Here is a 57,671-nt window from a genome sequence, read left to right on the forward strand (position 1 = left end):
TTCCCAGAGGGTCACCCACATAGCGCATCCGGTCTTTAGGATGACGGCGCAAGGGAATATCAATCGTCCCCTGCTTATCCGGTAAATGACCATAAATCAGGGCAAGGTATTTTCTATCCAATTGATGATTAGCCAAGTCTTCCAGCAAAGCTTGATAAGCTGGGTCTGATTTAGCGACTACCATTAGACCACTGGTATCTTTATCTAGACGATGAACAATTCCTGGTCGATAATAATCGCCCAAGTCGCTCAATGTAAAATGATTTTTTTGGGCATAGGCTAATAAGGCATTAACCAAGGTCCCGCTTAAATGGCCCTTGGAGGGATGAACGACCATCCCTTTGGCTTTATTAATCACTAGCAGGTCTTTATCTTCATAAACGATGTCAAGATCCAGCGACTCTCCCTCTATCGGAAGCTTCTGCTCTTCCTCAATCGCTAAGGAGATCTTATCCATAGGGTTTAAACGGTAACTGGGCTTAACTACTTGCTTATTCACTTTCACTTGACCCGTTTTAATCCATTGGGCTATCTCACTACGGCTATAACTATCTAAACGCTGACTCAAATAACGATCCAAACGCAGACTCTGATCACCATGATATTCATAGCTTTTCTTAAGCATGAAATCACTCCTCTTTTGATTCAAAGAATAATAAGTAAATGATAAAGAAAATTACTCCCAAACTTAAACAAGTATCCGCAAAATTAAAAACGGGAAAATCCATAAACTCTAGTTTAAACATATCCACGACATAGCCCAAGCGAACACGGTCAATAAAATTTCCTACAGCCCCTGCAAGCAATAAGGATAAGCTAGTCACATATAAGGGATGGCGGACATTGTCATAATGGTAATAATAAATGATTAGGCCACTAACGAGTAAAGTAATGGGAATAAATAGCCACATATGACCAGCAAGCATTCCCCAGGCTGCTCCACGGTTTTGTAAATAATGTAAGGATAAAAGATTAGGAATAAAAGGGATCGTTTCATTTAAGGCGATATGGTTCACCGTCCACGCTTTTATCATTTGATCAATAATCACTAAGATAACGCTTAAGAGATAAAAAAACATGATAGAACTCCTTTAACTTATTTTAGTTAAGTGCACCCTTCTTAGCAAGCTGGTCTGCAATATCGTTATAATGATCGTTTGAGTGGGCCTTGACCTTAACAAAATGAATCCTAATTTCTTTTTCTTTATCTAACATGAATTGACGGTAAGACTGAGTAAATTCATTCTTAGCTTGCCAATCGCCATTGACCCATTTTTCAATTCCTTGATAATCAAAATGAATAAGGACTTCTTTAGCTTCTAATTTAATTGCCGCCTTTACAGCCCGCATACTGGCCATCATTTCCCCAGCAACATTGCGCATTTTAACTAATTCTGGATCATCGCCGCCACCATAGAAGGTATATTCTTTCCCTCGATAAATGAGAATTCCACCAAATCCATAACGATTATTGGCAGTCATGAAGCTGCCATCAACATAAGCTAGAACTTGGTCATTGAAATCGACCTTGACAGATTGACTACCTTGATCACTTAAAAAGTTTTCCGCCTCTGCTTGACTGCTAAAGGATTTATAGACGGCACTGGGGTACTTATCGATGGCTTTTTTACAAGTTGGCCAATCAGTGAAAATTCCAGTTTTCCGCCCTTTTTTTACCGCATAGTATTTCACATTAACTCTCCTTTTATCCTTTTAAATACAAATAAAAAGTGAGACAAGCCTGTCTCACTTTAATAGTCAATATAAAGCGGGTGACGAGAATCGAACTCGCGACGACAGCTTGGGAAGCTGCAGTTTTACCACTAAACTACACCCGCAGAACAAACATGCTCTTTTCAACAAAAGTTATTATAGCATGTTTATCCCCTTTAAAGCAAGATTTATTTAATTTTTATTCCACCAGGAAAGTCTCTAAAGAATCCAGGGCTATCAAGACCGCATAATCCACCGGTCGTTCTAAAATTGAAGTTAAAGCTTTTTTATAAAGTGACATTTGGACACGGTAGCGTTTCAACAGGGTTTGCCTTTGCTCTTTAGCGGGTAAATAGCCAATATGGTCGGTTTTATAGTCAAACAGCCATACCTGGTCATTTTCATCAATGAGAAATCCATCAATGATTCCGTGAATGAGGACCTTATCATTGGGGGTTAGACCAGTAGAGGACTTTAGTTGGCGATAAGGCAGTAGATAGGAAAAAGGCTGTTCCCGGTAAACTTGGCTCTTAGGATGAATGATTCTTTTACCCATAGGTGTTTCAAAGAAAGCCAATAGCTGCTGTAAATCAGCCTCACTTAAACTACTTTCTTCGAGCAGGCCCTTAGCAACTAAGTCCTTATAGCTTTCGGATAGTGAGTCGAAACTAGGCATAGCCTTTAAGTCCATGGCTTGGAGAAGTAAATGAACGGCTGAGCCATGCTCACTAGGACTATGCACCGCTTGACTCTGAATAAATTCTGGAGCGGGATAGTGACTCGGAGTAAACCGCAGACCTTGCACTGCTTCACTCTGACTATTTGAATAGCGCCACTGCATTTGACGGCCATCTTCTGGTTCCTCAAATAGCCGCTTTAATTCCGACACTGACTGATAACTACTCGTCTGACTAGCTTCCTGATAAAGATAATCATAATCCAAGGGCGATGAAATAATCTCTGTTTGAGCATTCTCTCCCTCAACACTTGCCTTTTCGGGCGCAAGCTGAATATTTTGAAAGGCTGTGTGGGTTAAGAGTTCTTCCTCATTGACCACCTGGATATGAAAATCCGTAGTCACGCTTTGATAGCTAGATTGGGGTGCCTGGTCATAATGACTTTTATTTCTAAAATCAGGATGACGAGCAATTGCAGTTCCGATCCATTTTTGGATATTATCGCTTTGATTAGAAATAGCGCGTAAACTCTCATCGATGACCTGATTTTTTTGACTCAAGTTGGCCCATTTAATCCATTGATCAAAAGATTTATCTCGGGCTTCTGTCGCGCCTACTAGATAAAGTTTTTGCTCAGCCCGGGTTAAGGCCACATATAACTTACGTTGTTCCTCTGCACTAAGTTCAAGACGTTCATAGTGTTCAGCCAGCAAACGAATCGGATTGCTATAGCTAATGCCATTGAAACGGTCTCTGACTTTAACCCCAATACCTATTTGGTCATTAATCAACAGTTCATTCTTCAGATCGTCGACATTGAATCCCTTAGCCATATTGAAGTAAAAAACCACAGGGAATTCTAGTCCCTTACTGGCATGGACGGTCATTAATTGAACTGTATTTTGATTGAGATCGATGGTCTGTGGGCTTTCTAAGTCCTTCTCGCGTTCCTGCATTTTTTCAATGAAACGGATAAATTGAAAAAGACCCCTGAATTGATTTTCCTCAAAATCATAAGCTCTCTTATATAAGCCATGTAAATTACTTTCGCGCTGTAAACCATTGGTCATCCCACTCACATAGTCTAAATAGCCTGTATCTTGGTAGATTTGCCAAATTAATTGAGCTATCGAATGCTCTTTAGTGAAACTACGCCAGAACTGGAGCCAATCGAGCAATTGTTGGAGTTTATTGAGTAGGTCATTATCCTTTTCATTTTGATGAGATTCAACATAAGATTGGACCGCTTCAAAATAAGTCCCCTCGCGCTCAGCAATGCGTATCTTGGCCATTTCTGGTTCAGTCAAGCCGATAATTGGTGACCGTAATACTGCGGCCAAAGGAATATCTTGGTAAGGATTATCAATTAATTTCAACAGCCCTACCATGGTCATAATTTCAGTCCGTTGGAAATAATTTTGCTTTTTATCTTGCATAATCGGAATATCGTATTGAGTGAAAATGTTTTCTAAATCCTGATAAAAAGTACGATTGCTTCCTAAAATCACAATATCACTATAGCATAGCGGGCGCATCTTATCTTCACTAGTTGCATCCTTATCATAAATCTTAAAGCCCTTTTGCATGAGCGAAGTTATTTTTTGGGCAATCACTTCTGCTTGGAGTTCAGTTCGAGACAGTTCTTGATTGCTATCCAAGCTTTGACGGTAATCCTCATTTTCTTCAACTAATAAGACTTCCGTTTCATAGCCTTCTAGGTCTGGGTACCAAGTGGCTCCTACACTTAACTGTCCTTCAGAAAGATAATCGACTCCACCGATTTTTTCGTCCATTAATTGAGAAAACACAAAGTTGACAAAGCTTAAAATCTCAGGGCGACTACGGAAATTTTCCGCTAGATTGATTCGATAAGAAGGCTCCTCAAAAGGCGGCGTTTGCTCGTCAAAGTTAGCATAGCGCTGGTACTTGTCCATAAATAATTTAGGGTCGGCGTAGCGGAAGCGATAGATACTTTGCTTCACATCCCCTACCATGAAGCGATTATAGGAGCGATCTTCTTGACTAACCGCTTGAATGATCGCCTCTTGCAGGCCATTGACGTCTTGATACTCATCGACCATGACTTCTTTAAAGCGGGACTGATAATAAAGCAGAGCTTCATTTTTATCGGGATCAGTCGGAGATAAAATTTGATAAGTATATAATTCAATGGCTTGAAAGTCCAGCTGCTTTTCTTCAAACATTTCTGCTTGCATGCGGTCAATGAATAATTGACAAAGATAAACAATGGCTGCAGCTAAGCGGTAGCTCTCTTTTAGCATTTTATTTGTGGTCTCTTCATCAAAGGCTAAAAATTTATAGAGATCAGTCTGGTTGATTTTAGCATTTAATTGTAAATCTTTTAGCAGTTGGCTATAAGCAGATCTTAGGGCCTTTTTTGATCCATAGCTGGAGACTTGGCTTTAACCTTGTAGTTAATAAAAGCAAATTTGGGCCGGTTGTTAAAATACTCATAGGTTGCTTGATAGTCCTTATTTTCTAGCAGGTCTTTTAAATGGATAAAAAACTGCTTCTGTTCTTGGATACCGGCAATTAATTTCTGAATGCCTTCGCCGCTTTCATCTCCTGCTAGACCTTGACTGGGAATACTTTCTTCATAGGCAGTAAAGGCTTTGATATAGCGATTTTCCAGTAGCTGAGATAAATAAGGGACCAACTCCTGACGGTAAAAATTGCTTTTTGAATAAGTCTCATCAGTCTGATAATACCTTAAGGTTTCTTGGAGCCAGCCTTTGGGATTGGCGTGAGACCGTGCCTTATTATACAAATCAAAAATTAACTGGCTAAGCTTTTCATCACTGGCTTGCCGGCCATCTGAATAATTATTGCTGAGGATCACAAATTCATCATGATAATCGCCATAAATATCACTTTCACTATCTAAAAGGTCTTCTTTTAACTTTTTCCAAACTTTCTCATAAAAAAGTAACCATTCCGTCTCATCGGTCACTAGGCGAAATTTGGGGTCTAGATCAATTAGATAATAGTAGCGATTGATCACTTGCCGACAAAAGGCATCAATGGTCGAGATATTCGCTTGGGGTAGAGCTTGAACTTCCTTTTGGAGATGAAATCTTTTTTGACTATCTAGCTCACGGTTAATTTCATCTTTTAGGCTTTTCTCAATACGTTCTTTCATTTCCTTAGCAGCTAATTCTGTAAAGGTAACCACTAAGAGTTCGGATAACTTCCGACCACTTTTCACTTGATTAATAATTCTCTCAACCAATACCCGGGTTTTCCCTGAGCCAGCTGAGGCCGAAAGTAATAAATTATGCTGGTTTAAATGAATGGCAGACCATTGTTGGTCCGTATAAGTTGCATTTTGCGGTTTAATTGGTATTTCCACCCTTATTCTTCCTCCTCACTTGTCTCATTTAATTCATTGGCGATCATTTGGAAAAAGGTATCCTTAGAGAGCTTTAATCGGTCACGATAGTGTTTGCCTGGCTCGGTTAAATCAAACTGAGCAATACTTTTATAGGCTGTCGTCGAGGGAAGATATTTTTCATCTTCCAGGGGACGTAATTGAATATCACCACTCATGATATTTTCAGAACTAATATAAATAATTTCTTTTATGTAGTCTAATAAGGCTTGGAATTCTTTTAAGGTCAGTATTTTTCGCGACCTATTCTTATCAAAATCACCGTCTTTTTTCAGTCCATAAGCATACAAGTCTTCCCCATCGTAGCCCTCTTTCATAATGTCCTCGAGTAGTTGCTGGCTAGCTAGGAAATATTCATTGCTTTTTAATTCCTGACTTAAATCGACAGTACCCCTAGCATTTTTTTCCATCATCTCAGCATATTCGCTTTGATTTTCAATCTTTTTCAAAGGAGCACTCACCTTTTGGTAAAAGGCTCCAAATGGAATAATCTTTTTATCGGGATTTTGGTCTTGAAATTTTTCCAAACAGACTAATAAATACGTATATAACTGGATATTAGTCCCTTGGAAAATATCTCCAAGACTGATAGCCCTTGCCCCTGATTTATAATCAGTGACTTGACTAACTATGTAATCTTGCCCCTTAAACTGCCAATTAAAAGTATCAATGCGGTCAATAATCCCCCGCAGGTGAACCCTAGTCTGATTAGAAAGATTAAAGGAATAGGGTTGATCCACCTTCATCCCAAAACTTGCTTCATTAGCATAGTTATGCCACTTGGTCTTATTCATTTTTATATCAAATTGTTTGATAAAACGATTAAGGTTAAAGTTTAATTGTTTTAATTGGTAATTATAGAACTGGTTGGCCGAAAAAATATCATAGGTTGGATCCTTTAACGTGGTGTTGAGCGCATGAGAAAATAGTTCATCAAAGGAGTAATCCGACTGTTTCTTTAGATCATAATATTCTTGCAGTACCCGGTGGAAATAACTTCCTGTCAGGCGCTCATCAATTTTAAAGATGGGCCGCTCTCTTAACTTTAAGCCATACTGTAAAAAGTAGGAAAAAGGATCCTTATTATACAATTCTAAGCTTGAGACGGATACCGCTAGTTGTGATCCGTATAGGGCCTTTGCTTCCTCTGAACTTAAATTGACCACTTTATTTTGGTGGCTTAGTCCCTGGAGTACTCTGAGGGTATAGTCCCGACTCTTAGTCTCTTGGCTCAGAGCTTCTTTAAGTGCTTCCCATCGATCTGAAACCGTCAATTGTTGACTTTTATTGCCTTGATAAACTTGGATCAAGTAATGTAATTGACTACGCCAATTTCCAAAGACTAGAGAGTCTTTCTCAGACACTGGCAAGGCTAGTGATTTTTTATCCCAAACTTCGAGGTCAAAGCGGTCAATTAAGTAAGCTAAATAGGGAGAAATATCTGTCGTTTTATCCCCTAGTTGATTATAGGAAAAAGATAAATATAAGCGCTCGCTAGCAGATAAAAAGAGTTTATAGGCAATAAATTTTTCGTTATTTGTCTTGACTTGGCTACTTAGATTCAAGCCTTCATTGACGTTAAAATAGTGATTTAAAACCTCACGATCTTCATCCGTCAGTAGGCTATAATTTTGATAAGCCTTAGGTAAATTAGACTTAGTCAAGGCCATAACAAAAGTTACCTTTTTATGTTCTGAACGTTGACTGTCAATTCCCCGAATCGTTACCGAATCCAAAGTTGGGGGAACCATATTATATTTTGTCTGGTTAAAGGCACTGGCTAAAACTTCTTGAAAATCTTGAATTTTAAAGCTTTGCTCCTTAAATAAACGGTCATACTGGTCAAGCACTTTGATAAAGGCTTGCCAAGCTTGTTCGTGGTGTCGTCCCTCATCCAAGCGGTTATTTAGGGCATTATTTTGAGCCCAAAGCATTAATTGTTCAGGAATCTGATAGTGGACTAAAAATTGATAGAGTGCGACCAAGGCTTCATGGTTATTACTTATCTGGTCAAAAGCTGTAAAAAGGCCATCCAAGGCTTCAGCAAGAAAGGCTTTGACTTGATTAGCAATTTCCTGAGTTTTTTGATCTGATTCACTGGCAACCACTTGCCCGTAATCATCCACCCTTAAATATGACCAAGTGACCCCTTTTTGCCACCATTGTTTACCCTCATAGCCATTTTGTAGCACAACGTTTTCTGTGAGATCGACCTCGTGACGAAAGCTTTCAACTTCAGACCAGGGATCTTCAGAATCATGCAAGGGCAATAACAGTTCAGTTCGTAACAGATTAAAGATATCCTCATAGCGCCAATCATAACGGTAAATGCGAATAAGCGCATCAATGAACAAGAACAAGGGATGGTCTGCCATGGATTCACTATCGTCAAGGAAAAAGGGAATATTATTCATCTTTAAATAAGGCAAAAGCTGTTCTCTTACCTGGTCAAAGTCCCTAGTCAAAATTTGGATATCCTGATAACGATAGGCTTGACAACTGACTAAATGATAAATTTGGTTAGCCACTTGTTCTGCTTCAATATAGGGGGTTTGACAGGACCACACTTGGATCAGATTTTTTACTTGGTCTTGCTCTTCTTTGGAAATAGTAGCGTAAGCCGCCTTTTCATTTGACCAGTCCTTGACTAGGGTCTGGTCAAGTAAGTAAAAGCCTGGATCAAACTTTTCATTAATCTTACCCACACGGTCAAACATTAGGGAACAATCGATAGATTTTGCTAATTGGACTAGCTTATTATAGCTTTGACGGCTCAAACTAAATAAATCTTGTCCTTGAAATTCACTCTTCAGCATCTTCTGACTATCCAGAGTTAATATCACTTCTACCTGATCACAAGCTGCCAATAAGTCGCCAAGAATATCAAACTCATTAGCAGTAAAACGATAAAAACCATCAACGACTATTCTAACCTGAGATAAATCGGTCGTCGTCAGATAATGCTTTAATTGTTTGTAAAGAGCCTGTTCAGTAAGAATTTGATCCGATAACTTGCTTTCAAAGCTTTGGTAGATAAGAATAAGTTCTCTTAATTTGTCTAATTGGTTGTCTAATAGGGGATCTTGGCCATCCGCCTCTGCCTCTACTGTATGGTAGATTTCAATTAAACGACGACTACTGATATTCCCCTGGTCAAATTCCTTAAACAATTGGGTTAATTGTTCTTGAAACCCAATATAGCTACTTTCGCGACGAAAGATAAGTAAATCTTCCTGCAAGTCATTTAAGATTTGCTTGATCAGCATCATTAGGCCAATATCATCTAGTCCTGATTGGATGGGCTCTTGGTTTTGTTCTAAAAAATACCAGGCCAGTCGTTTAAAAGAAAAGACCTGTAAACGCATCATAGCAACCCCATCATCACTAGCAGGCTTACTTTTATAAGTTTGGATATTATCAAGAATAATTTTCTCCATATCAAACTTCATATGTTCGGGAACTAAATAAAAGACCCGGTGACTTGAATCAGCCGCTAAAAAGCTTGCCATATCTCTCAATGTGTCCTCACGATTATCCTTAGTTTCTAAAATACGTGTGATTTGTAAACGCATGCTAACCTTCCTTTAATAGACTTCTACAAGAAATGAAAAGGATCAGTGTTGACCACTGAAGGGAAGACAGCCAGCCCCAAATGATTGGTTTGGCTCCACTGGGTCAACTCGTCTAGGACATAGGGAATACAAATAGCTTCCATATGGTGACCGGGGTCAATTAGACTCAGGCCACTTTCATAGATATCATGGGCAGTATGGTAATCCGCATCAGCCGTAATAAAAACATCCGCCCCGGCTGCCTTGGCTGCTTGATAATAGGATGAACCTGCCCCACCTAATACGGCTACCCGACGAACGAGAGCCTTGTCATCCCTAGTCACAAAGCGAATGCCTTCTAAGTGAGAAACTGCCTTAATTTTCTCCACATAATCTTTAAATGGAATTTTCTCTTTTAATTCCCCTATTCTTCCCATTCCGATACTATGATAATCATTATTCTTCTCATAGATTTCAACGACTGGTTCTTCATAGGGATGGTATTTTTTACCAGGTCACAAACTTTCTCTTTTTCCCTTTCCTTGACAGTTAAGGACAGGGCGATTTCCTCAAGCTCAGTTTTTTGATCCACTTCACCGATTCTTGGTTGCGCTCCATCTACAGGAATAAAACTCCCTTGACCAGTCCATTGAAAAAAACAATCCTGGTAATTTCCAATAACAGAAAGAGGATAGGCACTAAGCGCCTCTTTGAAGGCAGGCAAGCTCTCCTTAGGTAAAAAAGTAACCAGGCGGTAATTTTTTTCCTGGTAATGAGCGGCGAAAACCTCAGCATTGTCTATCCCATAACGTTCAGCTAACCAATCATTCATTCCTGGTTGACTACTATCAAGATTAGTATGAGCACTGTAGACGGCGATTTGGTGCCTAATCAATTTGGCATACATGGCTTGTTGGGGGTCATCCTCGCTGAGGCGCTTTGCTGGCCTAAATATTACCGGATGGTGGGAAAATATAAAGTCAACTTGTTTCGCTATGGCCTCCTCAACCACTTCCGGACGGACATCTAGAGTCACTAAAACCCGCTTAACCTCTTGATCTAAAGACCCAAAATGTAAGCCAATCGGGTCGCCTTCAAGCGCATAGGCAGTGGGAAAACGATTTTCAAAATACTGGACAAGGTCACTAACGGTTACTTTATTGGTCATCACTTTCACCCTCCAAAGCTTGTTTGATCATTGCTAACTGTTGACTAAATTGCTGACGCCTTTCACTAAGTGCTTCCCCTTTCATTTGTTGGAGAATACTTTCTATCTTATGCTGACGTCGGGTCCATTTTTTTCTAAAAATAGCTGGATTGCTAGCCTGGGTATAAAGTCCTAGGTAAATTTGGCTGTCACTGAGACCAGGAGCCTTTCCGACATATTCGGCTGCTATAATTTCATAAATTTTTCCTGCGTCTTCTAAAATATCTTCTCCTATAATTTTATAGCCCTGTTCCAATAACCATTGGCGCAAAAGGTATTCATCGATATTTGCCTGTAAAATTAGCTTGGGATAGTCTAATTGCGTCAAAATTTCCTCGCCAGCAAGTAAAATTTCATGAATGAGCTTGCCCCCCATACCTGCGATTATAACCGTATCGACTGGGTCTTCTTTTTTAAGGTAGCTAAACCATTGCCCAAGCGGCATGATACTAAATCGCCATAGTGCTTATCAAGCACGGCTTGACACATCCGCTCATAAGGCCCTTGAGCGACTTCACTACAAATAGCACCAATAATCAGGCCTTGGTCTAGTAAATAAATCGGAATATGGGCGTGGTCTGAACCAATATCTGCTACAAAACTTCCCTTTTCAACGTAATTTGCGATTCCTTTCAGTCGTTTGGAGAGTGTTTTGGTCATTACTTAGCTCCTCTTCTTATGGTTTTCTCTATGCCTTCTGCCAACAGCTGGTAGCCAGCTTGAGTCAGGTGGACCCCCTCGATAGTTAGCTCAGGTCGGCAATAATTATTTACGTCGTAAAATCCTTGCCAATCCCAATAAGTTAATGAATATTTATTATCAAATTGTCTTAACTCATCATTTAAACGATCAATGAGCACATTGGAGACTGAAGGATCTTCCCTAAGATTTCGCATCACTAGGGATAAGATCAGTTGAGACTCAGGATAATGCTTGTTAAAATATTCGATATTCTTTTCGATCCAGTAGGTCGGATTCTCGATACCTAAGCCCTGCCATAATTCATTAATCCCGTACATTAATAAAATGGTATCATAATCTTCACTTAAATCATTATTTTTGATTAGCATATCGTAACCTTCTTCGGCAATGCTGCCGCTCACGGCCCGGTTATCAATTTTTACATTTCCAATCTGAGCGAAGGGAAATTTCGCTAAAACTGAGTGTCCATAAAATAATAGTCCAGCCATTTGCTTTATCAACCTTTCATCATAATTTCTCTATTTATCTTAGCAAACTTTGCGTATAATGATAATGATCTAAAAATTACTTTATTCTTAAGGAGGTAAGGAATGCAATGGGATTTCGCTTTAAAAAAGAGGAAATGGAAAGTATCGACGACTTATTTGACCGTTTAATCCAACCGGCTAACCCGCGTCAGGAAGATCAAACCGAAGACCAAGCTGAGGAGAAAGCAAGTATTTATTTAAGCCAAGATTTTATTAGAAAGTATACCTCTTTTGATAGCTTTGAAGAGTTTTCATTACAGGCGCCACTTCCTCTACAAGCCGCTGATCAATTAAACGAGGGAGATTCCTATTTGATGAACCAATTCGTCCGTCAACATAGTGATTTCGAGAGCTGGCAAGAACTCCTTAATCATAGATAAGAAAAAGGCCAATTCGAGTGAACAGCTTGAATTTGGCCTTTTTGTTTTGTATTGCTTTTCTCGCTACTCATTAAGGAGTTGCTGGTAAATCGTTAAATAGTCCTTAGCTGGTTTTTCCCAGCGGAAATCGCGAGTCATCGCATGTTGAATCAGATAATGCCAGGCTTCTTTTTGGTTGTAGTAAACGCCGAGTGCATAGTGGACCATGTTGGAAAAATCCCCCGCATCAAAACGTTTAAAACTAAAGCCATTGCCTTCTCCGGTAAACTGATTATAAGGAATAACCGTATCCTTTAAGCCTCCTGTTTCATGAACCAGGGGCAAAGTGCCATAACGCATTGAAATCATTTGCGAAAGCCCACAAGGTTCAAAGGCACTCGGCATCAGGAAGAGGTCACTTCCGGCATAAATTTGTTGAGCTAATTGGGTATCAAAGTCAATATAGGCACAAAATCGTCCCTTATATTGGTCTTCAAAGTAACGGAAGGAGTGCTCGAAACGCTGATCACCTGTCCCTAAAATGAGGAATTGGGCAGAAGTGGTGTGCAATAATTCTTCAGCCTTAGCTTCTAATAATTGCATGCCCTTTTGGTCGGTTAAGCGGCTCACCACGGCAAGAAGCGGCCGGTCAGGATCAACTGCTAAGCCCACCCGTTCCTGTAAGAAGGCCTTATTGGCTGCCTTCCCATCACGCACTGTATCCATGCTATAGTTTTTGGCTAAGGCAGGGTCTGTTTCCGGATTATTCAAATCATAATCAATGCCATTGATTATCCCGCGAATTTTAAAAGCATTAGCTCGAAGCGTTCCGTCTAAAGCTTCCCCAAATTCAGGGGTTTGGATCTCCCGAGCATAGCTAGGGCTAACAGTAGTGACAATATCACTAAAATTGATTCCTCCCTTTAAATAATTGACCCGGTTATTTTGTCTCACACCCTTATCATGAAAGAGGCTATCAGTGGTATTGAAATAATTTTTTAAATTTTCTCGGTCCGTCCAGCCTTGAAAGCGCAAGTTATGAATGGTTAATACCTTGCGAATATTCTTATAGGCTTCTACCCAATGATAGCGATCAACTAAGAGTGCTGGAATCATGGCGCTTTGCCAGTCATTGACATGAATGACGTTAGGAATAAAATCAATTTTCTCCATCATTTCAATAACTGCTAGGGAGAAAAAGGCAAAACGTTCTTCATCATCACCATAACCATAGAGAGAATCACGATCAAAATAATCTAAATTATCGACAAAATAATAGCTTAGCCCTTCTAATTGTAAATATTTAATACCAACATAGGCTGTCTTCTTACCCATGTCGACAGTAAAGTGCATTAAATCGGTGACATCTTCTTTATATTTTTCTGGCATGAGCGTGTAATAAGGGAGGACGACACGAATATCTACCCCCTGGCGCTGTAATTCCTTAGGTAGGGCATAGGAAACATCCCCCAGCCCCCCTGATTTAAAAAAAGGAGCTGCTTCTGCAGAAACAAATAAAACCTTCATCATGTCCTCTTTTCTAACTCTTCCAATCACCTGACAAAAAAGTTTAGAAGTCAGATCTCTTGATAACTTCATGCTTACCAATAACAATTAAATCGTCAGGTTTTCCTTCAATAACTGCTCCTGGTTCAACGGTCACATTCTTATCCAAAATAGCGTAGGAAACCTTAGCCCCTTTACCAATTTTACAGCCTTGCAGGATAATAGAGTGACTAACTTCAGCTTCAGCCTCCACCACCACCTTACGAAATAGTTGGGAATGGAATACCTTTCCAAAAATTTCACAGCCCGTGGCTAATTGGGAATGCTTAACGTCAGCTCCTTTAGCGTAAAATGTTGGAACCCCATTGTGTCCCTTGGTATAGATACTCTGTTTGTTTTGAAAGAGCTCGGTATAAGCTTCTGCCTCTAACATATCCATACTTGCTTGGTAGTAAGCATTGATCGAATCGATATTAGCAATATAGCCATGATGTTCAACCCCAACCGTCTTATAATCTGGAAGGAATTGGATCAAAATGTCATCAAGGTTTTGATTGATGTCTTGGCTTTCTGCCTTTTCGATAATTTCTAACATGATTTTAGTTGGTACGATGGACATGTTCATATCATATAGGACGGTATCACTTTCAATTGGGGTAACCCCCTCAACTTGTAAATCATTAATATAGCCTGCTTCATCCAGGCTAACCAACCGCTCATTGGGATGATATTCTATCATTTCACGAGGAACACGGGCATATAGGCGGGCAATATCAGCGTCAGAATCTTCTAGGGCTTCAATTAAATTACTAATAACCACATTGGCTAAGACACGCGATCCGGCAACATAAACATAATCCGCATGCGAACGATTAATAAATGTCTCATGGTCATCATAAAAATCGCCACGGCGACTAGCTGCTTCATAAAGCGCTTGTTTATGCTCCATTTGTGAGAAAGTAAATATGCCACCCCGATAAGTGTCCAAGTCCCAAGGTTTCCCGCTACGGATATGATCATAGACAGAACGACCTGATCGGCCGATAAAGAGGGCTGCCGAACGCATATTAGCGTAAGTGATACTAGATAGAGCAAAGTCTAATAAGCGGTAACGGCAAGCAAAAGGTAACATGGCAATAGGACGTTGCTTAGTCAATGGGTAAAGATCGTTATCATTTTCAGTTAAGTTTAATATTGCGCAAACTTTATTTTGAACCATGCTCACTACCCCCTATTATTTCTTCATATCCAGCCACCTGAATATCATGTACTTCACCAACAAAGCGTGTATTATCCATCACTTCAGCATTTTCACCCAGAATCGCATACTTAATTTCTACATTCTGGCCAATTTTTGCTCCTGACATAATCACACTATTTTCAATCAGACTTCCCTTGCCAATTGTGACATTTTGAGAAATGACAGAATTTTTAATGCTTCCACGATTAATTGTTCCATCACAAATCATTGAATCTTCGACATGACTTTCTCCTGACATGAATTGTGGAGGGGCAAACGCAACTTTCGAAAAGATGGGCCAGGTATCTTCTCGAATATTCAGCGGATGGTTAGGCTCTAAGAATTCCATATTAGCTTCCCAAAGACTGTCGATGGTCCCAACATCCTTCCAGTAACCATGGAAGGAATAGGCGTAAAGTCTTTCTTGGTTTTCAAGATAAGTAGGAATAACATCATGGCCAAAGTCTTCCATTTCCTCAGGGTCATTTACCAAATATTGGCGTAATAATTCCCAATTAAAAATATAAATCCCCATGGAAGCTAAATTACTTTTAGGCTCAGCCGGTTTCTCTTCAAATTCAACAATGCGGCCGGCCTCATCCGTATTCATAATGCCAAAACGGGAAGCTTCTTCCATTGGAACGGGGATGACTCCTACTGTACAATCAGCTTCGTTCTTTATATGCTCTTGAAGCATGGCTTCATAATTCATTTTATAAATATGGTCACCAGACAGGATGAGGACATATTTAGGTTGATGTGAATCGACGAAGGCTACATTTTGATAAATCGCATTGGCTGTTCCCTTAAACCATTTTTCTCCTTCACTACTTGAGTAAGGCTGTAAAACAGCTGCCCCGCCATCACTAACATCCAGCCCCCAAGGTGCTCCATTACCAATATGGTCATTTAAAACGAGTGGTTCATACTGAGTCATCACTCCTACTGTCGTAATACCTGAATTCGCACAATTACTTAAGGGAAAATCAATGATACGGTATTTCCCCCCAAAAGGGACAGCAGGTTTAGCGATATCTTGAGTGAGTTTCCCTAAACGAGTCCCTTTACCACCAGCTAAAATCATAGCTAACATTTCACTTTTCATAGATTACGAGATTACTCTCGTCCCTCCTCTCTGAAATAAAAATTATTTCCCAGCCTTCTACAGCATTGTACGGCCTAGGCATTGAATTTACTTAATGATTACTTGTTTGCTGACTATTGCCTTTGGCTGCTTTTGCTTGCGATTTGACCAAGGCTTCTTCATCAATGGTGTCTGGTACTAGTAGTAAAAGCGATAGACTCGGCAGAACAAGTTCAATTGAATAGTTTTGTTTTTGATGTGCTTTGTCTTCGGTCTGGAAGACCTCTTTCTGGTAGAGCCAGTTACCGCCAAATTCTTTCATTTCACTATTTAATAGTATTCGGTAACTGCCTGGCAAAGGCACACCCAATCGATAATTGTGGCGTTCAACTGGAGTAAAATTAAATATACAGATGACACAATCGCTTAATTCTTCCCCTTTGCGGATGAAAGCCACAATGCTTTCATCAGGATTATCTGCCTCAAGAAAAATGATGCCTTTAGCTGATAAATCATAGTGATGAAGCGCTTTCTTACTTAAGTATAACTGATTTAATGTGGAAATGTAATCTTGAAATTCCAAATTATATTCCCTGGACAAGGTCTCCCATTCTAAGCCTTCATAGAAACGCCATTCTAAAAATTGACCAATTTCATTGCCCATAAAACTTAATTTTTTCCGGGATATACCATCCGATAACCTTCCATTAACCGCAAATTAGCAAATTGACGGTAACGGTTATCCCCTGGCATCTTTCCTAGTAAAGATTCTTTTCCATGGACGACTTCATCATGGGAAAAAGGCAGAATAAAGTTTTCATCAAACATATACATGAAGGTGAAGGTAATTAACCGATAATTATAGGAGCGCGAGAGTGGGTCAAGCTTAAAGAATTTGAGAGTATCATTCATCCAGCCCATATTCCACTTGAAATTGAAGCCAAGACCACCTTGGTCAATCGACTGGGTGACTCCTGGCCAAGCAGTACTTTCCTCAGCAATCATTAAATATGAGGGGTCACGCAGGAAAATTTCTTTATTCAAGCGGCGTATAAAATCGACCCCCTCTAAATTGACATTATTCCCATAAATATTAGGTGTCCAGTCCCCATCATCGTAGTCAAGATAAAGCATGTTAGACACCGCGTCCACCCGTAAGCCATCAAAATGAAATTCTTCGAGCCAATAGACAGCATTGGATATGAGAAAACTTTGGACTTGATTTTTTCCTAAGTCAAAATTCAGGGTCCCCCAACGAATGTTCTTAGCTCGCCTGGGATCACTATATTCAAAAGTCGGCCCACCGTCAAAGTTAGCCATGGCATCATCATTAATCACAAAATGACCAGGTACCCAATCCATGATGACTCCAATTCCTGCTTGATGAGCTGCATCCACAAAACGTTTTAGCGGATCAAAGTCATGCCCATAACGGCCAGCAATGGAGTAATAACCACTGACTTGGTAACCCCATGAGGCTTCAAGTGGATGTTCGGTCAGAGGCATAAATTCAATGTGGGTATAACCCATTTTCTTAACATAAGGAATTAACTCCTTGCGTAAATCATCGAAACTATAAGCCCTACCATCTGCATGGCGTTGCCAAGAGGACTGATGGACTTCATAGATATTAATCGGGCTCTGATAAATATTTTGTTGTCGCCTGGTCTGGAGCCATTTTTCATCATTCCAGCTATAACTCGTGGGATTCTGGATGACTGAGGCAGTTTTAGGTGGAACTTCACTAGCAAAGGCAAAAGGGTCTTGTTTTTCTTTAACCAAGCCATCCCGCCCTTCAATGACAAATTTGTATAAATCCCACTCAGAAGCTTCCTTAATAACTGTTGTCCAAGCACCAGTTTCTCCGACTCGTTCTAGCGCTTGCGGCTGCCACTGGTTAAAATCACCTTCAATCGCCACTGATTTGGCCTGGGGAGCCCAAGTGGTAAAGCGATAACCGTCTTGAGAAGATGAAGCCATTTTATGGGCTCCTAAGAAGCGATAAGCATGATAATGTTTTCCTTTATTAAAGAAATACATATTGTCTTCAATATTTTTTAAACTTAATTCTTGATTAGACATCTATCTCACCCCTATCTTTCTATACAAAAAAGGCGAGGAGAAATCTCCTCGCCTTCCCTAGACTAAGGGTTAATCAGTGTTCACATCACTCATTAACCAAGTACCTACTTCCTGTAGTGGTTTAAACAATAAACCGTGTACTCTCTATAACACTACATGGACTTATCTTATGCCATGTTGATGTCGATTCATCGCATGAAATAAGTCTATCATAGAGTATCCTATTAAACAAGGAATTTATTTAAATCGTCTATAAGACTCCATCCTGAATCACTTCAATTTTATACCCATCAGGATCAGTTACAAAATAGTAGAAAGGATCCATTCCGGGTAAGCCAGAAATATCAGTCAGTTCGTACCCTTTTTCTTCATGTTGGTCATGAATAGCTTTAACATCATCAACTAATAAACCAATATGACCATAGCCATTACCAAGATCATAACCATCACTGTCATAATTATAGGTTAATTCTAAGCGCCAGCTGGAGCCTGGTAAGGCCATATAACATAAGGTAAATTCATTATCCGGAAAATCCTTTTTATCAACCACTTCAAATCCGAAAGCTTCTTGATAAAAAGCAATCGAGGCTTCAAAATCCTTCACCCGCACACAAGTATGATCAACTTTCATTGCTTCCATCCCTTCTATATTTGCTACATCTATATATGCTTTAATCTTACCCTATCTCACTAAGATTTTCAAAGTAAAGCTGCTATTCAAACACTTTACTAGGCTAAACTTAATTTCTTTGACTCAGTTCTTATATTTTCTTTTCAAGTATTTAAAAAAGCGTAATCTAACATATAAGCTACTGGCAGGTGTTTGGAAGCTAAATACGGTAAATAGGTACTAAAGCGGAATAGAAAGTAATAAAAAAGCGGTCCTTAGAACCGCTCATTCATTTACTTCTATAAGCCTTTTGGCCTGTTTCTAAAATATTTTATGCGGCCAAGAGGACTTGAACCTCCACGGGAATTACTCCCACTACCCCCTCAAGGTAGCGCGTCTGCCGATTCCGCCATGACCGCTAAATTTGACTACCCATATATCATAACTTAATTGTCACTCTTCTGTCAAGAACTTTTATTATCCTTTTCTGCAAAAGAAAAAGCCTATTAACAGCAAATATCATATAGCCTTAATAACTGTAATTATTAAGTGATCCAATTATATAAAAAAAGAGCCGAGATTATAGACTCAGGCTCTCTGTTTATTATTCTCCTTGTGGGCGACGACATGCTAGCGTTCCCATGCCAATACATCCTTGGCCTCCATGGGTCCCTAAAACAGGGGTCAAATAAGTCGTCATATAATCTAAATCAGGGAATTCAGCTAAAATTGCTTGTTCAAATTCTTTGACTTCCTCAGGGGCATTACCATGAGCAAAAGCTAATTTTAGCCCTGCAGGGTAGCGATCTTTTGCCTCTTGAACGAGTTCAATATAGCGCTTGATCACCTTACGTTTGGTTCTAACCTTATCAAATAAAACCACTTCACCTGCTTCATTGAAGTATAGAATAACAAATACTCTTAGCATGGTAGACAAGGCTGCTTGAAAGGAAGTTGCTCGTCCGCCTTTAACAATATTTTTCAAGTCTTTTAACATGACATAGACACGGGAGTTATCAGCAATCCATTGCATTTCTTCCGCTATAGCTTCAGGCTGCCGCCCCTCTTCTACCATTGCCATTCCCTCTTTTAAGATGTGAAGCATTTGGATAGAAGTTCCCTTAGAGTCGATAATATAAGAATTAAAGTGTTCAGCATACTCCTCTAAAATCATATGGGCAGTCTGTAAGGTCCCGCTTATTTTAGAGGAAAGGAAAATACCAAAAACTGTGTCATAGCCTTCTTCCACTAGCCGGTCACAGACCCGGTAAAATTCTACAGGTTGAGGTTGCGAAGAGCTTGGGAGGTCCTCACTGGTCTCCAATTTGTTGTAAAAGCGCTTGCTTTCCGCAATATCTGTCGTGTCACCAAAGACCTCCCCATCAGGAAAACGTACCGATAATTCCACTTCCATGACATTGGGCAAATTCTTCATATTATCGGGAAGTGATGCCGTACTATCAATGATAAAAGCAGCCTTCATAATTTACTCAATTTCCTCCTTATATAAAATGGGTATTTAATTATCTTATACTAGCACAAAAAAACAATTTTGATAAGTAAAGACCATTGTCTATAAGAGACTAGTTAGCCAATTATTATTGATAGCATTAACGTCCGTTCTAAATGCCGTTTGTTTCTCCACTATTAAGTGTCTTTATCACAGGGGATACAAAACTTGCAGAAAATATGGCATTTGTTTGCGCCACCATGGCCAATCATGGGCCACATCTTCTCCCCAAGTATCAAACCAAGCAGGGATTTGTTTACATTCAAAGGCCGCTTTTAGGCTATAAAAGCTTGATAGACCATCTTCTTCCCAGGGGCCGAGTCCTGTACATACAATGATATCGCCTTGGCGGTAATGGTCAATAAACCAAGGATCATTTTGCCCCCAAAGGAAATCGACTGGTGAGTTATGGTAAATTTCGAAATCATCCTGGTAGCCTTTCATGAAATAACGAACATCATATACTCCACTTAGAGCAATCACAGTATCAATTACATCTGGGTGGTTTAAAAAAGTATTAATGGCATGATAGGCTCCCATACTGCAACCGGTTGCGCCCATGGGGTCCATCCAATTCGAAACATGCTTAATTAAGGGAAGAGCTTCTTCAATAAAATAACGATCATAAGCCTGTTGGGCTAAAGCCATGTCGTGACCTGATTTATTGGATAACCAGCTCTGATCATCATAGGATGATAAAGTAAAGAATTGCACCTTACCATTATCAATCCAAGCTTGGCAGGCCTCAATCATCCCGAAATCAGCATATTCATTATGAGACCCACCTGAAGAGGGAAAGACCAAAAAGGGCTTTCCAGCGTGTCCATAACGATTAATTGACATATTCCGTCCAATATTGTGCCCATAGTGGGTATAGCTTTCAAAATTCATAACTGTCTCCTTAATATTCACCTAAGTATCAAATTAGTAGAGCGAAAATCAATTAATTTTGACTTGCCTTAAGCCTCGCTTCACTCATTAACAAAATTGCCAGCATTGCTAAGGGTAGACTTATCTGCTAAGCTAGAAGATCAGTCATTTTTTATCAGCTGGATATTTTTCCTCATAGTATAGCACAATTTAAATCGAGATTATTAGCTTTAGACAATATTTGGCAAACAATAAATCAGTACCTGCTCATTGGTTGGAACAGTTGACAATCAGAACATATGTTCTTATATTAAGAGATAGTACGATATGATTATTTACTAGCTAATATAAGGAAATGATTCTATGCCCGAGCAAACGAAACACAAAAAATTTCCCCATGCCTATCGATCCATGATCAAATGGCAGAGCATGTTCCTATCTGAACACCGAGAAGCCTTAAGGTCAAGGCAAAAAAATTACGGTAGAGTCCATCCCCTGGCCATGACTAGCCAGCAAATGACTTTGACCGAACTCCGCCAGAAACTTTTTCTGGCCTTGAATAGTCAACTCCCCTGCATCATTGTTTTGAATGAAGTCGACTCAGATGGCCACTATCGATTACTACATGGTTATATACACAGCCTGGACCACGAGTATTTTCTGATGAACCAAGAAACAATTCCTTTATCTCTCCTTAAATCTTGCCAAGTCATTCTAGATTAATCGGCTTATTTTACCGAATTTTAAAGGCCTAAGCGCTTTACTTGTAAATACAAGTAAAAATGATTATCATGGATAAATGGACATTTTCAAAAATAAAATGCTTAGAAAGGAGTTACTATGGAGTTTGTCAAAGACCACCTAAGTACGCTACTCTTTCAGGTAGCGACTTTAGAAAAAAGCTATATCGACAAACAGGTTAAAAAAGCTAATCTAAATATCATTCAAGCCAAGAGTCTTTACTATATCCATCTCCATCCCCAGCTCATCCAAAAAGAGCTTGCAGAATATTTGGATAAACCCCATGCTACGACCAGTAATATTGTAACTAGTCTGGAAAATAAAGGTTATCTTTATCGCAAACAAATTTCTGGGAATGAACAAAAGAAATACCTGTTCTTAACGCCACAGGGAGAAAAACTGGCTAAAGAAATCCAATTCATTTTTGACCAACTTGAAGAAATTGTGACTAACAATTTATCCTTAAATGAAAAAAAGAAATCCAAGAATTACTCAAACGTATTCACAATAATTTACAAGAACAAAAATAAGAAAGGAGTCGCCTATGTTAAAAATATTAAAACGCATCCCCATACACTTAATCTTGCTTAGTATCTTCTTTGCATTTGCCCAAGGGCTTGCTGAGTTAGTCTTACCAACTTTCACCGCTGGCCTAGTTAACCAAGGGATTGTTCCTGGCGATTTTTCAGCCATTAGCCGAATTGCTATCCAGATGCTAGGTGTCACCCTAATCATTGTTAGTTCTGCCCTAGCAAATATCTGGTTTGCTTCACAAGCCTCACAAGGACTGGGAAAAGATTTACGAGATACCATCTACGCTAAAGTACAACGCTTATCGAAAGACACTTACGATCATTTTGGTGGTGCCTCTCTGATTACTCGGAGCTCAAGTGACATTATGCAAATTGAATTGACCACAATGATGGTCTTACGAATGTTTCTATTGGCTCCGGCTATGCTTATTGCTAGCTTAGTGATGGCCTACCGAGCAAGCGCCTTACTTAGTCAAACCTATCTGGTTACCATTCCCCTAGTTATTATCTCTTTAGCCTTAGTCCTCTATTTCGCCTCCCCCTTATTCCGCGCCATGCAAGCCAAGGTGGACAATATGAACCTTATCTTTAGAGAGGGACTAACTGGTATTCGCGTCATTCGCGCCTTTAATAAGAGTGACTATGAATCCAAGCGCTTTGCTAAGGCCAATGAAGACTATCGGCAAACGGCTGTTGGCGCCCAAATTCGCTTAGCTTTCCTACTCCCTGCCCTACTCTTAATTTTGAACCTAACCACGATTTATATTAACTGGTTCGGGGGGCATTTAGTCGCCAACCAACAACTCAGCATTGGAGTTATTCTTTCCTTTGTTTCCTATACATCCATTATGGGAATATCCTTTGCCTTTATCGGCATGATGTTTGTTCTCATCCCAAGAGCCCAAGTTTCAGCTGAACGGATTAACCAAGTCCTCGATGCTCCCGAAAAAATTCATTCCCCTGCTGATGGTGGCAAGACTTTTTACCCTAAGCGGCAAGCTAGACTAGATTTTGACCATGTCAATTACAGCTATCAAGGGGCAGAATCTAATGTTTTAACCGATATTAATTTCTCTATCAAAGCTGGGGAAACCTTAGGAATCATTGGCGGGACAGGTTCGGGAAAATCAACAATTGCTAACCTCATCCTGCGCTTCTATGAACGTTCTAGTGGCGACATCAAGATTAATGGCGAAAAAATTGAAAGTTATAATCTTGATGCTCTACGTGACTATATCGCCTACGTTCCTCAAAAGGCCAACCTTTTTAAAGGAAATATCCGATCTAACTTAGAATTTGGTAAGGAGCAGGCTAGTGATGAAGAAATTTGGCAAAACTTAAAGATTGCTCAAGCTGCTGACTTTGTGTCAAACTTACCCGATGGCATTGACTACCGGGTCGAGCAACGCGGTTCAAATTTCTCAGGAGGACAAAAGCAACGTCTCTGCATCGCCAGAGCCCTGATGAAGGATGCGGCTATTTTAATCTTTGATGACTCCTTTTCTGCCTTAGATGCTAAAACAGATGTCAACCTAAGACAGGCACTGAGTCAGTACGCCAAGAATAAAATTACCCTTATTATTTCGCAAAAGGTCTCTACAATTAGGGAAGCTGATAAAATTTTAGTCTTAGAAGACAATGGGAGTGTGGCTGGTTTAGGTAACCATGATACTTTAATGGAAACTTCGCCTTTATATGCTTCTATTGTGTCATCACAACTCAAGGAGGTGAGTGAATAATGGGAAGACGTACACCAAAATCAACTAGCAAAGCCCTTAAACGTCTTTTTAAATTTTTCGGTCACTATCAAAAATCATTCATTGCGGTTGTAATCCTTTCGGTGGCAGCAACGATAGCCGAAACCGTTGCGCCTAAAATTTTAGGACAAGCAACGACCTTGATTGCTGAAGGGGTCAGCCAAGGCCTACAAGAAATGAATGGACAAATGGGCTATAAGATTGACTTTACCGGGATTTTCCGTGTGCTTCTAGTGGTCGCTGCCTTATATATCGCCACTAGTATTGGCCGTTACTTCCAAAATTATTTACTTTCACATGCCGTACAGGGAACAATTGCTAATCTCCGCCAAGCCATGCGAGATAAATTGAACAAGCTTCCAATTAGTACCATTGATCATTTATCGACCGGTGAAATTTTGAGTCGGGCTATTAATGATATTGAAAATATTGCCCGTACCCTGCAACAAAATATCGCTCAGACCATTATGAGTATCACCCAATTAATTGGTGTAGTAACGATGATCCTCATGATCAGTCCCAAAATTGGGGGGCTTATGATATTAACTGTTCTATTTGCTGTTTTCCTAGTCAGCCGCATCACACCAATAACTCAAAGACTCTTTGCTGACCGGCAAAGAATTCAAGGAAGCATTAATGACCATATTGAGGAAGACTATAATGGTCAAATTGAAATTCGTGCTTTCAACCAACAAGGCCATAAGCGCGATCTATTTGAAGAAGAAACCGATGCTTATTATAAAACCTCACAACGGGCAGAATTCTTTTCTGGTTTTCTCTATCCCATGGTTAACTTTATCCGTAATTTAGATTACGTCCTCATTGCTTTTGTCGGGGGGATAGATATTTTACAAGGTCGTCTACCACTCGGGGACGTCCAAGCCCTCTTGCAATACAACCCACAACTTTACCAACCCATTTCTAACCTTGCTACTATCGTTAACCAAATTCAAAGTACCCTAGCTTCCGCAGAACGGGTATTTGAATTCCTAGATCTGGAGGAAATGGAAGTAACCCATAGCGACTACTCCGTTATTGACACTGATAAAAAAGTAATCTTTGACAATGTTTATTTTGGTTATGATGACGACCATTACACTTTAAAAGATTATAATTTGGATGTTAATGAGGGCGAAACTATTGCTATCGTTGGCCCTACTGGTGCTGGTAAAACGACTCTAATTAACTTATTAGAACGTTTCTACGACGTCGATAAAGGCAGTATTAAAATTGATGGTAAAGATATTCGTGACTATTCCCGCGAGGATGTTAGTAAACAAATGGGCATGGTCTTACAAGATACCTGGCTATTTAACGGAAGTATTTATGATAATATCGCATACGGTGATCATAACCAATCTGTTTCAGAGGAAGAAGTTTATGCTGCAGCTAAAACTGCCCATGTCGATGACTTTGTTCGGAAATTGCCTGATGGCTACGACACCATCATTAATGAAGATGCTTCAAATATTTCTCAGGGGCAAAGACAGCTCATTACGATTGCCCGTGCCCTAGTAGCCACACCAGATATCTTAATCTTAGATGAAGCGACCTCAAGTATTGACACACGCACTGAAGAATTAATTCAGAAAGCAACCGAAAAATTACTTAAAGGACGAACCAGTTTTGTGATTGCTCACCGTTTAAGTACGATTCAGGATGCTGATCAAATTATTGTTATGGACCAAGGAAGAATTATTGAAAAAGGTAACCATGAAAGTCTAATGGAAAAACGAGGCTTCTATTACGGCTTGTATAGCGCCCAATTCCAAGAAGATTAACAAAAAGCTCAGTCTCTTTTACTGCGACGTAGTAAAAGATAGACTGAGCTTTTTTATATATTATTCCCCATTAACGATATGCTTGTCTAACCAATCGTTAAATTGTGAAGTAAATTGTTTCATGTCGTCAACTGCTTTAAAATCAGGAATGTTACCAATAAGGACCTGGTCACTTTGCTTGGCCCGGTCTCCTTGTTTTTGAACAATCAGGATACTTTTTTGAGAAAACTCATTTTGAAAAAGACTTTGGGGTAAATTAATAAAGGCTTGCAAATAAGCTGTTTCATTTATCCCTTGCATCAATTGCGGTAGCGTTGGATCGGTTAAAGTAGATTTAGGGACTAAGAACAAACCCCAAGCATTGTCCTCTAAATAATGAATCCCCTGCTCAATTAACAAATAATGGGCATAGGCATGGGAGCCTTCCTCAATAAATTTTGCCCCGCTCTTAAAAGTCTGGGCGACTTGGTCTTGAGGATAATAGCCTATCGGTAAATCAGCAATAATAACCTGACAGGGATCAACCAACAGATCTCCCAAAGCATCAGCAAGGGTGAGTTTTGGACTTAAGCCAAGTAAGGCCATGGCCTTTTCACCAATAGATAGCATCAAGTCATCATTATCAACTCCGGCCCCAAGGACTTGATAATCTTGGTCCGTAAAAGTCTTCGCCACCAGTGACCATAAATTACCGGTACCAAAGCAGGGATCAAAAAGATTGATAGATTTTTCTAGCGAATTTTGATTAGACTCAACTAAGCGAAAGGCCAAGTAGCCGATAATTAAGGCAATGGCATCAGGAGTGGCTTGATAATTAGCCTGTATTTCTTGCTTCTTTACCCCTTCAATCAATAGCCATTGGATGATATTATGCTTGGCTTCCTGGTCTAAAGCCTGCCACTGACTTTTTTGATAGAGCTTATTTAATTCCTTAATCACTTGATCGTCAGGTGCTCCGTTAATTTGCTGGGCTGATCCTAGTAATAGGTTCTGTAATGTTTCGTGAATCGCTTCAACATAGGTCATCTCTAAGGCCTGAGCACTTTTTTCGGTCGCTTCATGCAAATAGGTAAAGGCTGCTTTAATTCCTTCGGTATCCATAATCGACTCCTTTTAAATGTCTATATAATAAAAAAAGGGCTGTGACAACTGTCTCAGCCTCTTAAGTCGTCTGCTTAAGCTTCTTGGTATACAGAAACTTGTTTGCTGTTACGACCTTTACGTTCAAATTTAACTACACCATCACATAGTGCGAATAAAGTATCGTCTCCACCGCGTCCAACGTTTACACCTGGATGAATATGGGTACCACGTTGACGGTAAAGAATTGATCCACCAGTTACAAATTGGCCATCTGCCCGTTTAGCTCCTAAACGTTTAGCTTGTGAGTCACGGCCGTTAGCTGTGGAACCGCCACCTTTTTTGTGGGCGAAAAATTGTAAATCTAATTTTAACATGTTAGGTTCCTCCTTTGTTTACTTATTTAAAGATACCTGAAGATAGTCAGGTTGACTGGCACTAACATCATCTTTTAAGGCATAATAGCAACTTTTAAATAAGATTTGAGCAATCCTGGCCTGACTTTCATCCAAGTCAGCGGGAATTTCGCAATAGAGATAACCCCCATCTGGATCTAAGTCAACAATTGGAGCAACTTGTGTTAAACGCTCCAAATTATTTACCAGGGAAAAAGTTAAAGTTGACACCGCAGCACACACTATATCATGACCATATTCCCCTGATAAAGCGTGTCCTAGCACTGTCATACTTACAAAGCTTCCATCTTTACATTTAAACTTTGCTTGAATCATACTTAAGCCTTAATTGAATCAATTGTTACTTTAGTATAAGGTTGACGATGGCCTTGTTTAGAACGAGAGTCTTTTTTAGGACGGTATTTGAAGGTAGTCACTTTCTTTTCGCGACCTTGTTTTTCAACAGTTCCTTCAACTGAGGCACCTTCTACTAATGGTGTACCAATTTTAGTACTTTCACCACCAACAAAGACTACTTCGTCAAAGGTTACCTTATCTCCTGCTTCAGCATCTAATTTTTCAACAAAGATTACTGAACCTTCCTCAACTTTAATTTGCTTTCCACCTGTTTTAATAACAGCGTACATGCAATGCACCTCCTTATAATTACTTAGACTCGCCAAGATAAGTGATCAAATAATCATACTTGATTCTTCAACTTATCGATGCGCGGTTGCAGTTCTGGTGCTTACAGAAATACAACAAGAGTAGTTTAGCAAAATTAAGCCCTAAGGTCAAGGATAAATCCTTAGCTTTTGTAAGTATAGAGCCTCACTGGTTTTTGTCGCCCTTTTTTATGCACTTCATTTTACAACTTACCGTATTTTAATTTAAATTACTTGGATATCTGTTAAACTTGAAATACCTAATTCTGCTAAACGAGACGGTAATTCTTTAGCTAAATCAATACAAATTCCAGGATTTTTAAAGTGTTGGTAACCCACTTGGACTGCGTTAGCTCCGGCCATAAACATTTCAATCACATCATCAGCCGTGCATACACCACCAACCCCGATAATAGGCAGCTGGCTTTGTTGGCGGACTTGGTGAATCATTCTTAAAGCCAAGGGTTTTAAGAGCGCTCCTGAGATTCCCCCATAGCCATTACCTAGAACTGGTCTTTTTCTTTAATATCAATACCCATTCCGAGTAAAGTATTGATCATGGTTAGCCCATCTGCACCTGCTTCTTCCAAGGCTTGGGCCATAGCCACCACGTCATCGACATTGGGTGACAATTTAACGTATACTGGTAGGTCAACTAAGGACTTAATTTTTCGGTTAATTCCTTAGCAAATTGAGGATCCTTGCCAAAAGCTAGGCCGCCCTTTTTCACATTCGGACAAGAGATATTAATTTCAAGAGCGTTCACTAAGCCGGATTGATCAAATAATTGGGCGACTTGACAGTAGTCCTCAACTGTATTTCCTCCTACACTAGCAATGATAGGCAAGCTAGGATATTTTTCTTTGAGCTGAGGAAGTTTTTCCTTGATAACCACATCAATTCCTGGGTTTTTTAAGCCTACTGCATTAAGACTGTAGTCATCATTCCACCACATCTTGGGATCAGGATTGCCTTCGCGAGCTTCCAAAGTGGTGGTTTTTATCACTAAGGCGCCTAATTGACTTAAATCGAGGTCTTGGCAATTAGAGAAATCACCATAACCAAAACTCCCACTAGCGGGCATTAAGGGGTTAGATAAAGATAAACCTGGTAATTCCACTTGGATATTATTCATTACTATTTCCTCCCTCAGCTTGATAAACAACTTTTCCATTAACTAAACAATATTCGGTTTTTCCGTATAAACTGGTGTTATTTAGAGGACTATTGCTACTCTTTGAGGCGTAGTCACTAGCCTTGACTTGATAAGGACGGTCGAGGTTAAAAATACTAATATCAGCGGCTTGCCCTGGCCAGATTGTTCCTGCTGTCTCTAAATGGAATAATTGACGAGGTTGGTCAGTCATTAGGGCAATGAGCCTTTCTAAACTGAGTTTCCCTCGCTTAACTAATAGCGTGTATAAACTCATAAAGGCTGTTTCACTACCAACAATTCCAAAGGGGGACTTCAAGAAACCTTGACTCTTTTCTTCTTCGGTATGGGGAGCATGGTCTGTAGCGATCAAATCAATAGTCCCGTCATTTAAGGCTTGGACTAAGGCTTCTTGGTCTGATGAGTTTCTCAATGGCGGGTTCATTTTATAATTGGCATCATCTTTTAAGATATTGCCATCATGGAAGAGAAGGTGGTGGGGAGCAACCTCACAAGTAATATTCACTCCATCCAATTTGGCTTGGCGAATCAAATTTAAACTGGCCGCCGTAGACACATGGCAGACATGGTAGTGGACCCCTGTTGCCCGAGCTAATTCAATATCTCTAGCCAATTGACTGCTTTCAGCCACTGATAAAATCCCAGGAAGTTCCAAACGCTCTGCAGCCTTACCTGCATTGATCACGCCATTATTAAATAAGGAACGATCTTCTAGGTGAGCACAAATGGCTAGGCCTTGCTCTTTGGCTGCTAGCATCGCTTGATACATGGTTGCAGCAGATTGGACACCATGTCCATCATTACTCAAGGCAAAGGCACCCTCCTCCTTCATTGCTGGAATATCAACAACTTGGTCACTGGTTAAATCCTTGGTAATGGGAGCGTATTGATGGATCTTTACCTCACCATCACTTTGATTCTTTTGAATTAACTGGCTAAGTTTTTCAGGGGTATCAGGAACAGGATTGGTGTTAGCCATGGTACATACGCTAGTAAAACCTCCGCGAGCTGCTGCCCGGCTACCACTAGCAATCGTTTCTTTGTCTTCAAAACCTGGTTCTCGGTAATGCACATGGATATCAATAAGGCCTGGAGTCACCAAGCAACCTGAAGCATCAATCACTTGATCAACTTCATCTGGGTCGGCCAAGTGTTGACCCAGAGCTTGGATCTTTCCTCCCTCAATAAGAATATCCATTGTCGTCAAAGAGCCCTGACTATAAACCTTACCTGCTTGAATTAGGACTTTCATTATTTCTCACCCTCAATCACACTCTTTAAGATAGCCATTCTCATATAAACGCCATTTTCCATTTGTTGCACAAAGCGACTCTTTTCTGATTCTACAAGTTCACTAGCCAGTTCAACGTCACGATTAATAGGACCTGGATGCATTAATATGGCATGGTCTTGTAGCTTTTGATAACGGTCTAAATTAATTCCATATTTCTCATGATAACGCTTAGGGTCAAAACTCTTTTCCAATGGGTCATCAGAATGTCTTTTATGTTGGACCCGTAAGAGCATCACCACATCCATTTGGTCAATTAACTGGTCAATGTCTTGGTAGCTGCCATATTGGTCCATTTGAGGATCATACCAGGCTTCTGGGCCCGAAAAGAATACTTGACTTCCCAATTGGTTGAGTGATTGGGCATTGCTGCGAGCTACCCGCGAATTTTTAATGTCACCAATAATTGCAACCTTCAAACCATCAAAGTGCTTAAACTCCTCATAGATAGTCATCATATCTAGTAAACATTGGCTCGGATGTTGGCCACTACCATCCCCACCATTAATAAGGTGGATTTTGTGGTGGTGCTTATTAAGCTCTTTTAATAGGTCAAGATAGTACTCATTTTGAGAATGGCGAATAACTAATGCATTAGCTCCAATAGCTTCTAAAGTAATAACGGTATCATAGAGACTTTCGCCTTTATTGACCGAACTCTGACTCACTTCAAAGGGTAAGACTTGATAACCCAACCGCCGTTCTGCCTGCTCAAAACTCATATGTGTTCTAGTTGAATTTTCATAAAACAAATTAGCCATAGTAATGGATTGGGGATGAACCGCTACTGGACTATTTTTAAAAGTTTCCCCTTGTCTAATAAGCTCCATTACTTCTTCATTGCTTAAATCTTGTACACTGGTTAAATGTTCCATTCTTATCCCCCTAAAATTTTTCTAAAGTTTAACGATTTCTTGTCTATCTTATAAGGCTTGAGTTGAAATACTGCGGCTTTGTAGTACCTTCAGCATGGCTAAAGCAGTGTCTAAGGTGGTAAACAGTGGAATATTATGTTCAATAGCTAATTGACGAATAATTTGACCATCCTCACCAGCTTCTTTTTGTCCACCAACAGTATTGATAATGGCTTGAATCTTGCCATTTTCAATTAAATTAGGAATACTATTTGCCTCATTACTGTTAATTTTAGCCACAGCTTTTACTTTTAGACCGTTATTGCTGAAGTATTGGCCAGTACCCGTAGTCGTTAAAATTTCATAGCCTAAGCACTTAAAGCCATTAGCCAGGGTCAGGGCTTCTTCTTTCGAAAGGTCATCAATGGTGAAAAGGATGTTTCCAAACTGTGGCAGGTGTAAGCCACTAGCCTCAAAGGCCTTGTAGAGAGCTTCTTCTAAACTCCGACCACATCCGATGACTTCACCTGTCGATTTCATTTCCGGACCTAGTAAACTATCCACTTTGGCCAATTTATTAAAGGAGAAGACCGGTGCCTTAATATAGACGCCGTCTGCTTCTTTTGGCGAACTAAGGTCGATCAAATCGCTAAGTTTTTTACCAAGAATTAACTGGGTAGCGACTTGAGCCATGGAAATATTGGTTACCTTAGATAGGAATGGCACCGTCCGACTGGCTCTTGGATTAACTTCGATTACATAGACTTTCTCGCCTTGGACGATAAATTGAATATTCATTAAGCCCACACAGTGCAAGGATTTAGCTAATTCCTGACTGTATTGAATGATAGTTGCTTGCACCGATGCACTTAGGTTTTGAGGTGGATAAGCAGCAATGGAGTCTCCCGAGTGCACTCCGGCGCGTTCAATATGTTCCATAATGCCTGGAACATAGGCATCTTCACCATCTGAGATCACATCAACTTCACACTCTATACCGAGGAGGTAATCGTCGATTAAGACAGGATGATCTTCACTAACTTCAACAGCGCTTTGGATATATTTATGTAATTCAGCTTCACTATAGACAATTTCCATAGCCCGACCGCCAATGACATAGGAAGGACGTACTAAAACAGGATAACCAATTTCTTTAGCTGCCTTGACCGCTTCACTTTCATTCATTACCGTTTTCCCATTAGGCTGAGGAATATTTAAAGAATGAATCAATTGTTCAAAAAGATCCCGATCTTCTGCGCGGTCAATATCTTCTACTTGGGTTCCCAGTAATTCCACTCCAGCTCTAGCCAATGGCCAAGCCAGATTAATCGCTGTTTGTCCACCGAACTGAACGATAACCCCTTTAGGCCGCTCTAAGTCAATAACATTCATCACATCTTCAAAACTTAAGGGTTCAAAATATAATTTATCCGATATCGAAAAGTCAGTGGAGACTGTTTCTGGATTACTATTAATAACTATGGCTTCATAGCCAGCATGTTTTAAAGCTTCAACACAGTGGACCGTGGCATAGTCAAATTCAACCCCTTGACCAATACGAATAGGACCAGATCCTAAGACAATGACTTTTTCACGGTCAGAAACTTGCGATTCGTTGGCTTCAGCATAGGTGGAATAGAAGTATGGGGTTTGTGATTCAAATTCCCCTGCACAAGTATCAACCATTTTATAACTTGGCAAAATACCAGTCTTAAGACGATATTCTCTCACTTCTTCTGGTGTCCAATCCCATAGTTCAGCGATTTTTACATCGGAAAAGCCTTTTACCTTGGCCTTGCGCAAGATGTACTGATCTCCTACATTTTGGCTTAATTCTTCTTCCAATTCCGCAATAACTAAGAGTTTATCAAGGAAGAAAGGGTTTATTCCAGTCCATTGGTTTAACAAATCAATATCTACCCCACGGCGGACCGCCTCAGATAAATAAAAGAAACGATCATCTTGGGGATGTTTGATTTTTTCAGCTAAGGTATCCATATCTAAGTCAGCAAAGTCACTAATTTCATTATGGATCGCGCCAATTTCTAATGACCGGCAAGCCTTGAGCAGGCTTTCTTCGATATTTCTACCAATCGCCATAACCTCCCCAGTTGCCTTCATTTGAGTCCCTAGATGGCGGTCAGCATGCTCAAACTTGTCAAAAGGAAAGCGCGGCATCTTACATACCACATAGTCTAAAGCAGGTTCAAACATGGAATAGGAAGAACCAGTGACTGGATTGATCATTTCATCGAGAGTCAAACCAACAGCTATCTTAGCAGCTAGTTTAGCAATAGGGTATCCAGTGGCTTTAGAAGCTAAGGCTGAAGACCGTGATACCCGAGGGTTAACTTCAATCACATAATAGTTAGCTGAATGAGGGTCCAGAGCTAATTGGACATTACAACCACCTTCAATCCCGAGGGCCCGAATAATTTTTAAGCTCACATCTCTGAGCATTTGGCTATCCTCGTCGGAAAGAGTTTGTGATGGGGCAAAAACAATGGAATCCCCAGTATGGATACCCACCGGGTCAAAATTTTCCATATTACATACTACCAAGGCATTGTCTTGGCTATCCCGCATAACTTCGTATTCAATTTCTTTGTAGCCGGTGATCGAACGCTCAATCAAACATTGGTGAACTGGAGATAAGGATAAGCCATGTTCAGCAATTTCCGCTAATTCTTCCTTATTGTCGCAGAGTCCTCCACCAGTTCCTCCTAGAGTAAAAGCAGGACGAACAATTATCGGATAGCCAATTTCATTAGCAAAGGCGATAGCTTCATCAACATGGTGGACGATTTTGGATTCAGGAATTGGTTCACCCAAGCTTTCCATTAACTCCTTAAATTGTTCCCGGTCTTCAGCTTGGTTGATGGCTTTTAAGTCCGTTCCTAAGAGTTCGATTTCTAAGTCTTCTAAAACGCCAGCTTGGGAAAGTTCAATAGCCATATTCAAGGCTGTTTGCCCCCCTAAGGTAGGTAAGAGAGCATCAGGGTGTTCTTGGTGCAGAATTTGAGTTAAAAATTCCAATGTTAAAGGTTCCATATAAACCTTATCGGCTACTTCACGGTCAGTCATAATGGTCGCTGGATTAGAGTTCACTAAGACCACTTCATAACCTTCTTCGCGTAAGGCTAAACAAGCTTGAGTCCCTGCATAATCAAATTCTGCTGCCTGACCAATCACAATAGGGCCAGAGCCAATAACCATTATTTTTTAATATCATTACGTTTTGTCATATTTCCTCCTATTTTCTAACTCACTGATTAGATTTAAATAGATTATTTTGTTTGCTTACTTTCTTCGATTAACTTTAAGAAGCTGTCAAATAGATATCCAGCGTCATGAGGCCCAGGGCAAGCATCGGGATGATACTGAACCGAAAAGACGGGGTACTTTTTGTGACGAAGCCCTTCGACAGTATGGTCATTAATCTCTTCGTGGGTGATTTCTAGGTCTGCTGGTAAATCTTCTCGACTGACGGCATAACCGTGGTTTTGACTAGTAAAATGAATTTGACCAGTCGCAAGTTCCCTAACGGCATGGTTAAAACCACGGTGACCAAATTTCATTTTATAAGTTTTGGCCCCGTTAGCCTTCGAAAACAGTTGATGGCCCATGCAGATTCCAAATAAGGGATAACGCTGCTCTAATTCGCGGATGGTGTCTAATGCTTCAGGAAGATCATCAGGGTCACCAGGTCCATTGGATAAGACAATCCCATCAGGAGCTAGGGCGTTAATTTCCTCTAAGCTTGTATCATAGGGAACCACGGTCACCTGACAATTGCGCTTGGATAATTCAGCTAAGATTGAGTGCTTTAAACCAAAGTCCATCACGATGACCCGGTAACCTTGACCAGGAATCGGATAAGCCGCTTGGGTAGAGACTTTTTGAATCAATTTTTGATCAAGCTCTGTATTTCTTAGGACTGCTAATAAATCACTCAAGGGGGCTTCTTTACTGGTTAAGTAAGCCTTCATAACCCCATGCTTGCGGATTTTCTTGGTTAATAAACGAGTGTCGATACCAGCTAGGCCAGGAATTTTTTTCTGTTTTAAGAAAGTATCGAGATTCATTTGAGACTTCCAATGACTAGGGCGTCTAGCCCACTCATGAACAATGACACCAACACATGAAGGATTTAAGGATTCATAGTTATCATAATTAATCCCATAGTTACCAATTAAGGGATAAGTAAAGGTCAATAATTGACCAGCGTAAGATTGGTCAGTGATGGATTCTTGATAACCAGACATTCCAGTATTAAAGACCAGCTCACCAATCACCTCTTTATCGTAACCAAAGCCTTCCCCTTCAAAGACACTACCATCTTCTAAAATTAATCTCTTTTTTATCATTTCTTATCCTTTCGTTAGCCCTCACAGGAGCCTTTTAACGCCTATTATTAGTCGATAGGAACTGAATAAGCCTCTTTTATCCACTTTTTTCCACTAAAAAAGCCTCCTATACAAGGAGGCTCGACGAAAAGACTAGTCATGTATAGACTAATCCCTTTTTTATATAAGTCTCCTTGCCTGCCTCACGGGACAGGTTTAAAGGCAAATTCAATTTTTTATACTATAGCACAATCTTGAATTACTTGGCAATCCTTTTCCCAAAAAAATAAGAATAAGTAATTAAGATGGCTTATTTAAATTCTTTAGAAGAAACAATCCGGGTACCAAAATCTTCACCAAATTGGGTATCGTGGGTAACCACTAAAATGCCCTTACCTTGTTTAGCGATAGCTTGAACTAACTTTCCTACCTGATTAGCGGACTCGCGGTCAAGGGCCGAAGTCGGTTCATCAAAACAAATGATCTCTGGTGACAGCATCATGGCTCTAGCAATGGCAACCCTTTGCTTTTGCCCTCCTGACAAGGTAGATGGATAGGCATTGGCCTTATCTTTTAGGCCCACGCTATCTAGTAAAAACATGGCCTGATCGAGCAAGTCGGACTTTGGTGCTAACTTTTGCGCGATAGGTGCTTCTAAGACATTGTCTAATACTGTAAAATTAGGAAACAATTGGTAATTTTGAAAAACCATACCAATGGCGTTTTGATAACGGCGTTGACTCGCCTTATCACTGTATTGAACCCCTTGGGAAGTCTCTTGGCAGAGGACCCGGTCCCCAATGGCGATACTCCCTTGGTCACATTTTTCTAAGTTATTGATCAAACGCATAAATGTCGTTTTCCCGGTTCCGGATGGGCCCAGTAAAATAACAATTTCTCCTGGATCAATCCGGCAGTTAAATTGATCAATCACCATATTACCGTTGTAAGATTTTTTTAAATTAGAAACTATTAAGGCCATTAAAATCCCTCCTCTTTCATCACTGGACTACCAGCTCACCCGATATTCAATTCTACGCAAGGCAAGGGTCACAAAGGCAGTGAAGATTAAATAGAATACACCACAAACCAGATAAGGAATAATGGTTGCATAGGTGTTAGCAGCAATCGAGCCCGCTCGTAACAATTCTCCAAGGCCAATCACATAGACTAATGAAGTATCCTTAACTAAGGCAATCACCTCATTGCCGACAGATGGTAGAGTGATTTTCATCACTTGAGGTAAAATGATGCGACGAAAACCCCTTTGCCAGCCAATCCCTAAGACTTTGATACTTTCGTATTGACCTTGGGGTACGGAAGTAATCCCACCCCGGAAAATTTCCGCAAAATAAGCGGCATAATTTACCACAAAGGCAATAAGGGCAGCGGTAAAGCGATCCAAATTAATTCCTAAATAAGGTAAACCGAAGAAAACCATCATCAGTTGTAACATGAGCGGACTCCCTCGCATAATAAAGACATAACCTTCAATTAACCATTGAATCAGTTTGGGGCTAAAGACCCGCATAATGGCGATAAGAAAACCTAATGGGAGACTAAGAGCCAGTACCAAGACAAACAAGACAAGGGTTAATTTAAAACCACTCCATAGAGAGGGAAGGATTTTTTGAATTATATTCTCCTGGCTAGCCACTTGGCGGTTTTCTCCAAACCATTTGGCGACAATTTCATCATATTTTCCGCTAGCCTTTACTTGGTCAAGCCCTTGGTCGATCATTGTCTTAAGACCGCTAGCAGATTTTCGCATCGCGACTGCCATTTGTTCAGGCTCCTTACTGGGGTCCACGAAGGAGTCATATTTTTCTTCCCCACGAACCTCCATAATATAGTGACCATAAGTATAATCAGTGACCACAGCATCCACACGACCGGAATCTAAATCAGCAAAAACCTCATTATAAGAGGAATAGAGAACCGGTTTTTGCGCCAATTTTTGGTAGAGTTGATTGGGCCAGCCCTTAATGTCTTCAGCTGTCGTCGAGCCAGACTGGGTCGATATCGTTTTTCCGACTAAATCGGAAAGTTCCTTGATTGGGCTTCCCTTTTTAGTAATCACGATATTAGGACTTTCAAAATAAGGCTGTGAAAAGAGCATCTGTTCTTCTCTTTCAGGGGTAATTCCAACACCATTCCAAAGTAAGTCAATATTACCACTATTCAATTCGGTTTCCTTCATTGCCCAATCAATTGGCTGAAAGTCGAGCTCCCAGCCGTAAATCTCAGCAATAGCTTGGGCTAAGTCAATGTCAAAACCAACAATTTCATTTTGCCCATTACGAAATCCCATGGGAGCAAAGGTATCATCTAGGCCGATGACAACCTTATCGCCTCTTTTTGGTCCCTCTTCAACAGATTCCATCCGTTCTTGAGGAGCTGCCTCTTCAGCTTCAACATGGTGGTTTGTCACCAACCCCAAAATAGTAACTAAAGCAATAACCATAACTATCCAAGACTTTTTCAAGTCGAATCCTGCTATCATGACAAACTCCTCCTTTTCTTTTAATAAAAAATAAAACGCCCTCTTCGTTTAAAACGAAAAGGACGCTTTCGTGGTTCCACCTTTTTTCGCAACTATCTCACAATAATTGCCTCATGATGTTAGTAACATCGCGATGTAACGCTCGCTAAGCGAATAGCCTTTTAAACTATTGACTCCTGGGTGTGTAGCTAAAGTTTCTTTGTCTGTTTCCACCAGCCAGACTCTCTTTAAAAGAAAGGTTTTAGCCTCTTCCATTCACTGTCATTATGATATTAATTTTCATTATACTGATATTATTTGTATTTAGCAAGATTTATTTATTTTTAAAACCCAATAAGGATCAGCCCTTGACCCAATTTACTAAGCGATAAATCACCAGGTTGAGCAGAAAAATCATTAAACTATTAAATAATAGGGAGGGACCTAAAAAGCTAGCTAAGAACTTAAGATAAATGTCCCCGTGAATACGTAAAATCCGATAGAGCCAATAAATCACATTGTGATATAAAAGATACATGATCACAGCCCAGACCCAGATGCTATAAAAATTCAAGGGAAAGCGATTTTTTACCTGGTAGGATAAGTAAACAACTGCTGGGAACAGAAATAAATTAATCCCTAGAATTCCGTTATAGTATGAATCATACAGAAAACCAATAATAAAAGCCATCAAATAAATCGTTCTTGGCTGGTTATAGTATAAGGGAATCAGGGTTAAGCTAATCAGTAAAAGACTAGGAATAATTTGATAGGCATAGGTATCCACACTAGCTAGTAAGACGTTGACTAAAGCGCCATCCAGTAAGAAAACAAAAATTAAGAAAACAGGAAGGGTTAAATGATAGCGTATATAATCGAACATATCACTCTCTCCTCCTAATTTGCATGATTACTTGCTCCAGCTTGGCTAGCTTGAGCTTGGTGATTGGCCCCTGGAATTTCTTCAGCCACATTAGGGTTTTCTGTATCTGGTTCACTTCTTTGAGACATAATCACAAAGACATGACGGATATCATTGAAATTTGCTGCTGGCTCGACATAGACACGTTTAGCTAAAGCGAATTCATCATCTTCCATTTTAGCCACTTTTCCAATGATTAAACCTTCTGGAGAAACGCCTCCCAGACCACTTGTGGTTACCAGATTTCCCTCTTTTATTTTAGCTTCCTTAGGAATTTGATTGACAATTAAGCGATTATGACTGGAATCGTATTGGTCAATCACCCCATAAAATATCCCATCATCCGATTGGACACCAGCAGCAATTTCCACCGCATCTTCTTGGTCTGAAGTGACTAAGCTCACTTTTGCACTTGTGGGACCAACTTCGGAAACTCGGCCAATGAGGCCTGAGTCAGTCATGACCGACATGTTCTCCTTCACTCCGTTGTTAGAACCTACATCAATAGTCAACTTATCTAACCAATTCTCAGGAGCTCTAGAAATGACTGAAGCTGCAATTACTGTCTTACCAACCAGGGTCGGTTTCAATTTTAAAAGATTGGTCATTTGCTTATTTTCTTCTTTTAAAATAGTATTTTGAGCTTCTAAGCTCTGTAAAGTGGACAGTTGTTTTTTAATTGCTGATTTTCCTGATAGGTGTTCTGTAAATTAGTCACAGAATCGCCAAATTGCATGATGGAATTTGTTGGGGTCGATATCAGGCGAGCTACCATTGCAGTAAAGTCATTCACCCAGGTCATGGGTTGGGGTAAACTTTCCTGTCCAAAGGTGGAAAAAGCAATCAGGCTAAGCGAGCTTATAACACTCAATAGCACAACCACAAGTTTTTTATTTTCAAAAAATTGGCGCAATTTGCTCCATCCTTTCCAAGTCGTAAATCAATAGTAGTCATATTGTACCATTCATTAATCAGAATTATAATGTTTTCCTGTTTAATTATAATTTTTTTACTATCTCTTGAAAAGCAGGAATTACTAGCCTCATCCGTAAAATAAAAGAGAGGCCAGGGTAAAAAACGTCGCCTCTCTTCTAAATAAAAATATTCTTGTCTAAATGACTCCACTAGTTCATGCTGACTCCAAGGTCAGCTGTTTTATTGATTAGAGTACCTTTTCTAGGAAATCTTGGGTCCGTTGATGTTTGGGATGATCGAATAAGTCTTCTGGTTTACCTGACTCGACAATGTAACCACCATCCATAAACAAGGTACGGTCAGACACTTCTTTAGCAAAGCCCATTTCATGGGTCACAATTACCATGGTCATCCCTTGTCTAGCAAGGTCTTTCATGACTTCTAACACGTCACCAACCATTTCTGGGTCCAAGGCTGAGGTGGGTTCGTCAAATAACATTAAGTCAGGATCCATAGCCAGGGCCCGAGCAATGGCTACCCGTTGTTTTTGACCACCAGATAAAGAATTAGGATAGGCGTCAGCCTTTTCTTTAAGGCCGACACTATCTAATAATTCAAGGGCTTTTTGGTCAGCTTCTTCTTGACTTAATTTATTTAATTGAAGGGGTGCTAGAGTAATATTTTCTTTAACAGTCATATGCGGAAATAGGTTAAATTGTTGGAAAACCATTCCGATATTTTCACGCGCCTTGTCGATATCGATACTTTCATCAGACATATCAATACCATCGACTACCACACTACCCCCATCAATCGTCTCCAAACGATTAATGCATCGCAATAAAGTAGATTTTCCTGAACCCGAAGGACCGATGATGCAGACCACTTCACCTTCGCTGATTTCTAAGTTGATATCTTTGAGAACTTCATTATCATCAAAACTCTTCTTTAGGTTTTGAATCACTACTTTTGCTTGAGCCATGTGAGTAACCCCTTTCATAAGTTAGACAAATAAAAAAGACTAAAGAATGCCTAATCTTTTTTATCAAAGTATTAGTAACATTTATTGTTACTTACTTTAGCCTATTCCTTCTAAGATAGCAAGCATTTTTTAAAATAAGTGATAAATCAATCCATAAAATTATTTTTAGTCAAAACAAATTCGACTTCTTTAATGGCTTCTCTGTTTATATTTAAACCTAACAAGTGGCTTAGTCTTCTGCTTCAAAAAATTCATCATAAATTGCCCGTACGGCTTCTGCTTCTTTATTTTCCTTGATACCAAACATCACACTATTTTCGCTAGACCCCTGGTTAATCATTTCTAAATTAATGTTAGCTTGACTGAGGGCCTTAGTCGCCCGGGCGGTAATCCCGATACTTGATTGCATGGACTCACCAACGATCATTAACAGACAAAGATTTTCTCTTTTTTCGACCTTGTCAGCTGCTGTACGTGTTTGGATCGCTAAAAGCAGTTCATCTAATTCTTTTGCGGAAAGTTGCTCTTCTTTAAAGATAACGTCAATATCATCGATCCCTGATACCACGTGCTCAACACTACATTCGTACTCTTCAAAGACGCTCAACACTCGACGCATGAACCCCACTTCGCGATTCATCATATATTTTGTAATATAAACAGAAGCAAATCCACCATGGCTAGCGATACCAGCAATTGGCCATTTATTTTCAGTCATTTTTTTCTCCGTAATCATTGTCCCAGGGGCTTCCGGATTATTGGTATTTTTGACTACGACGGGAATGTTTTCTGCAAAAGCAGGATACAATGCCTCGTCATGAACCACAGTAAAGCCTGCATAGGAGAGTTCACGCATTTCTCGATAGGTTAAATTGCTGATTCCAACAGGGTTGTGAACGTGAGCCGGGCTAGCGACAAAGATGCTATCAACATCGGTAAAGTTCTCATACATAGAAGCCCCCACTCCATTGGCAACGATAGCTCCGGTAATGTCGCTACCACCACGTGAAAAAGTGACTAATTTACCCTCTTTGGTGTAACCAAAAAAACCAGGAAAAACGAGGATCTCATCACGCTCTTTTAGTTTTGCTAAATTGAGATAGGATTCAGCTAAAACCTTAGCATTGCCGGGTTCATCACTAAGAATCAAACCTGCTTCACCAGGATTGATGTAGCTCGCATTCAAGCCACAAGTTCTGAAATAGGCCGCGATTAATTTAGCGTTATTATCCTCCCCACTCGCTTTGAGGGCATCGATAAAGTATTCCGGTTGACTTTTATCCATATTGAGGATGTCATTTAAAGATTTTTTGATTTCATCAATGACTGGCTCTTGTATTTCTAAGGCTTCTGCCATATCGCGATACCTTTCAACGATCTCCTTGTAGGTTTGGGAGGTATCCACGCTGCCATTTAGTGTCTGTGAGGCCAATTCAATCAATAAGTCAGTCACTTTTATATCACCATCAAACCGCTTACCCGGCGCTGAAACAATAACGATTTTTCGGTCCTTATCACTTGCGATGATATTCTTCACTTTTATTATTTGCTTATCATTAGCTAGAGAGCTACCACCGAATTTTACTACTTTCACTAAGACATCTCTTCCTTCTAGAATGAACTAATTGATCTAAAGATAGCATGATTAATAATTGGATTCAACAGTGATCATTTTCCTTTCAATTGTGATCTATAAAAACGAAGGATAGAATAAAGGCATTCAAGCATTGGAAAGCGATCCAACATTTGAATGCCATTACTGTTATCAGAGTTGCTTTTAGTCTTCTAGAAAATCTTTTAATTGTTTGAGACGACTTGGGTGGCGTAATTTACGTAAGGCCTTGGCTTCAATTTGACGGATTCTTTCTCGAGTCACCCCAAATTGTTGTCCAACTTGTTCTAAAGTTTTGGTTTGACCATCTTCTAAACCGAAACGAAGACGTAAGACATTTTCTTCCCGATCAGTTAAAGTATCCAGCACTTCATTGAGTTGTTCTTTTAACAATTCCTGATTGGTATATTCATCTGGCTGCATGGCATCATTGTCTTCAATAAAATCGCCAAGATGGGAATCATCTTCTTCACCAATAGGGGTTTCCAAGGAAACTGGTTCTTGTGAGATTTTCATAATGTTTCTCACTTTTTCAGTAGGTAGGTCCATTTCCGCACCAATTTCTTCTGGCGTGGGTTCGCGACCGAGTTCTTGGAGTAATTGCCGTTGAATACGGACTAATTTATTAATAGTCTCCACCATATGTACCGGAATACGAATGGTACGGGCTTGGTCAGCGATCGAACGGGTAATCGCTTGACGAATCCACCAAGTGGCATAAGTGGAAAATTTGAAACCTTTGGTATAATCAAATTTTTCTACTGCCTTCATTAAGCCCATATTACCTTCTTGGATCAGATCTAAAAATGACATTCCTCTACCGACATAACGTTTAGCAATCGACACGACTAAACGGAGATTGGCTTCAGCCAGCTCTTGCTTGGCTACTGGATCTCCGGCTTCAATTCTTTTGGCAAGGGCAACCTCTTCATCAGCTGTCAGTAAGTCTACTCGGCCAATTTCTTTAAGATACATACGTACAGGATCGTTGGTTTTTACCTTTGAACTCGTTGAAGAAGCCGACTTATTAGTATCTTTTTTGTCTTTTTTATCTTTCTTCTTAGTTTTTTCTTCTTCATCTAAGATTTGATCAATATCTTTTTCAGATTCTTCATCGTCTTCTTGCATCTTAAGCGCTTCATTTTGTAACTGACGGTTGGTTGGGCCTCCATCCTCATCAACAACGGCTACGCCACCGTCTTCAAATTTTTCAATAAGCTGATCCATTTGTTCATCATTCAAAGAATAGGGTTGAGCAATTTTATCACTTAACTCAGTATATAAAATAGAGCCCAATATTTTCTTCTCATTAAGTAATTCTTGACTGGCTTGTTTTAAAGTTTTTTCCTGCTTGTCGGTCGTTTTGCTCAATTAAATCTCTCCTGACTTCTTTTTTGACAGTTTCATTTGTCGCAATATTTGTATTCTCTGTTGATTTAAATCGCTAATTTTAGCATAATCATTAATTTGCTTAGCATTCGCTATATCCCGGTTGATCTGCCTAATTTGGTCCTGATAATGACTCTTTTCTTTTATTTGATAAATTAAATCGCTAATTTCCTGACCAGTACACTCAGGGGGAAGATTCATCGCCTGAGCGTCAATAAGGATCCGCCTATCAGCATCAGAGCGAAGGGTCTGATAAAAATTCCCAATATCAATACTTTCACCTTCACTTTGCCGGTAGGCCCATAGTAAAAGATAGACACTTTCAATACTACTACTTTCAAAATGAAAGTCTCCATCGATATTTTTGATTAAATACCAAGCATTCTCAGAAGTTAGTAGGCGGTTAAGTAATTGTAACTCAAAGCGCTGTAAACTGGAATATTTTTTTAAGGGGAATTTATCCAGTTGAACTTCTTCCTCACGGCTAACTTCAGAAAACTGTTCTTCTCGCTGCCCGGTTTCCTGCTCAAAGTGGAGTTGAGCTTGGAGCGAACGTTTATCAACCCCAGTGTCTTCACTCAATTCCTGTAAGTAGACATCTTGTTCAATAGTGGAGGATAAGCGGCTAATAACAGCTAGCATGGCCTTGATGTATTGGATCTTACCCCGGTCATTCGCTAAAGAAAACTCTTGTTGATAAAAGTGCCGGTAGAAAGCAATCGGCGTCATTCTTTGCTCTTGGATAAATTGCTGGTAGCGTTGTTCACCATAGCGACCAATAAATTCATCAGGATCCATCCCACTTGGAAACATGAGCAGGTTAACTCGCATACTAGGACTTTGCTGGGCTATGTGTTCAAGCGCCCGCTTACTTGCCTTTAAACCGGGTTTGTCACCATCATAAGCGAGCAAAAGTTGTCGTGAGCTGCGGTAGAGGACTTGAATCTGACGATCAGTTAAACTGGTCCCCAAAGAAGCGACGCCATGCTTGACCCCGGCCTGGTAGGAATGAATGACATCCATAAAGCCTTCAAAAAGAATAATTTCCTTTTCCTTGCGAATGCTGTCTTGAGCTAAATCAAGGTTAAATAGAAAATTATTTTTTGAAAAATCGGTGTTTCTGGACTGTTTAGATATTTAGCCTGCGAATTTGCGCTATCGGCTTCAAGAATTCTTCCTGAGAAACCTAAGACATGACCAAATTTATCACGTAAAGGAAATACAATACGTCCTCTAAATCGATCGATTTTTTCCGGACCATCACCCACAAAAATGCCACTAGCTACAATTGCTTCACTGTCATACCCCTTATTTTTTACATGGTTGAAAGTTAACTGGCCATCGTAGGGAGACCAACCAATGTGATATTGGACTAGGGTCTCCGATTTTAACCCCCGGTCTTCTAAATAGGTCAAGGCTTGGTGACCAGCTTTGGTATTCATTAATAAATAATGGTATAAATTTGCCAGCTCTTCGTGGATATCGATAAGCGTTTGCTCTTCTTCATTATACTGACGGACACTGGTCCCTGGGTCTAGCTGGTCAAAATTAAAGTCCAACTTAAGATTAGCTAATTGAGCCACTTCTTTTACAGCTTGAGGAAAACTATATCCTTCTAAATCCATTAGGAAATTAAAGACATTGCCACCTTTACCACATGAGAAGCACTTATAAAATTGCTTATTAGCTTCTACAGTAAATGAGGGCGTGTTTTCATCGTGAAAGGGACATTTGCCAAAGTAATTTTTTCCTCGCTTTTGAAGATCCACAAACTGACCAATAATATCTAAAATGTCAACATTTTGGCGGACCTGATCAATAACTTCCTCCGGTATTAAGGCCATTGTATCCCCCCACTTTCTCCACTGGCTATATCAGAGTAAATTATAGTGAAGATAATTTTTGAATGCAAGATAAGAGCGAAAATATTGTTAGATATTTCTTTTCAAACAATAGCTATTCATCATAGTCTCCAGCCAATAAGGCATTGATGACTTCCCATGCCTCATCTCGCCCCTCACGGTTGGCAGAAGAATAAGGTAAAATTTGATCTTCAGTCACCAGGTCTAAATCTTCTTTTATAGCTTGCAGGTGGTTATGCCATTGATTTTTCTTCACCTTATCCGCCTTAGTCGCAATAATAAAATACGGTACCTGACATTGATCAAGAAAATCCTTCATATTGATATCATCTTTACTAGGCCGGTGTCTAAAATCTACCAAAAGAAAGACGGCTTCTAAATTTTCTCGTTGGATAAAATAATCTGCCAGTTGTTTTTGCCAGCGGCTTCGCTCCGTTTTACTTACTTTTGCGTATCCATAGCCAGGAACGTCAACTAAGTAAAGACTATTATCAAGATTATAATAATTTAACTGCTGGGTCTTCCCAGGCTTACTGGAAATACGAGCAATCTTTTTATGGTTGGTCATAGTATTAATGAAACTGCTCTTCCCCACATTGGACCGGCCAGCTAAAGCAATTTCTGGGCGGTCAGAAACAGGGTATTGTTTAGGACTGGCGGCGCTTAGCATAAATTCAATATTCTGTGCTTGTATCATGAGATGCTCCTTGAGTTATAAAACAGACTTAGGCGAGTTTACGATTATTACTTAAAAGTAAATTTCCCTAAACTTACTACAGGCTTAGGCGTCTTATGGCTTGCTTAAATAAGGGACTGCATTGAGAAAGAGGCTGTGACTCTTGTCACAGCCCCTCTTCAATTAATTCATTAGGCAATTAACTGACCATCTTGGTCATAGAGTTCGGGACTTGCATGATCTTTAACAACTTCTTCAGTAATGATAACCTTAGAAACATCTTCACGACTAGGAATATCATACATCACTTCTAACATCGATTCTTCAATAATGGACCTTAATCCCCGCGCCCCAGTTTTACGGTCAATAGCTTTTTGAGCAATGGCCCGTAAGGAGTCATCAGTAAATTCTAACTGAACATTATCCATGGCTAATAACTGTTTATATTGCTTAATCAAAGCATTCTTAGGTTCTGTCAGGATACGTTCCAAGTCTTCCTCATTCAATTCATCTAAACTAGCAATAATGGGTAAACGCCCGATAAATTCCGGAATTAAGCCATATTTTTGTAAGTCTTCAGGAATCACCTGCGTCATGAGGTCATGCTTTTCAGCTTTTGTCGTCTTAGTTGCTTGAAAACCAATTACCTTATGGCCAGTACGTTCCTTAATGATATTTTCAATTCCATCGAAAGCCCCACCTACAATAAATAAGATATTAGTAGTATCGATTTGGATGAACTCTTGATGAGGGTGTTTACGTCCACCTTGAGGAGGAACATTAGCAACGGTTCCTTCTAAAATTTTCAGGAGGGCCTGTTGAACTCCTTCACCACTGACATCGCGGGTAATAGATACATTTTCCGCCTTGGTTGCTATTTTATCAATTTCATCAATATAGATAATACCTTGTTGAGCTTTATCCACATCAAAATCAGCTGCTTGTAGCAGTTTTAAGAGAATATTCTCAACGTCCTCTCCAACATAACCTGCTTCAGTTAAACTCGTGGCGTCCGCAATAGCAAAGGGTACTTTCAATATGCGGGCTAGCGTTTGAGCTAAGTAAGTTTTCCCTGAACCAGTTGGACCAACTAATAAGATATTACTTTTTTGTAATTCTACATTATCTTCGTCTTGATTCTTAATTTGGTTGCTGTTAATACGTTTATAGTGATTATAAACGGCTACAGATAAAGCCTTTTTGGCGTCTGTTTGTCCAATCACGTAATCATCCAAAATTTGACGGATTTCAGTTGGCTTAGGAGGGTTCACGATAAACTCTTCGTTATCTGATTGAACGTTTAAGTCATCTTCAATAATTTCTTGACAGAGTTTCACACATTCATCACAGATATACACATCCGGTCCTGCAATTAACTTGGTCACTTGGTCTTGTGACTTTCCACAAAAGGAACAATGGATATTGCTATCGTTATCGTCATTAAACATTCTACGCATTCCTCCTTCTCTATCTAATGTATTGTGACAAAAAACGAGTGTGAAGTCAATTAATGCGACCTCCCACTCGATTTCTGACCTATTTTTGAAAATAGCTGTTCAGATTATTTTTCTTTAGCTGTTGAGGTAATTAAGTTCATGGCTTGTTTTAATTCAATGTCATGTTTGAGCATATCTTCTGTCACCACGTTCTTAACGGCTTCAACTTCCATATTATAGGTTTCTGCTAGGTTTTCAATTTCCTTAGCAATATCCTCTTCACTTACTTCAATGTTTTCTTCTGCAATGATTTGTTCTAATAATAAATTGGTTTTCACCCGGGTATCTGCATCTTCAGCAAATTGTTGACGTAAGTCTTCTTCAGAAGTACCAGTTAATTGATAGAACATTTCGGGACTAATCCCTTGACGTTGCATTTCATTCAAGTAGTGGTCTAGTTGACGGTTAACTTCTTCATCGATCATCGCTTGAGGAACAGAAGAAAATTCAGCATTGTCAACAGCTTGACGGATTGCTTGGTCTTCCACTTGTTCATCAGCTTGTTGGTCTTTAGCTTCTTGAAGTTGATCACGATACTTAGCCTTCAATTCATCTAGGCTTTCAACCTCGTCATCCACATCTTTAGCAAATTCATCATCAAGTTCTGGGACCGATTTTTCTTTTACTTCATGAACTTTCACTTTAAAAATAGCGTCTTGGCCAGCTAGATCTTCAGCGTGGTATTCTTCTGGGAAAGTGACTTTTACTTCTACTTCATCTCCAGATTTTGAACCCACTAATTGGTCTTCAAAGCCAGGAATAAAGGAATTTGATCCTAATTCCAGGGAGTGATTTTCTGCGCTACCCCCGGCAAAGGTTTCCCCATCAACAGAACCTTCATAGTCAATCACAACGGTGTCGCCTTCTTGAGCTTCTCCTTCTTTAATGGAAAGTTCTGCTAAGTTCTCTTGGGCTTGTTTCAAGCGGTTTTCCACATCTTCATCAGTTACTTCACGGTCTTGTTTATCAACAGTTAAATCCTTGTAATCGCCTAAAGAAACTGAAGGCTTAGTGGCTACTTCAGCTTTTAATTCCCAAGAACCACCCTTGTGCATTTTTTCTACATCAAATTTAGGTTGGCCTACAACATCCAAATCAGCTTCTTTTACGGCATTAGCGTAAGCCTGTGGTAAGGCATAGTTTAAAGCATCTTCATATAAGGCTTCTTCACCAATCATTTTAACAAAAACTGGGTAACTCACTTTACCTTTACGGAAACCAGGAATATTAACTTTTCCTTTAACCCGGTTGTATGCTTGTTTTAAAGCCTTTTGAGCATCTTCTTTAGAAACGGTAAAGTGCAAAACACCTTCATTTGTCGCTGTTTCTTCAAATTTTACTGACATGCGGTCATTCCCCTAACTATAAATAAATTTCTAAATCAAGAATTAATCCTTAAGATTAATCTACACGTTCAGATATACTACACTAATTCCGGGGCTTTGTCCAATTTATCGCAAAATAATTCTTATCCATTGCAATTTCACAGGCTAGTCTTTATTATCTTTAGTTGCATATCCATACTGTGCATTTGATAATTTGATAAAAAGATTGCCTATATTATAATTATATTAAATAGAGGATGTATTTCTCTTAATAATGCCAATTTTTGCTATAATAAATTAATGATTTGAGAGGAGGTAGGTCATGTATTATCCCAATGGGAAGAAGTACCATAAAGCTCCCTCGCTGAATAAGCATTCAAGACGTCAGCCAAAGACAATTTATGCTAAAAGAGGCATGTTGCTGGAGGACATGTTAAATGATTCCAATGCCTGGTATTTATCTCATGACTTGGCAGTGATCCATAAAAAGCCAACGCCTATACAAGTGGTCCATGTCGATTATCCCAATCGTCAACATGCTAAAATCACGGAGGCCTACTATCGACAAGCCTCAACCACTGATTATAATGGGGTCTACCAAGGTAGGTATATTGATTTTGAAGCCAAGCAAACGAAAACAAAAACCCGTTTTTCCCTCAATAACTTCCATGACCATCAGATTAAACACATGGAAAAATGTAGTCAGCAAGGAGGTATAAGTTTTGTTATCTTACATTTCACCACCTTGTCGCAAAGCTATCTATACCCGCTTAGTGCTTTATTAGAGGACTGGCAAGCTTTTCAAGAGGGGCAAAAAGCTTCAATTAGTCTCAATCGCATCAAAAACCATGGTTATTTTATTAAAGTCGGATACCAACCTCCCCTCGATTATTTAGCTGCTCTGGATAAATATTTACAAAATAACAATTAAAAAGGAAGTGACTCTGTTGTCTACTCATTATCCCCATAATAGAAGGCGCACCTCTAGCTTGAATAAAGAGGAAAAGACACGACAAAGAAAAAATAATAATTTTAACAATAAGCCCTTGTGGCAGAAAATATTACTGATTGGCCTTGGCGCTGTGGGCAGTGTCTTTATTATTTTAGCTATTATTGCCCTGATCTGGATTGCCCAAGCACCAGAAATTAATGAAGGTGATTTGCAAGGCTCAGTGGCCTCTGTCGTATATGATAACCAAGGAAACGAAGTCTTTGAAACCAGTCAAAATGAGCGGATTATCGTTGAAGGCGATGAAATCTCTCAAGAAACCTTTGACGCAGTGACTTCAATCGAAGATCGTCGCTTTCTTAAACACCGCGGTGTCGACCCTATTCGTATTATGGGCTCCTTATTTGCCAATCTAAGAGCAGGTGGGATTGCCCAAGGCGGTTCTACCCTTACCCAACAATTAGTGAAACTATCTGTTTTCTCTACAAATGAATCAGATCGAACCTATAAGAGAAAGGTCCAAGAGTTATGGTTGGCCTTACAGTTAGAATCACAATTTTCTAAACAGGAAATTTTTGAATACTACATTAATAAGGTTTATATGGCAAATGGTGTCTACGGTATTGGTACCGCCGCAAATATCTATTATGGCAAGCCTTTAACCGAGCTGAGCCTAGATCAAACTGCGCTTTTAGCCGGGATGCCGCAAGCACCAAATGAATACGATCCATACCATAATCCTGATAAAGCTAAAGAGCGTCGCGATACCGTGCTCTATACCATGTTAGATAATGACACCATTACTCAAGAAGAGTACCAAGAAGCGATTAGCCAACCGATTGATCACGGTTTACTCCCGCTTAGCGAACAGATTGATACTAATAATCAACAGAAATTGATGCTGGACTCCTATATTCAGCAAGTCGCTGCCGACGTTAAAGCGGCGGGCTATGACCTTTACTCCGATGGTTTAAAAGTCTATACCCACCTGGATATGCAAGCACAAACTTTCCTACATCAAACTGCTGAAGATAACAATGGTTTACTTTTCGATAATGATAATATCCAAACAGCGGTATCCGTTCTAGATACCAGCAATAGTCATATCATCGCTCTATTCGGGGGTCGCCATTTAGAAAATCAATTGGGCCTTAACCGAGCTACCCAGTTAAATCGTAGTGTCGGTTCATCCATAAAACCCTTATCTGCCTATGGACCTGCCTTTGAATATTTAAATTATTCACCAGGTCAAACTGAAAAAGATGAACCTTATCAATACTCAAGTGGAACCAAGGTTTATAACTGGGACCGTCAATATCAAGGAACCATGACCTTAAGAACAGCCTTGAAGAACTCAAGAAATATCCCTGCCATCAAAGTCTTCCAGGACGTTGGTCCAGAACGTGCCGACGAATTTCTAAAGAAATTAGGAATTACTTTGAATGATGGCAAAGGTCTGGTTGAATCCAATGCTATCGGTGGGGAGATGACCCCCTTACAATTAAGCGTTGCCTATGCTGCAATGGGGAATAATGGTCAATATAATGAAGCTAAAGCTGTTGATTACTTCATTACTACAGACGGAGAAGAAGTTGATGTTCAAGGTGAATCGCATGAAGCGATGAAAGATTCCACGGCCTACATGCTAACCTCTGTCTTAAAAGATACCTTTAAATCAGGTTTATCTTCCTGGATTCATAATCCTAATATTCATGAGGCTGGTAAAACTGGGACGACCAATTACACGGATGACCAAGTTCGCCAATTGAATATTCCAGCCGGAGCTGTCCCCGATCACTGGGCCAGCGGTTACACCAAAAACCATACGGTAACAGTATGGACTGGGCACGATGAGCCTTACCAGGAAAATGGTTACTTAACGAGAGCTCAACAGCAAATTGCGGATCGCCTATACCGGCAAGTAATGGATCACTTAGAAAGTAGAAATCCAAGTAGCGATTGGACTCAACCTGACTCCGTCCATACTGTTGATTTAATATTTGGCTCAAAACCACTCCGCTTAGCTAGTCCAGGCGCTGGTCATAGTGTACGAGACTTGGTCAATAATGAATTGTATCAAGAACTTAAGCAAAATTATGGCAGACAAACCACCATCGATATTGACTCCAATTCTTACTCTGAAAGTAGCGAAGAAGTCGAAACTTATATTTCAAGAGAGAGTGAAAGTCAAGTCGAAGAAAGTAGTCATTCCGGACTGGAAGAAAGCCACTCAGATAGTGAATTATCTGAGATTGAAGATTCGACCTCAGCTTATCCAAAAGAGAATGCACCTAACACAGATCGAGGCAATGAATCAGGTTTACAAAACCCACCTAGAGAAACACCAAGCTCTCAGAGAGAACCTAGTGTGAGTCCAGGAAATAGCCAAGGAGAAGGTTATAGTCGACGGACCATTTACAGGTCGGGAGGCGATAGTGGACTGCCTAATGCCAGTTAAAGTCTAGAAACTCTAATAACGATAAAAGAGCCTGGGACAAAAGTCCCAGGCTCTTTTTTAAAACACGAACTATCTATTCAAAACCTGTTCCAAAAGTCAGCCCTGACGTCCACTTCACACAGGGTGTAAGATTTGGCGTATAGGCTTGGATGGTTGGAGCAAGTCAGAATAAAAGCGAAGCATTCGCTTGTTTCTGACTTGTGAAACCACACCAAGTCTGCCAAATTGAACCCAACTACGAACTATTTGCGATAGGCTTGTGCCTATCTTCCATACTTTGTTCCAGTTGCTATAGCTGTTCGAAGCCAAGAGCGAGTTACAGATATAGTATGCCTAGCCCTTCAGGGCTCTTTTGACTTTTGTCACACTCTCTTTATTGACTTTTTACTATTAAAGAGAATTCATCAAAAAAAGAGCTGGTGATTTATGGTGGCTCCAATAAGTCGGACTAAGCATCTAACTTTTGGAGTCATTCCATTTGAAACCAGCTCTTTTTAGCTCTGCTCTTATATTCTCTTTTCTAGTTAGGAAGAATAAGCTGACGCTAGGCACGAATGTAATCCGTAATTACTTGACGCTCGTTGTCATTGTCACATAGGATAGCAAATAACTGACTACCTAACAAATCATGGTAGACCTTAGGTAGGTCTTTAACGGCTTTAACATCATTAGCATAGCGTTCCTTAATGTCAGCAACTGAATGTTGGTAATTTTTATCTGCCTGCCTAAATGTCACCACACAATAGCGTGAATTATTGGGGTTAGCAGGAATTTCTTTGTCTAAAACAACCTTGGCATACATATCATATAAGTCGATACTATGGGCGTAGTCATAGGCATCATGACCAAAGCCACCGACAGCACGGTTATTATACTCAATACCCAAATAAGAATTATCCGGCATCCGGAAGAATTCGATATGGAAGAAACGCTCCTTAATTCCAAAGGCTTTAACAACATTTTCGCCAATTTCTTTGAGTTTTGGATCGACTTCTTTTTCAATCCAGTAGACCCCATCACGGTCACCAGTGACCCAATCCAAGGTTGGTTCTTCATAGGTTAGACTTCCATACCAAACAATATTACCTTCTTGGTCCAATAAACCATCAAAAGTACATAGCTGCCCACCTTCAATAAACTCTTCCATAAAGTAAGGCGTCGTGTGGTCCCATTGGGCTTCAAATTTTTCCAAATCACCATCGTTATCAATTCGGTAAGTATTACCAGCACCTACCCCAACATCTGGTTTTAAGACAACTGGATAACCTAAGACCTTAGCTGCCCGCTTCAGACTAACTTTGGTTCTGACTAAACGCCCCTTGGCTACTGGGCACTTAGCCTTCTTAAAGTATTTTTTCATTTCTGATTTGTGTTTTATTTTCTTCAGTTCCTTAGGTTTCATCCCAGCAATGTTGAATTGCTCACGTAATTGAGCATCTAGTTCTAGCCAATATTCTTCTTGGGATTCTATCCGGTCGATTGGACCATATTTATGGAAGAAAAAAGCCACTGCCTTCTTCACAGCTAAAGTATCTTCTAAATTATCCACTCGATAATATTCTGTCAGGGCTTCTTTAGGAGACGCCGGTAGAATATCATAGGCTTCACTCCCGATGCCTAATACTGTTGCACCATTTTGATGAAGTTTAACAGCGAATTCTTGGAAATTTTGAGGAAAATATGGGGAAATATAGACAAAATTCATAATTATCAAACTCCTTTTAAAATGAGGATTACTACAAGTTGGCTTATTAATAGTTAAATTTACCACGAACGCCAATATTAGGCAAGGCTATTGTCTGACTAGCCTAACTTTTACCTTCTAAAAATTTTCCTATATAATAGTAGCCACAAGAGAAAGGATTCGACCATGTATCAAGAACATTACAATTTAAAATCTTCCCACCCCGATAAACACCCCTTAGATTACTACAGCTGGACAGCTGACCATCCCAAGGCCATCATACACTACGTGCATGGAATGTCTGAAAGTGCCATCCGCTATCAGCCCATGGGTGAATGGTTTCAGTCTCAAGGCATCACATTCATTGCCCATGATCAAGTTGGGCATGGTCCGTATGCAAAAGCCCATGACTCCCTAGGCTATTTTGGACCATATAATATGAAGTTAATTCTGGTAGAAGACCTCTACCGCGTGATTTGCGATGTCAAAGCAGTGAATCCCAATATTCCTTATTTTCTGATTGGACATTCCATGGGGTCTTTTATCTCTCGGCTTTTTCTACAAAAATATAGTCACATGGTCTCCGGAGCCATTCTCTCCGGTAGCGCCGATCATTCTTTTGTAATTGATTTTGGAAAATTATTGAGCCCCCTATTGACTAAGCTCAGTCGTCCGCAAGCGACCAATTTCTTTTTGCACCGTTTCTTATTTGGTGGTCTTTTTACCCAATTTAAACGCCAGCCTAGTGAGCGCGATTTACGGATCTTGAAATATTGGTACCCTCAACCAGAAAAAGTAGACTATCCCCTGGATGGTTTTCCTTTTACTAATGATGGCTTTTGGCATTTAATTAGGTTAGTCGACTCCGCTACCAAAAAAGGTTGGGCCAAGACGATTAACCCCCATCTCCCCCTTTATTTTATGAATGGAGCCAATGATTTTTTGCTTGGTCCAAGCAAAAAACTTTCTGGGGCCTACCAGGAATTGGAACAAGCTCATTTTCAAGATGTCATTTTTCAAATTTATGAAAAACGTGGTCATGAGCTTTTTCTTTATGACAATGAAGAAGTCGTTTACCGTGATATTCTGACTTGGACAAGTCAACATAGTCTGCCCAAACAAGCAAACTAAAATAATTATTCTCTAAGGAAGTGAAACATATGACTAAGAAAAACTCCATAACCGACAGTGAGCACCAAGTTCTCCGGGTGATTTGGGCTCAAGGAGCAACCACCAGTCGTTTTGTAATCGATAGCCTCAGCGAAAAGACGGGTTGGAAACCCACAACCATCAAAACCCTCTTACATCGTTTAGTCAATAAAGGCTATCTAGCGACTGAAAAAAAGGAGGACAGTATCTCTACCATCCTCTAATTTCTGAAGCAAGTAGCCAAGTGGCTGATATTAATAATTTACTCAAGCAACATTGTCGCACCCACGCCGACCAATTAATCATTGACATGATCAAACAAAGTGACCTGGACCAAGGCATGCAAGACAATATTTTCCAAGCCCTGAGAGATAAAGAACTTGTCCCAACTGTCACTTGCCATTGCATCCCTGGCCAATGCGAGTGTCACAAAGATATTGGGTAATTTTTTTATTCACTGAGTTGCCAATTAATTGGACTTTGCCCGCTCTCAATTAAGAGTTGGTTAGCCTTGGAAAAGGGTCGAGAACCAAAGAAGCCTCGGTAAGCTGATAAGGGACTAGGATGGACAGAAGTTAGAACAGCATGCTTATTTTCATCGATAAATCGTCTCTTCGACTTAGCCGCATTTCCCCATAAAATAAAGACAACTCGTTGATTACGCTTATTTAATTGTTTGATAGCAAAGTCGGTGACTTCTTCCCAACCTCGTCCGCGATGTGAATGGGCCTTCCCTTGACGTACTGTTAAAACAGAGTTTAATAATAAGACTCCTTGCTCGGCCCACTCAGTTAAATTGCCGTGATGAACAGGTTGAAAACCAACATCATTGCTTAGCTCTTGGTAGATATTGTTTAAAGAAGGCGGAATCGCCACCCCTTTCTGTACCGAAAAGCTTAGTCCATGGGCTTGATGGGGTTCATGATAAGGGTCTTGCCCCAAAATAACGACTTTTACCTGGTCAAAAGGGGTTAACTTAAAGGCCTCATAGATATGCCACATATCTGGGTAGATCACCTGATTACGATATTCATCTTTTAGAAACTCTCTTAATTTTTGGTAAGCAGGACTTTCAAAAACTGGATCTAAGGCCTCTTGCCATTGGTTATTAATGATTGTATGCACGCTTGATTTCCCCTTTCCTTTATCACTTAACTTATACCTAGTCTACCATTTTTTAAAATGTTACAATAGCCATAGTTATAACGGATTTTATAAAAAAGGAGATTTTTATGCTGGAATTAATTGTTTCTGATATGGACGGAACATTATTGGACGGGACCATGCACATCCACCCACGCAATCGTGAGGCCATCATGCATACCTACCAATTAGGTATCCCATTTATTGTTGCTACCGGAAGAAACTTCCATGAAGCCAAGGTACTCTTAGACGAAGCCGGTATTCGCTGCCCGATTATCGGTTTAAATGGTGCCATTCTTTTTGACCGAGAAGGTGAGGTAGAGTATGAAATTGACTTAGATGACCAAGTCGCTAAAGAGATTATTCTCTATGGACGTGAACATGGCTATTACATGGAAGCCATGACTTCAAAGAACGTCTACTCCAATTCAAAGCACCAACGCCTTCATTATATTGCAGATATGATTCAAAGAATGTCTCCTGAATTGAGCTTTGAAGAAACCCTTAGTCGGGCCAGCCAATCGAATGAGGTTAACTCCATTGAATATATTGATGATTTAACTGACCTCATTGAAGAAGAAGGCCAGCACATCCTCAAATTAGTCTTTATTCATGAAAAGGGACCGCAAGTCCTCCATCCGATTCAGCAGGAATTAAGTCAGCGCTATGATAACATTTATATCACTTCTTCCTTTAAGTCAAACTTGGAAATTTCAGCTAAAACAGCCAATAAAGGTGGGGCTGTCGCCAAGTACTGCCAAGCCCATGGCTATAATCCTAAAAATATCATGGCTATTGGTGATAATTTAAATGATTTAAAAATGCTGGAAATGGCCGGCTATAGCTTCGCCATGGCTAATGCTGATCCCGCCGTTAAAGAAATCGCTGACTATGTCACCAGTCCTCATAACGAAGGCGGTGTCGCTGATGCCATCTATAAAGCCCTGGATTTGAGTCAGACTA

At 39.9% G+C, this 57,671-nt stretch carries 50 protein-coding genes, 2 tRNA genes, 3 pseudogenes and 2 other annotated features (2 of these 57 only partly in view); of the genes and pseudogenes, 11 read left to right on the forward strand and 44 right to left on the reverse strand.

Annotated features, from left to right (window positions below; translation table 11 throughout):
• The 11 genes and pseudogenes from HMPREF9243_RS05600 to HMPREF9243_RS05645 all read right to left on the reverse strand — a co-directional run.
• Positions 1-625 carry the 5' portion of an RluA family pseudouridine synthase gene (locus tag HMPREF9243_RS05600; protein WP_013669134.1) on the reverse strand. It extends 323 nt beyond the left edge of the window, so 625 of the gene's 948 nt are visible here — the first part of the coding sequence; it begins with the start codon at positions 623-625; its stop codon lies beyond the left edge, outside the window.
• Between the two features lie 4 nt (positions 626-629).
• On the reverse strand, positions 630-1,079 hold the full coding sequence (gene lspA / locus HMPREF9243_RS05605) for a signal peptidase II (protein ID WP_013669052.1): 450 nt from the start codon (positions 1,077-1,079) through the stop codon (positions 630-632).
• A 22-nt stretch (positions 1,080-1,101) separates the two neighbouring features.
• Positions 1,102-1,692 carry a viroplasmin family protein gene (locus tag HMPREF9243_RS05610; RefSeq protein WP_013669821.1) on the reverse strand — a complete coding sequence of 197 codons (591 nt, stop codon included), beginning with the start codon at positions 1,690-1,692 and terminating at the stop codon, positions 1,102-1,104.
• A 75-nt stretch (positions 1,693-1,767) separates the two neighbouring features.
• Positions 1,768-1,838 (reverse strand) — tRNA-Gly (locus HMPREF9243_RS05615).
• A gap of 74 nt (positions 1,839-1,912) precedes the next feature.
• On the reverse strand, positions 1,913-4,759 hold the full coding sequence (addA, locus tag HMPREF9243_RS05620) for a helicase-exonuclease AddAB subunit AddA (protein ID WP_081456647.1): 2,847 nt from the start codon (positions 4,757-4,759) through the stop codon (positions 1,913-1,915).
• A gap of 17 nt (positions 4,760-4,776) precedes the next feature.
• Entirely contained in the window at positions 4,777-5,760 is a 984-nt protein-coding gene (locus HMPREF9243_RS05625; RefSeq protein WP_041706121.1) for a UvrD-helicase domain-containing protein, read from the reverse strand.
• Positions 5,761-5,762: 2 nt separating this feature from the next.
• Complete coding sequence (locus tag HMPREF9243_RS05630; protein ID WP_013668664.1) at positions 5,763-9,371, reverse strand: PD-(D/E)XK nuclease family protein; 3,609 nt, start codon at positions 9,369-9,371, stop codon at positions 5,763-5,765.
• A 23-nt stretch (positions 9,372-9,394) separates the two neighbouring features.
• Positions 9,395-9,787, reverse strand: a complete 393-nt coding sequence (locus tag HMPREF9243_RS09935) for a Nif3-like dinuclear metal center hexameric protein (protein WP_049776762.1) — start codon at positions 9,785-9,787, stop codon at positions 9,395-9,397.
• Positions 9,775-10,518, reverse strand: a complete 744-nt coding sequence (locus tag HMPREF9243_RS05635) for a Nif3-like dinuclear metal center hexameric protein (RefSeq protein WP_049776763.1) — start codon at positions 10,516-10,518, stop codon at positions 9,775-9,777. The genes HMPREF9243_RS09935 and HMPREF9243_RS05635 overlap by 13 nt, the downstream gene beginning before the upstream one ends.
• Positions 10,508-11,217: pseudogene (locus HMPREF9243_RS09940) on the reverse strand (tRNA (adenine(22)-N(1))-methyltransferase). The gene HMPREF9243_RS05635 and the pseudogene HMPREF9243_RS09940 overlap by 11 nt, the downstream one beginning before the upstream one ends.
• On the reverse strand, positions 11,217-11,747 hold the full coding sequence (locus HMPREF9243_RS05645; protein ID WP_013669344.1) for a GDSL-type esterase/lipase family protein: 531 nt from the start codon (positions 11,745-11,747) through the stop codon (positions 11,217-11,219). The pseudogene HMPREF9243_RS09940 and the gene HMPREF9243_RS05645 overlap by 1 nt, the downstream one beginning before the upstream one ends.
• Before the next feature lie 107 nt (positions 11,748-11,854).
• Between HMPREF9243_RS05645 and HMPREF9243_RS05650 the strand changes: the two genes are divergently transcribed.
• Positions 11,855-12,166 carry a hypothetical protein gene (locus HMPREF9243_RS05650; protein WP_013670035.1) on the forward strand — a complete coding sequence of 104 codons (312 nt, stop codon included), beginning with the start codon at positions 11,855-11,857 and terminating at the stop codon, positions 12,164-12,166.
• Between the two features lie 63 nt (positions 12,167-12,229).
• Here the strand turns inward: HMPREF9243_RS05650 and glgA are convergent, their stop codons facing one another.
• The 9 genes from glgA to HMPREF9243_RS05690 form a co-directional block, all read right to left on the reverse strand.
• A complete protein-coding gene (gene glgA, locus HMPREF9243_RS05655; RefSeq protein ID WP_013669282.1) occupies positions 12,230-13,672 on the reverse strand; it encodes a glycogen synthase GlgA in 1,443 nt (480 codons plus the stop codon).
• Positions 13,673-13,715: 43 nt separating this feature from the next.
• A complete protein-coding gene (glgD, locus tag HMPREF9243_RS05660) occupies positions 13,716-14,870 on the reverse strand; it encodes a glucose-1-phosphate adenylyltransferase subunit GlgD (RefSeq protein WP_013669814.1) in 1,155 nt (384 codons plus the stop codon).
• The gene (locus HMPREF9243_RS05665) at positions 14,857-15,996 is read right to left on the reverse strand and encodes a glucose-1-phosphate adenylyltransferase (RefSeq protein ID WP_013669045.1); all 1,140 of its coding nucleotides are present in this window, start codon (positions 15,994-15,996) and stop codon (positions 14,857-14,859) included. Before HMPREF9243_RS05665 ends, glgD begins: the two co-directional genes overlap by 14 nt.
• Positions 15,997-16,087: 91 nt before the next feature.
• Positions 16,088-16,639 carry an alpha amylase C-terminal domain-containing protein gene (locus HMPREF9243_RS10960; RefSeq protein WP_315861754.1) on the reverse strand — a complete coding sequence of 184 codons (552 nt, stop codon included), beginning with the start codon at positions 16,637-16,639 and terminating at the stop codon, positions 16,088-16,090.
• Between the two features lie 5 nt (positions 16,640-16,644).
• The gene (glgB, locus tag HMPREF9243_RS05670) at positions 16,645-18,057 is read right to left on the reverse strand and encodes a 1,4-alpha-glucan branching protein GlgB (RefSeq protein ID WP_315861755.1); all 1,413 of its coding nucleotides are present in this window, start codon (positions 18,055-18,057) and stop codon (positions 16,645-16,647) included.
• A 250-nt stretch (positions 18,058-18,307) separates the two neighbouring features.
• On the reverse strand, positions 18,308-18,688 hold the full coding sequence (locus HMPREF9243_RS05675; RefSeq protein WP_013669778.1) for a VOC family protein: 381 nt from the start codon (positions 18,686-18,688) through the stop codon (positions 18,308-18,310).
• 313 nt (positions 18,689-19,001) lie between these two features.
• Positions 19,002-19,086 (reverse strand) — tRNA-Leu (locus HMPREF9243_RS05680).
• A 185-nt stretch (positions 19,087-19,271) separates the two neighbouring features.
• Complete coding sequence (locus HMPREF9243_RS05685) at positions 19,272-20,150, reverse strand: DegV family protein (protein ID WP_013668804.1); 879 nt, start codon at positions 20,148-20,150, stop codon at positions 19,272-19,274.
• A 177-nt stretch (positions 20,151-20,327) separates the two neighbouring features.
• Positions 20,328-21,068: an esterase family protein gene (locus tag HMPREF9243_RS05690; RefSeq protein ID WP_013669099.1), complete on the reverse strand. Its 741-nt coding sequence runs from the start codon at positions 21,066-21,068 to the stop codon at positions 20,328-20,330.
• A gap of 342 nt (positions 21,069-21,410) precedes the next feature.
• On the opposite strand from HMPREF9243_RS05690, the gene HMPREF9243_RS05695 reads away from it, so the two are divergent.
• The 4 genes from HMPREF9243_RS05695 to HMPREF9243_RS05710 all read left to right on the forward strand — a co-directional run bounded on the left by HMPREF9243_RS05695 (position 21,411) and on the right by HMPREF9243_RS05710 (position 25,859).
• The gene (locus HMPREF9243_RS05695) at positions 21,411-21,770 is read left to right on the forward strand and encodes a hypothetical protein (protein WP_013669729.1); all 360 of its coding nucleotides are present in this window, start codon (positions 21,411-21,413) and stop codon (positions 21,768-21,770) included.
• Between the two features lie 117 nt (positions 21,771-21,887).
• Positions 21,888-22,379, forward strand: coding sequence for a MarR family winged helix-turn-helix transcriptional regulator (locus HMPREF9243_RS05700; protein ID WP_013670114.1), 492 nt, complete (start codon positions 21,888-21,890; stop codon positions 22,377-22,379).
• Complete coding sequence (locus HMPREF9243_RS05705; RefSeq protein ID WP_013669119.1) at positions 22,333-24,060, forward strand: ABC transporter ATP-binding protein; 1,728 nt, start codon at positions 22,333-22,335, stop codon at positions 24,058-24,060. The genes HMPREF9243_RS05700 and HMPREF9243_RS05705 overlap by 47 nt, the downstream gene beginning before the upstream one ends.
• Positions 24,060-25,859, forward strand: coding sequence for an ABC transporter ATP-binding protein (locus HMPREF9243_RS05710; protein ID WP_013669068.1), 1,800 nt, complete (start codon positions 24,060-24,062; stop codon positions 25,857-25,859). The genes HMPREF9243_RS05705 and HMPREF9243_RS05710 overlap by 1 nt, the downstream gene beginning before the upstream one ends.
• 60 nt (positions 25,860-25,919) lie before the next feature.
• Here HMPREF9243_RS05710 and HMPREF9243_RS05715 read toward each other — a convergent pair whose 3' ends face one another.
• The 22 genes and pseudogenes from HMPREF9243_RS05715 to tig all read right to left on the reverse strand — a co-directional run bounded on the left by HMPREF9243_RS05715 (position 25,920) and on the right by tig (position 49,346).
• A complete protein-coding gene (locus HMPREF9243_RS05715; RefSeq protein ID WP_013669791.1) occupies positions 25,920-26,960 on the reverse strand; it encodes a class I SAM-dependent methyltransferase in 1,041 nt (346 codons plus the stop codon).
• Between the two features lie 74 nt (positions 26,961-27,034).
• Positions 27,035-27,316 (reverse strand): 50S ribosomal protein L27, encoded by a 282-nt coding sequence (gene rpmA, locus HMPREF9243_RS05720; RefSeq protein ID WP_013669098.1) that lies wholly within the window; start codon positions 27,314-27,316, stop codon positions 27,035-27,037.
• Between the two features lie 18 nt (positions 27,317-27,334).
• On the reverse strand, positions 27,335-27,670 hold the full coding sequence (locus HMPREF9243_RS05725) for a ribosomal-processing cysteine protease Prp (protein WP_013668755.1): 336 nt from the start codon (positions 27,668-27,670) through the stop codon (positions 27,335-27,337).
• Positions 27,671-27,672: 2 nt separating this feature from the next.
• Positions 27,673-27,981 (reverse strand): 50S ribosomal protein L21, encoded by a 309-nt coding sequence (gene rplU / locus HMPREF9243_RS05730; RefSeq protein WP_013668659.1) that lies wholly within the window; start codon positions 27,979-27,981, stop codon positions 27,673-27,675.
• Positions 27,982-27,996: 15 nt separating this feature from the next.
• Positions 27,997-28,079, reverse strand: a sequence feature (ribosomal protein L21 leader region).
• Positions 28,080-28,224: 145 nt separating this feature from the next.
• A pseudogene (locus tag HMPREF9243_RS05735) lies at positions 28,225-29,134 on the reverse strand (dihydroorotate dehydrogenase).
• Entirely contained in the window at positions 29,127-30,425 is a 1,299-nt protein-coding gene (locus HMPREF9243_RS05740) for a dihydroorotase (protein WP_013669236.1), read from the reverse strand. Before HMPREF9243_RS05740 ends, HMPREF9243_RS05735 begins: the two are co-directional and overlap by 8 nt.
• Positions 30,425-31,339 carry an aspartate carbamoyltransferase catalytic subunit gene (locus HMPREF9243_RS05745; protein WP_013669003.1) on the reverse strand — a complete coding sequence of 305 codons (915 nt, stop codon included), beginning with the start codon at positions 31,337-31,339 and terminating at the stop codon, positions 30,425-30,427. The genes HMPREF9243_RS05740 and HMPREF9243_RS05745 overlap by 1 nt, the downstream gene beginning before the upstream one ends.
• Positions 31,340-31,387: 48 nt before the next feature.
• A pseudogene (carB, locus tag HMPREF9243_RS05750) lies at positions 31,388-34,563 on the reverse strand (carbamoyl-phosphate synthase large subunit).
• A 42-nt stretch (positions 34,564-34,605) separates the two neighbouring features.
• A complete protein-coding gene (locus tag HMPREF9243_RS05755; protein WP_013669633.1) occupies positions 34,606-35,685 on the reverse strand; it encodes a carbamoyl phosphate synthase small subunit in 1,080 nt (359 codons plus the stop codon).
• Positions 35,686-35,974: 289 nt separating this feature from the next.
• Positions 35,975-36,646, reverse strand: coding sequence for an amino acid ABC transporter ATP-binding protein (locus HMPREF9243_RS05760; RefSeq protein WP_013669943.1), 672 nt, complete (start codon positions 36,644-36,646; stop codon positions 35,975-35,977).
• A gap of 27 nt (positions 36,647-36,673) precedes the next feature.
• Positions 36,674-38,167: an ABC transporter permease subunit gene (locus HMPREF9243_RS10310; protein ID WP_013669427.1), complete on the reverse strand. Its 1,494-nt coding sequence runs from the start codon at positions 38,165-38,167 to the stop codon at positions 36,674-36,676.
• Positions 38,168-38,222: 55 nt separating this feature from the next.
• Positions 38,223-38,435 (reverse strand) — a binding site (T-box leader).
• Between the two features lie 72 nt (positions 38,436-38,507).
• Entirely contained in the window at positions 38,508-39,029 is a 522-nt protein-coding gene (gene mreD / locus HMPREF9243_RS05770; protein WP_013668857.1) for a rod shape-determining protein MreD, read from the reverse strand.
• Between the two features lie 14 nt (positions 39,030-39,043).
• Positions 39,044-39,748, reverse strand: a complete 705-nt coding sequence (gene mreC, locus HMPREF9243_RS05775; protein ID WP_155811986.1) for a rod shape-determining protein MreC — start codon at positions 39,746-39,748, stop codon at positions 39,044-39,046.
• The gene (locus HMPREF9243_RS10490; protein WP_155811987.1) at positions 39,715-39,981 is read right to left on the reverse strand and encodes a hypothetical protein; all 267 of its coding nucleotides are present in this window, start codon (positions 39,979-39,981) and stop codon (positions 39,715-39,717) included. Before HMPREF9243_RS10490 ends, mreC begins: the two co-directional genes overlap by 34 nt.
• A gap of 249 nt (positions 39,982-40,230) precedes the next feature.
• Positions 40,231-40,965 (reverse strand): amino acid ABC transporter ATP-binding protein, encoded by a 735-nt coding sequence (locus HMPREF9243_RS05780; RefSeq protein ID WP_013669090.1) that lies wholly within the window; start codon positions 40,963-40,965, stop codon positions 40,231-40,233.
• Between the two features lie 229 nt (positions 40,966-41,194).
• A complete protein-coding gene (locus HMPREF9243_RS05785; RefSeq protein ID WP_013669803.1) occupies positions 41,195-42,559 on the reverse strand; it encodes an aspartate kinase in 1,365 nt (454 codons plus the stop codon).
• Between the two features lie 183 nt (positions 42,560-42,742).
• Positions 42,743-43,948: an RNA polymerase sigma factor RpoD gene (gene rpoD, locus HMPREF9243_RS05790; RefSeq protein ID WP_013669912.1), complete on the reverse strand. Its 1,206-nt coding sequence runs from the start codon at positions 43,946-43,948 to the stop codon at positions 42,743-42,745.
• A complete protein-coding gene (locus HMPREF9243_RS05795) occupies positions 43,949-44,989 on the reverse strand; it encodes a toprim domain-containing protein (protein ID WP_041706125.1) in 1,041 nt (346 codons plus the stop codon). It lies immediately after the preceding gene.
• Positions 44,990-45,039: 50 nt separating this feature from the next.
• Positions 45,040-45,810 (reverse strand): DNA primase, encoded by a 771-nt coding sequence (locus HMPREF9243_RS05800; protein ID WP_041706126.1) that lies wholly within the window; start codon positions 45,808-45,810, stop codon positions 45,040-45,042.
• Positions 45,811-45,922: 112 nt separating this feature from the next.
• On the reverse strand, positions 45,923-46,525 hold the full coding sequence (yihA, locus tag HMPREF9243_RS05805) for a ribosome biogenesis GTP-binding protein YihA/YsxC (protein ID WP_013669206.1): 603 nt from the start codon (positions 46,523-46,525) through the stop codon (positions 45,923-45,925).
• Between the two features lie 170 nt (positions 46,526-46,695).
• Positions 46,696-47,952, reverse strand: coding sequence for an ATP-dependent Clp protease ATP-binding subunit ClpX (gene clpX / locus HMPREF9243_RS05810; protein WP_013669707.1), 1,257 nt, complete (start codon positions 47,950-47,952; stop codon positions 46,696-46,698).
• Positions 47,953-48,065: 113 nt separating this feature from the next.
• The gene (gene tig / locus HMPREF9243_RS05815; protein WP_013668552.1) at positions 48,066-49,346 is read right to left on the reverse strand and encodes a trigger factor; all 1,281 of its coding nucleotides are present in this window, start codon (positions 49,344-49,346) and stop codon (positions 48,066-48,068) included.
• Positions 49,347-49,647: 301 nt separating this feature from the next.
• Here tig and recU point away from each other — a divergent pair, with 301 nt between their 5' ends.
• Together recU and HMPREF9243_RS05825 are read left to right on the forward strand one after the other, a co-directional pair.
• On the forward strand, positions 49,648-50,256 hold the full coding sequence (gene recU / locus HMPREF9243_RS05820; protein WP_013669521.1) for a Holliday junction resolvase RecU: 609 nt from the start codon (positions 49,648-49,650) through the stop codon (positions 50,254-50,256).
• 7 nt (positions 50,257-50,263) lie between these two features.
• A complete protein-coding gene (locus tag HMPREF9243_RS05825) occupies positions 50,264-52,732 on the forward strand; it encodes a transglycosylase domain-containing protein (protein WP_013668605.1) in 2,469 nt (822 codons plus the stop codon).
• Between the two features lie 544 nt (positions 52,733-53,276).
• Here the strand turns inward: HMPREF9243_RS05825 and HMPREF9243_RS05830 are convergent.
• On the reverse strand, positions 53,277-54,437 hold the full coding sequence (locus HMPREF9243_RS05830; protein WP_013668913.1) for an acetyl-CoA carboxylase biotin carboxylase subunit family protein: 1,161 nt from the start codon (positions 54,435-54,437) through the stop codon (positions 53,277-53,279).
• A gap of 165 nt (positions 54,438-54,602) precedes the next feature.
• On the opposite strand from HMPREF9243_RS05830, the gene HMPREF9243_RS05835 reads away from it, so the two are divergent.
• The 3 genes from HMPREF9243_RS05835 to HMPREF9243_RS09955 are packed head-to-tail and all read left to right on the forward strand — an operon-like array spanning position 54,603 to position 56,010.
• Entirely contained in the window at positions 54,603-55,547 is a 945-nt protein-coding gene (locus HMPREF9243_RS05835) for an alpha/beta hydrolase (protein ID WP_013668800.1), read from the forward strand.
• A gap of 29 nt (positions 55,548-55,576) precedes the next feature.
• Entirely contained in the window at positions 55,577-55,789 is a 213-nt protein-coding gene (locus HMPREF9243_RS09950) for a BlaI/MecI/CopY family transcriptional regulator (RefSeq protein WP_049776766.1), read from the forward strand.
• A 20-nt stretch (positions 55,790-55,809) separates the two neighbouring features.
• Complete coding sequence (locus HMPREF9243_RS09955; RefSeq protein ID WP_049776767.1) at positions 55,810-56,010, forward strand: hypothetical protein; 201 nt, start codon at positions 55,810-55,812, stop codon at positions 56,008-56,010.
• 5 nt (positions 56,011-56,015) lie between these two features.
• Here the strand turns inward: HMPREF9243_RS09955 and HMPREF9243_RS05845 are convergent, their stop codons facing one another.
• Positions 56,016-56,690: a uracil-DNA glycosylase gene (locus HMPREF9243_RS05845; protein ID WP_013668485.1), complete on the reverse strand. Its 675-nt coding sequence runs from the start codon at positions 56,688-56,690 to the stop codon at positions 56,016-56,018.
• A 107-nt stretch (positions 56,691-56,797) separates the two neighbouring features.
• Here HMPREF9243_RS05845 and HMPREF9243_RS05850 point away from each other — a divergent pair, with 107 nt between their 5' ends.
• Positions 56,798-57,671, forward strand: the 5' portion of a protein-coding gene (locus HMPREF9243_RS05850; RefSeq protein ID WP_013669615.1) for a Cof-type HAD-IIB family hydrolase. It continues 35 nt past the right edge of the window; only the first 874 of its 909 coding nucleotides appear in the window; its start codon is at positions 56,798-56,800; the stop codon falls past the right edge of the window.

Origin of the sequence: Aerococcus sp. Group 1 (assembly GCF_000193205.1) — a bacterium.
Classification (GTDB): Bacteria; Bacillota; Bacilli; order Lactobacillales; family Aerococcaceae; genus Aerococcus; species Aerococcus urinae_A.

Coding starts and splice junctions, on each gene's coding strand:
- rplU (WP_013668659.1), bottom strand. CDS start 27,981: ATGTACGCTGTTATTAAAACAGGTGGAAAGCAAATTAAAGTTGAGGAA.
- HMPREF9243_RS05835 (WP_013668800.1), top strand. CDS start 54,603: ATGTATCAAGAACATTACAATTTAAAATCTTCCCACCCCGATAAACAC.
- glgD (WP_013669814.1), bottom strand. CDS start 14,870: ATGGTTCAAAATAAAGTTTGCGCAATATTAAACTTAACTGAAAATGAT.
- HMPREF9243_RS05685 (WP_013668804.1), bottom strand. CDS start 20,150: ATGAAGGCTGCTTTTATCATTGATAGTACGGCATCACTTCCCGATAAT.
- HMPREF9243_RS10310 (WP_013669427.1), bottom strand. CDS start 38,167: ATGATAGCAGGATTCGACTTGAAAAAGTCTTGGATAGTTATGGTTATT.
- HMPREF9243_RS05725 (WP_013668755.1), bottom strand. CDS start 27,670: ATGATTCAAGCAAAGTTTAAATGTAAAGATGGAAGCTTTGTAAGTATG.
- lspA (WP_013669052.1), bottom strand. CDS start 1,079: ATGTTTTTTTATCTCTTAAGCGTTATCTTAGTGATTATTGATCAAATG.
- HMPREF9243_RS09950 (WP_049776766.1), top strand. CDS start 55,577: ATGACTAAGAAAAACTCCATAACCGACAGTGAGCACCAAGTTCTCCGG.
- HMPREF9243_RS05755 (WP_013669633.1), bottom strand. CDS start 35,685: ATGATAAAAAAGAGATTAATTTTAGAAGATGGTAGTGTCTTTGAAGGG.
- HMPREF9243_RS05830 (WP_013668913.1), bottom strand. CDS start 54,437: ATGAATTTTGTCTATATTTCCCCATATTTTCCTCAAAATTTCCAAGAA.
- rpmA (WP_013669098.1), bottom strand. CDS start 27,316: ATGTTAAAATTAGATTTACAATTTTTCGCCCACAAAAAAGGTGGCGGT.
- HMPREF9243_RS05665 (WP_013669045.1), bottom strand. CDS start 15,996: ATGAAAAGTGAAATGTTAGCTATGATTTTAGCTGGTGGTAAAGGGACT.
- HMPREF9243_RS05705 (WP_013669119.1), top strand. CDS start 22,333: ATGTTAAAAATATTAAAACGCATCCCCATACACTTAATCTTGCTTAGT.
- recU (WP_013669521.1), top strand. CDS start 49,648: ATGTATTATCCCAATGGGAAGAAGTACCATAAAGCTCCCTCGCTGAAT.
- HMPREF9243_RS05740 (WP_013669236.1), bottom strand. CDS start 30,425: ATGAAAGTCCTAATTCAAGCAGGTAAGGTTTATAGTCAGGGCTCTTTG.
- yihA (WP_013669206.1), bottom strand. CDS start 46,525: ATGATACAAGCACAGAATATTGAATTTATGCTAAGCGCCGCCAGTCCT.
- HMPREF9243_RS05715 (WP_013669791.1), bottom strand. CDS start 26,960: ATGGATACCGAAGGAATTAAAGCAGCCTTTACCTATTTGCATGAAGCG.
- HMPREF9243_RS05650 (WP_013670035.1), top strand. CDS start 11,855: ATGGGATTTCGCTTTAAAAAAGAGGAAATGGAAAGTATCGACGACTTA.
- mreD (WP_013668857.1), bottom strand. CDS start 39,029: ATGTTCGATTATATACGCTATCATTTAACCCTTCCTGTTTTCTTAATT.
- HMPREF9243_RS05745 (WP_013669003.1), bottom strand. CDS start 31,339: ATGGAACATTTAACCAGTGTACAAGATTTAAGCAATGAAGAAGTAATG.
- HMPREF9243_RS05645 (WP_013669344.1), bottom strand. CDS start 11,747: ATGGCTGGACTATTATTTTATGGACACTCAGTTTTAGCGAAATTTCCC.
- HMPREF9243_RS05780 (WP_013669090.1), bottom strand. CDS start 40,965: ATGGCTCAAGCAAAAGTAGTGATTCAAAACCTAAAGAAGAGTTTTGAT.
- HMPREF9243_RS05700 (WP_013670114.1), top strand. CDS start 21,888: ATGGAGTTTGTCAAAGACCACCTAAGTACGCTACTCTTTCAGGTAGCG.
- HMPREF9243_RS05675 (WP_013669778.1), bottom strand. CDS start 18,688: ATGAAAGTTGATCATACTTGTGTGCGGGTGAAGGATTTTGAAGCCTCG.
- clpX (WP_013669707.1), bottom strand. CDS start 47,952: ATGTTTAATGACGATAACGATAGCAATATCCATTGTTCCTTTTGTGGA.
- HMPREF9243_RS05795 (WP_041706125.1), bottom strand. CDS start 44,989: ATGGATGTCATTCATTCCTACCAGGCCGGGGTCAAGCATGGCGTCGCT.
- tig (WP_013668552.1), bottom strand. CDS start 49,346: ATGTCAGTAAAATTTGAAGAAACAGCGACAAATGAAGGTGTTTTGCAC.
- HMPREF9243_RS05695 (WP_013669729.1), top strand. CDS start 21,411: ATGCCCGAGCAAACGAAACACAAAAAATTTCCCCATGCCTATCGATCC.
- HMPREF9243_RS05800 (WP_041706126.1), bottom strand. CDS start 45,810: ATGGCCTTAATACCGGAGGAAGTTATTGATCAGGTCCGCCAAAATGTT.
- HMPREF9243_RS05710 (WP_013669068.1), top strand. CDS start 24,060: ATGGGAAGACGTACACCAAAATCAACTAGCAAAGCCCTTAAACGTCTT.
- HMPREF9243_RS09935 (WP_049776762.1), bottom strand. CDS start 9,787: ATGGGAAGAATAGGGGAATTAAAAGAGAAAATTCCATTTAAAGATTAT.
- HMPREF9243_RS10960 (WP_315861754.1), bottom strand. CDS start 16,639: ATGGGCAATGAAATTGGTCAATTTTTAGAATGGCGTTTCTATGAAGGC.
- HMPREF9243_RS05630 (WP_013668664.1), bottom strand. CDS start 9,371: ATGCGTTTACAAATCACACGTATTTTAGAAACTAAGGATAATCGTGAG.
- glgB (WP_315861755.1), bottom strand. CDS start 18,057: ATGTCTAATCAAGAATTAAGTTTAAAAAATATTGAAGACAATATGTAT.
- HMPREF9243_RS05635 (WP_049776763.1), bottom strand. CDS start 10,518: ATGACCAATAAAGTAACCGTTAGTGACCTTGTCCAGTATTTTGAAAAT.
- HMPREF9243_RS05690 (WP_013669099.1), bottom strand. CDS start 21,068: ATGAATTTTGAAAGCTATACCCACTATGGGCACAATATTGGACGGAAT.
- glgA (WP_013669282.1), bottom strand. CDS start 13,672: ATGAAGGTTTTATTTGTTTCTGCAGAAGCAGCTCCTTTTTTTAAATCA.
- HMPREF9243_RS05760 (WP_013669943.1), bottom strand. CDS start 36,646: ATGGCCTTAATAGTTTCTAATTTAAAAAAATCTTACAACGGTAATATG.